Raw genomic sequence first — 57,671 nt, forward strand, 5'->3', positions numbered from 1 at the left:
TTCCCGGATTACGCTTACGCTAATCCGGGCTACAAGGGCTGAAAAGTGTTTTCGTAGCGTGTTTCTTTCTGAATTAATGCAAACATTAGGTCAAACATACTGTATGATAATCGTAATCAGTACTGTTTCCATTTAATTTTGACAGGTAAAGTCGTTCCCGCGAAGGCGGGAACGACAGACTATGACCGTGGCTTGTTAGAATGGAAACAAAACCAGATTCCGGGATAAAAGCTCTGGTCAACACATACCATGATCACAAAACCATTTGATATGAAACGGATTTACATTCAGCTTCTCATGCTTTTCATTGGACTTGGCTTTGGCTGTCAAACGCTGGCCTTTGATCAAAATAAAATAAGGAATACCAGCCTGGTTGTTCAGATGCAGCAACGGGAGCTGATTGTGCTGATCCATGGCCTGGTGCGCAGCTCCGCCAGCATGCGACCCCTGCAACGCTGGCTGGAAAAACAGGGATACACGGTTTTTCTCTACAGTTATCCGTCAACACGTTATACGATTCAGGAGCACGGTGCCCGCCTGAATCAATACATTCAGGAAACGCTTGCGAAAAATCCAGGCATCAAAATCCATTTTATTACTCACAGTCTCGGCGGCATCATTGCCCGGGAAGCATTGTTTTCTCTGTCGGACAGGCAGTTAAAACACATTGGCAGTCTGATTATGCTGTCGCCGCCCAATCGGGGATCCTTTCTGGCCAAATTGACAGTGACACTGTTTCCAATGATTCGTCCGATAATCAAGCCACTGGCCGAATTAAGTGACGCCCCCTCATCCTACGTGCATCAGGTGCCTGTTCCCAGGGTTAACATCGGCATCATCGCCGGGCGTTACGATGCCAAGGTTCCGCCGGCTTCAGCCCAGCTGACCGGACAGAACAGTCCGGTTATTATTAATACCAATCACACGTTTATCATGAATAATTCACAGACACGGCAGCTGATCATCCATTTTCTGCAGCATGGCCGCTTTACTGAACAGCCAGACGCGCTCAGGGCTGAATCAGCTCAGGAGCATCCAGAGGCTCTCTTTCCGACGAGGAGCGGCTAAGGGTATCTGCTGAACGAAATAATGAATAGCGCCGCAGTTCGTCTGCTGTCGTATGAGAAAGACGGTTTTTTTGAGTCCAGTCAATCAAGGCATCCAGTTTCGTTGGCGGCGGTTTTGAATCGACGATTTTCTGCCCCATGGCTTTAAAGGAAGTAGCAAAACTGCCAACCGAATTGAGGCCAGCGTAAGCCTCGGCCCATGGACTGTCCATCGAGGTAAGGGAAAAAATATTAGCAGGTGAAACAGCGCTGACTGCCACGTTTCTCCAGCCGAATCCTGCCGACACCGCGTTCATCACGACAGCGACGGCAACAATGGGAATGTGCCGTGGGTGGCGGCGCAGATGATCAAACAGATCAACCGTCAGCTGACGCAGCTCAAATGTATTAATCGCCATGAAGATGGACGAAACCAGGCCCGGTAAAAATCCAATCAGTATTTTCTCGGCCTCACAACTGTCGCTCAATGCGTCGTCGCTCAGCAACTCAACCCCATCATAGCCTTTTTGCGCAAATAACATGAAGGCGGGAATCAGCACCAGCAAAGCCAGAATGATATCAAAGGCCAGTCCGGACAGGTCTTTAAGCTTCTCACCGGTACTGACCGCGTCAACAGAACCAGGCTGGCTTGATAAGCTCTGCAGCAGCTCACGCAGTGTTTCTTCGTCACAGGGCCTGTTTTCCAGCAGCTCATTCGTCTGCCCCTTGAAATCAGTCGCGATATGCTTCAAATGAACGACACACTGTTTTTGCAGACGGACGTCAGAATCAATCAGGGCCGCGACTCTTGAGGAAAGATTAGTAAGACCAGCGTAACGCGACGCAAAGGTTACCCCAACATTCAGCGAAGAAGGAAAAACAGCCGAGATTCTCGCCCAGGGCAGCCATAAATAACTGCTGTAGGCAATGGCTCCATTGGCCAGGCCCGCGCAGGACGACAGCAGGATATTGCCTGTATTGACCGTGAAATGTCTGCAACTGTGAAAATACTGCCCCATTGAATCCTTAAATCGCAAAAAGGCATTTTCAATGAAAAAAGAAAAGAAAACCGTGTTAACAATCTGCGTGTTGACCGCCATCGCAACCGATGCAATTTTGGTTTCGGTTGGCATCTCCTCCCACCATTGCCCGTCAACATCCTCAATGCGCGATTGGGAAGGTTCCAAAAACGCATAGATAGCCGCCGAAAAAGCGGCCAATACCGCAACGGCATAAAAAAACCAGGTTCGCCATGACACCCCCTGAACTGACTGGAGATTTTCTGCGTCTATTTCTTCAATTACGTCAGCGGATTCGACATCCAGATCCGACACGCCCGCCTCGTCCGATCCTTCGGAGTAATCGGGATCCAATTCAATTACGTCAATAGGGTCGGCTGTCATCATAAGAGCACAACACAGGTTTTAGTTTGAAAATAGTCAGACATTGGCTTCTCTCCATAAAAGCGTTATTTCAGTCTACTACTAAACCCAATCGATTAAAACATGACAAATTGATCACTTTCTATAAAATTCTGGAGCGATTGATGTCCTTCCGCATGGAACATGAGGCTAATCAAAACGCTGCCCAAAATTGCGGTAGACGGATCGAACTGGCGGCTGCCTTCAACCGTTTTAAGGCCTCAGTTGCCCGTGATTCCCCCTCTTCCTGTGAGCTGTTGCTGCCCTGGAGATAAGACTCACTGACCCAGGCACCAAACTGCTGATTTTCTTCCACAAAGGTACGTAATCCATGGTTGTATCGAGAGAAGGCCTGGTTCACGTCTCCGTTCGCCGCATACAGCTCCCCCGCCAGAATATAGGCCCCAACCAGCGCGAGACTGGTTCCCTGGCCTGACAGGGGAGAGGCACAATACGCGGCATCGCCAAGCAATGCGACCCGGCCTTTGGTCCAGGAGGACATTTTAACCTGGGTAATCGAGTCAAAATAAAAATCCCGGCAGCGGTCCAGGCGCTGCAGCAGATTATCAGCCTCCCAGCCCATATTTCTGAAGGTGTCTTTTAAAAATCGCTTCTGCTCGTTTTCATCACGCGGATCGCTCAGTCTGTGAGCGGATCGAAACATAAACCCTGCGCGGGCGCGGTCAGGATCTTCATCGCTGCTGACGTGAATCAGCTTTTTACTGCCTTCATACATCAGATCGCAATGATCCAGATTAAGATAGTTGTCGATATCAAAAACCGATATATAGGCGTTCAGATTTTTTAAATGGTATTCCTTTTCCGTAAATACCTTTCGCCTTATGGACGAATGCAGACCGTCCGCCCCTACCACCAGATCAAATGATTCTTTTTTTCCGTCCTTAAAAACCACATCAACACAATCTGTATGTTGAGAAAGGCTGTCTATTTCCTGATTAAAAAAGCAGGGTACATCTGGAATCAGCTGCATCAGGATATCAACCAGTGCACCTCGCACAATTTCAACATCCTCCCCTTCTCTAAAACCAAAGCGCTGCCCTTCTTCTTCATAAAGCGTGTGTCCCTGCGCGTCAACATGACGCCCAATGGCAATTCTGGTGCGCTGCTCACAGATGGTCTGATAAATTCCCATTTTTTTAACCAGTTCAACCGCAACGCCTCGTATGTCAATTGCAAAACCACCCTTGCGCAAGCCATCGTTTTTTTCAATCATGACCGGCGAAAAACCAAAATGCTGCAGCCAGTAGCAAAGAGCCGGCCCGGCAAGGCTCGCGCCAACAACCAGAATTTTTTTAGAACCTGACATGCTTTCTCCCCAGTAGTAAAGTCCCTCAGCCGTTGAGCTGGGGCTAATGCCATAGTACCAGGGTCTGTTGATAATTGCTTTCTATCAGCCTGCGTACTGCGCTTTACGCGCGATATCCAGACAATTCCCGGAATCTTATTGCACACTTGGACCCCGCGCAGGTTGGGTGCCAATTCCATGTTGGGCCAAGGCCCAACCTACGTCATATAATGCAGCCTGCGTGCCGGGGCGATTACATAAGGTGGCACTTCCGCTCGGCGCCACGGGAATCGCGGTTGCGCTCGACTGCCGGCTGATTTGTGTCCTCCGGTGCTGAGGCTTGTGGTATCGCTGGCAGCACCGCATCCAGCTCGGACATGTGCGCGCCATGGTTACGGCGTACATCAGCAGCAGCCTTAAAAAACAGCCTGTCTGTCGGACGCAGTAATCCACGATAAACAGCCTCGGCTTTCTTCTGCTGATAACGCTCGGTTAACCAGTACGCCGCCTTCTCGCTCAGCTGATGCGTGTGTTCGGCAATCTGGCGCAGATGCTCAGTCCGGTAAGGCTTTAACACAACCACGCTCAGACGATTGGCCAGGGCATCAGACAAGGGCAGCCGGTTGCTGGTTGATACCGGGTTCTGTGTAGCCAGAAAGAACGCTCCCGGCTTGTCTGGCGGGTTGCCGTCCGGATCCGTTCCTGACAGCAGGGTATTCAGCAGGAACTCTTCATCCAGACCATTCAGCTCGTCAATCAACATGAACATGCCACCCCGCCAGCCTGCCACAAGCTGCTCGCGTCTTATCGTGCGATCGCTTGTATCAATCTCGACAAACGGAATAGCCCAGGCCGTGAGAAGACGCCGCAGCAACTGCGTCTTGAACACCCCAGGCGGGCCTTCCAGCAAAAGACCATTGATGCCCTGATGCTGACTGACCTCACCGGCCTCTTTTTTCTCCCGAACCAGGATAAGCCTGCGCAGGGTATGCGCAATTTTTCTATGGATGGGAGTCCACGTAAAGTCCCCGCCCAAATCGGGTAAAGGCAAGGCGTGCAGGCGCTCCTGAAGACTTTGAGTGTCTTGTTTTAATTCATGAATGAACACCTTGCCTGCCGCGGTTTTTTTATACAGGCCGCGTAACTCAAGGCTGATTGCATAGCGTATCAGCATCTCATCCGAAAAGCCCTGCAGACAGGGCTGGTGCTTCAAGGCAAAGGCCTGAATACAAATCATCATGGCATTACGCGATGTCATGATAAGACCGGCGTTTAATGCGCGTTGGTGGCAGGACTTGATTAAGTCAAGCTGAGAGGCGGCATCGGAAAAGTGGCCTAAAAGCGGCATCAGGAGCCGGTCCAGAATGGGCAATGAAGGCCTGACTTCCAGATAATGCGGAAATCGTCGGAATAAATCCACTTCCACCCGGCCTTCAAAGCCGAGAAAATTACCCGCCAGGCCTACCCGGTGGCGCTGCGGATCAAGTTGGTATCGCATGCCATTGAGCCAGATGACAAATTCACCCCGCAGCATATGATACAAAAAATGGTAGGATTGATTTTTGCAGTTGGCCTCGTCATCAAACCAAATCGCGATGCCCGTGTCCTGATGAATCCAGTCCATCAGAGCCTCTGGCCCATGATGAATCTTCAAATCAACGTGCTGCTCCCCGGCCCAGGCTGGCAGACCGCGCAAAAATAGCTCGCTTTTACCCGTGCCGGATTGACCAATAAGAAACAGACAGGGCTGCCTTTCAAAAGCGGCCAGCAGCCCTTCAGGCGATAAGGGCAGCGTGTCAGGTTCTGATTTTATGGGTTGACCGGCAGAAAGACGCAGCCCCTGCATGATGTCGGGAATATTCTGAAAATGGCTATGACAAGGGGTACGTGCCAGCGTTTGATACAGGGCTTTACGCGCCGCCCGTTCGGGTTGGGGCAGGCGTTCAAAATCAAGCTCGGGATTATACTCAAGCGTCTGACTGGGAATATTACTCCATCTAACCGGGTCATCGCTGACCAGCGTGATGGAACCTTGAGCCATAATCCGCTCGCCGTTGATAAAAACATGCGGCGGATTCACAAACAGCGTTTGCGCGCGGCGGATGAATTCCGATGAAAACTGTCCGTGTAAAATGACGGGCTCACCATGGCGGATGGCCCGGGCCAAATCCGTCTCACAACTGACGAGGCGCATACCTTCGCGTTTTACGTTCAAAAACAGGGAGTCAAAACGCGTTTTCTCATCAACAGCGATGGAATGCCCCGCCAGTCCGTCCAGGGCAAAATCGAGGTCTGGGCAGAGGATTACCCGTATATTATCAGACAAAGTCAATGGCTGCTCAGATACCCGGAAAGCCTTAAGCGTCTCAGGCAGTGTAATACCGGGCAGAGGCTGAATCTGCAAGGGACAGGATAAGGCCCGGGCCTGTTGCGAGACGGCGTAACCTATGGCCGCATCAAGCGCTTCCGTCACAATAAGGCGCAGGGGCATCTGTGCCAGCAGGCCAGGATGATTGATAATAAAACCAGTCTGCGGATTGATGCCTGTATGAGGTAGAAGCGCACGCCATGTGCGGCTGTTCAAGGGAAACTCGTCTGCAATGAGGTCTGTAAGGGGTAATACAGGTTCTTGTTCAAACTGCGGTCTGGCCAGCTGCACCGAGGCCCCACGCGACAGCGCATGCCATTGTCCATTGGCAAAAAAACGAGCGCTTGCCTGGAGGGTATACATAAACTGCCGAAATTCCCGTTGATGCCATGGCGCATTATGCAGGGTAAGAGTGTCATTTTCCTGCAGTTTCAACAAGGGCCCGGCACGCCACACAAACCCGTCGTCGCAAGGCAGGATACGGCCTGCAATCTCGTCCTTCCAGTTGTCTGCACTGACAACCAGCACATCTCCCGGCCCAATGGGTCTGGAACATAGATCAGGTTTTGCCAGCTCAGGCCAGATGAGCTGTTCCGGCGAGCTTATCCTGTCCATGCGGGAGAGCATGTCCTCAGCCAGTTGCAGTGCACTCAATTTATCAAGCACCATAACGAGGCGCAGGTTGTCAGGCAAAAACACAGAACCCAGACGACGGCCTTCATTGTCAAACAGTTGATTATAAATAATATGCTCAGGTCTATTGTCAGAAAAATTGATAAACCAGACAAAGCTGCTTTCTGGTTCGGCCTGAGCACGTTTGATAAATAAGCCAAGAGCACTGTCGGCGGGAACGAGCCGGCCGTCGTCTGTAATCCGGTTGCCGGTCAGCTGCAAATCATCCAGATACGGCGTGAAAAAAGCCGGCGCGTCAATCAGGCTTAATACCGTCTGGTTGAATCGCTCAATCGCGGCACTGTGTGGCAGAATAAGTAAATGGCGACGAATTTCCTGGTGATGATAGATCATGTCACTCGCCAGTTCTTCCGGACTGGTGACGGACAGCGGACAATTGTTCCACAGGGTAAAATAGTCATCCCATTCCGTGGGAATGCAGTAGCGTGGCGTGACGGGAGCTGCCAATGGCACAGGCTCTGCAGGGGATGACGCCTGGGTTGATTGCGCAGGCTGGCTCGTTTCGTCGCTTTCCGGGGTGTATTCCGGGCTTGTCGCTGGCATGACAAAGGGCAGCGTTTTGACTATGGCCGGCGCCCCACCCAGATCAATGCTCTGTGGCCCATCCTCACCTACCCACACACCAAAGCTATGGCAGTCATTGCTGTTATAGAACGCCTGCAGACCAAACCCGCTGGCCAGTGCCGTGAAAAGCCAGGCGCGATGGCGACAGGAACCTGTCCGGGTTAGCAGAAGATGATTCAACAGGGCACTGGTGTCCGCAGGGCTGAAATCGTCACCATCATGGTTTGGGAACCGGCAAAACTCCGTCAGTGCCTGCACCAGTTGCCGCGCTGGGCGTTTTCGGAGCTGCTCATACGCCTCGCTGCGCTTAAGTTCTCCGCACTCGAAAACCAGCTCACTGATAAGCCTGAGCGTTCCGAAGGGCAGTCTGGCTGACGATTTCCCTGCCACCGCCGCCTTGCCTTCCTTGATAATGTAGATAAGCGTACTAGAGAACTGTATCGTCTCAGACTGGATATAATGGTAGCCAAGAAGGCCGTCCCGCCACAGGGTAATACCTGGCACATTACAGGCATATTCCATAACCCGATCACCATGACTCAGGGCCGGCAGACGCACAATCTGGCCGGGAAGCAGGGTAAAACCGTCCAGCTTTCCAAGAAAACAGTCTCGAGGCTGGAATGCTTCATCACGTTCCCAGGCGCGAAGCAGAGACGTCAGAGAGTGGGAAGAATCCTTGAGCTGTGTCAGGTTCCGCGCTGGCACAGGGTACGGAATAAAGCCTTCAAGCGCAGCGGACCAGGCGTAACTATGCAAATGATAGTTATGAGCCGGCGGTGAAACATGCTGATGATTAATAAACATCGAAGACGTGATATGGGTTTCCTTCCCGGTGCGTTTGAGTTGCCCATCCGGTTTCAGTGATGACGCCCCATGGCCAGAATGATGCGGACCGGTTACAACGTGGTGTTTAAAACGTACATTCGGATACAGGCGCTTCAGGCTATTCATCAGCTCCGCGTATGACACGCAGCTTCCCAGATCCACTATTTCTATGCCCGGGGCGGCATGCAGGAGCGCCAGTATCAGCTGTGGTTCCATGTCTAATGCAGGGTAGGTATTGCGCCAATTGAAGGCGCGCAGCCCTTTTAGGGAGTTTTGGCGCAGTTTCAAAGTCTGTGCTTCAAACCTGACGTTCGAAAAGAACAGGTTATGAAGATTAGGAAACGCGCCCAGGATCGTTTGCAACTGCTGCGCTGACAGCGTTGACTTCACGATGTCCAGTGATTTAACTGCCGGCGACAGATGGGAGCCAAGCCAGGACAAATCGGTATCTGAACGAATGTTCAATAGTTTTAAACAGGCAACACTGGACACGAGACGCTGCAACGGCTGATATTTAGCGCGCTGCTGCTGAATTAATTCCCCCGTGATTTCCAGCAGATACGAAACTATTGTCCGCAGCTGCGGCGCCTTCTTAAACCAGGCTATCAGGGACGGTGCATCCTGGTTACTGTTAACCAGCAGACAGTAGAGATTGTCCAGGGTATAGCGATAACGCGACAAGGTCAGCGGGCTGACAAAGCCCCTATCCGTCCTGTTAAGAGAGGCGCTGGTTAAAAAGGGAGCGGTACGCAGCAACTGCGCGATCAGATTAACAGGCAGCCTGTCAACCTCCAGATATTTTAAATGCGCCAGCGTTGAGGTTAAGCCTGTGCCCGTGTCTTCCCCCCCGGAAATCACCAGGGACTGCAGATTGGGCGTTGCCGCAAGCACCTTATCAAGACTCTCGAACCTGGCGTAGTGACAGTTCAGATCAATCAATCTACCCAGCGGCAGTTCCTGTGCTTTTTCGTTCAAACCATATAAAAAGGGTAGCTCATTAAGACACAAAAAAGACAGGCCAGGCGCCGCCTTAAGCAGTATTTCAAAGTCCCTCGGCAACAGAGTCGTATTGGTAAGGGTCAATGATGTTAAATGCGGCAGTGAACCGGGCTCAAGATAAAACTCAGCAGCACCACTGTCCTGCTTGAAAGGTTCGCAACTGAGTGTCAAATGAATGATGTCTGGCAGTGCCTTAAGTACATCCGCCAGAACCGGCCGTGTGACAGAAAAGCAACTGACCTCGGCGCGTGTTACATTCGTATAACGTCGGATTTCGTCAAGCACTGGTGCGCAATCATCTATGTGGTAAAAATTCAAATCGGCCTTCAGCGACACAACCTGGGATTTTTCCTGATTGCTCTTGTTTTGATGCAGGCCGTCTGAGCGAAGCTGCAGCTTATGTACCTCGAGTTTCTCGTATTGTTCAAAAGTATACCGCTGAATGGCGCTGAGGCTGCCATCAAAAAATGACGGGAAGAGTTCGCGATAATCGACACTCGATGAATGATCGTAAACAACAGATTTAACCCTGTCGATAAGAGCAGGCTGTAACTGATACGCGTCACCCCTTATCCAGTGTTGCCTGTTAAGAGAGAGGCCGTCTTCAGGCTCGAGCATGGCAATCAGCGCGTCCTGATCAGGCAAGACTTTTTCCGGGAACAAAGGCAGCCAGGGAAAAGGCTCAAATAAGCTTTCGGGGGTAAGCTGGCTTAAAGCCCCCACTAACTGGCCCAAAAACAGGTTATTAATCAGCTTTACCCGATCTTTGGGAATATTGATGCCAGCCGCCAGCTCGATGGCACGCGGCGAATGCACCGGTGTCAGGTTGATCAGATCAAGCGCCCCATTGCTGAGCCGTTTCAGTGTTAACGGAGCCCGCAGTCGGCTCTCAGTTGAAGAACAGGCCACAGGCTCGGGCGACGCAAAGGGAATATAAATTTCAAAGCCATGACAGCTGAGCTCTTCAAGAAAGATGGCTAACTGTTTTTGCATTTCCGAGCGTAAATAACGAAAATAACCGCTGTTAAAAACCAGTACCTTTTTCTTCTCTTCTGTATCGGACTGCCAGTCAACCCAGAAACGACCATCCGGCGTATCCAGAAAAGCACCAAAATCTATCTCGCCGGTATTCTCCGAAACCAGACTTCGTTCGTCGGTATAATGTCGGTAAAATAAATCAAGACGGGAATATAAATTCTGCAAAACAGGCGGGATTTTTTTGCTTTTCATTAATCATTAATTCCTAATAAAATGATGACCTAATTTATCACAATAACATTAAGAAAATATTAATAAAAAATGTAACTACCCAGGTACGTCATCCAGACGTAGCGAAGGATCTCAAATGGTTTAGCATTGAAAATCAGGAGATCCTTCACTGCGTTCAGGATGACGTGGGTTCATTGGGTTGATAGATCCCCGCCTGGGCGAGGATGACTCTTACATGTCAAAATGTGTAGCCCGGATTAGCGTCAGCGTAATCCGGGAAATGGACCACAAACGAGGAACCGTGCCGATACGGGCTGCATTCAGAGGGATAGAGAGCTCATGGCGTTTCGTTCTTTGTTATAAATATTATCATACAAAGGATTATCTTCGGCCGACTGCGGATACAGACTTATTTCCAGCGTATCCACAAACCCTATCCGCCGATAAAAGGCCTTTGCTGACTGATTCTGTTCACTTACCGCAAGCGTGAGTGTCTGCACTTCAGGTCTTTGCCGTAACTCACTGAAAACAGCTTCCATCATCAAACGGCCAAGCCCCTTGTTCTGCACCTGTTGAAGTAAATATAACTTGCTCAGTAGGGCCTTATCCTCACCGATCTGCAGCAGGCTGAAACCCGATAAAACCTGCGGGTGCGACAGCGAATATAAGCCCATGCAAACCATATCCGGATTGCTCAGCCAGTTGCTTACAATTTCATTAGAGTAGATCTCGTCAAGCTTGTCCTGAATACAGTCAACACCTCCACATCGAGCGATGTAATCCCCATAGGTCTCGATGAAGGTTGTCCGGGCCAGTGCCTTAAGCGTTTCCAGCTCCTCGATAGAAACTTTCTTAATTTCATATCCTTTTTTTACTAAATCACGTTTAAAAAAACCGAACATATTCACTCCTTGAATAATGTTAATAAACAATCCCTGTTTAAAAAAATTAAATCAGTTTTGACACGTGTCGTCCCCGCGCAGGCGGGGAACCATCCATGATTTGCGGACAAGGCTACGCTGGCGAATAGATCCCTGCCTGCGCGGGGATGACACTTACATGTCAAAAATAAATGGAAACAGCATTAGTAATATACCCTCAAAGTAATCATCCTGCATACAAAAAAAATCACGCTTTGAGTTTATTTATTTCAGCACATAGCGACTGGACTTTGCAAATTGCTAAGATTTTGCCAGTAATCTAAAAAAACAGAACATAATGATTCATCCTCACATTTCATAAGCAGGTCTTGCACCGTTTCCTGATTGTTGTTTTCGACGAAAGGATCTACGCCTTTTTGGTAAAATACACTAAGATAAGCCGGATTTTTAAATTTCACCATGAGATGCAGGCAAGTGTCTCCTTCATTTGTGCGCACATGAACATCTGCTCCAGCCTGTAAAAGGGCTTCTAAAAATTCGTTTTTTTTATTAACAATACTCCAATGAAGCAGGGTTCTATCAGACTTTTCGTCCTGGCAAAAACGACTCAAATGCTCTTTTGGAAATCGTTCAAGAAAGAGCCGAAACAGCTCTATATTGTCAGCACACATGGCTGAATACATGAGATTAACTGCCATTGTGATTACGTTATCGTCTCGATAGTCGTAATCAGGATTTTCTGAGATATCAACCCATTTCTCATTGATAAATTGATATACCAGTTCGGTATAACTGCATTTAATTGCTTCAATAAAACACCTCCACCTGGCAGATTCGGGCAGCTCATTCAAAAGAAGGATAAATAAATCTGACTTTCTTTGTCGCCAGGCATTAAGGAGGTAATGGTCCAGGGATAGATCCAGCTTCAAAGCTATCTTGTGATTTTTACTGCATTCAATAAAAGCGGAAATAATGCTGATATTGGCTGATTCTAATGCTATCTCAAAGGGAGTTTTACAATGATAGTTTTTTTTATTTGCCTGTTGCAATAAGACTTCTTTTTCCAGCATATTTTGCACGGACTTCAGGGAGCCAGATAATACCGCAATATGCAGGGGTGTGTATTTATTCGGTGAGCGCTCCTGAAAGTTACAGACTTCTTCTTCTGAGCATGGAATTTCCTCTTGTGAAAACGATTCATAGCCTGTTATGTAATCGTGCATTTCCTGCTTATTAAAATAATACATAACCACCTGTAAGGTCATATAAATGTTACCATTATGTGACATTCCCCTCTTTAAAAGCCTGTATTTGGTATCAATAAAGAGATCTATTATGCTTTGAGTGTTTTTAAGTGGCATTAATTTATGTGGAAAATTGCAATCATAGTAATCTACAGTCAAATCGTCATTGATTCGTAAAGATACAACATGCCCGCTTCCACTGATAAAAATCTGTGTTCTGCGAGGATATCTATTGATGATAATGTCGATTCTCTCTTGCAACTGTCCGGCATGAACCTGGATGTCCTCAACAGAAATCATCAGATTCTTACAGGGAAGATTACCCGCAATTTCAAATTGAAAATTCCTATTGTTTTGATTTATAAGTTGATTACATGCTTCGGGATTATCATATGTTTTGCAGATAACTGCATGGCTGTCCTGAAACCAAATCAGATCATTACACCATTGCTCAAAAATCTCACCTAAATTACGATAGTATGCCGCCTGGGGTAGCTCTGGATCAAATGGCGCGTCAAGTTGTCCCTGAGTGCCGTCCCAACCAGCTAAAAGCTCCAGAGTATCAAAATAATAATCTTCCTTTGTATTATCAATATAAAATGCATGTAGCCATGTAAATGCATTACAATGACCGCCATCATTATAGAAATCCAGGCTCCGCCGGGATAACTTAAGAAAATACTCAATTTTTTCCAGAATGGTTTTCTGACTTATGACTTGCAAAGACCTTACTGGCATTCTATCCACATAACCATCTCTTGATGGGGTTAAAAAAGCTATTGCCCCCGTATTATTAGCATAATCAAGAGGCGTCAAACCAAAAATATCATATAATTCATGCAGATTAATCTCCTGCATGGCACTGGCCAGAAGATGTATGACTTTACTGTCTGGAGATGGTGTTTTACAGGATATATGCAGAGCAGTCTGACCATGATAATCCCGCGCCAATACATCTGCTCCAGCCTCCAATAGCATGGCCGTTAACTCAGGGGATTGAGCTTCCGCTGCCACCATCAGTGCATTACGTTTTTTTTCTCCGATATAATTCGGATCAACGCCCTGATTCAAAAGATAAGCTGCCGCCTCGATTTTTTTGTATTTTGCTGCTGATATCAACGCTGAGTTATTCCATGATTCATGGGGTGTCAGATCATGATCCTGTTGCTTTAAAAGCTTAAGAACGTCAACGCGGTTATTCGCTGCCGCTAAACATGCCAGTTCATTTATGAGCTTTTTATCATTCCCATAACGGCAAATCTGCTCCTTAAGTGTATGTGGACGTAGAGCATCTGCCAATCCTGATTCTGCCGCTCTCCTTAACCATTCTTCAGGTATTAAATAACTAAAGAGGGTTAAAGGAGCGCTTTTTACGCCTTTAATAACGTTCAGGTGCTTAATAAGGATATTTTTAAACCAGGTATGACAGGGTTCTTTTTGGACCCATTCCAGCTTTATTTTTGCGAAATCAGATCCCTGGCCAAGCATAAATTCAGCAATTTCCAGCCTGTTACCAACCAATGCCCAAAGTAAACCATTTGCTGGATCAGCCCCGGCTTCTATTAGCTCCTTTACCTTTTGTAAATCACCAAGTCGAATGGCATATCGAAGTAATGTACAACCATCAATATCGGGAAAATCAACCGTTGTCGGATGAAAGGAGTGTTCTGATAATATACACCGCGTTTCTATACCTTTCCTGAACTCGATCAGTTGACTGAGTCTGTTAAATGCCAGCTGATTTGGGTCTGCGGCCATGTAAATATCCGGATTTATAATAAAAAAAGCCATATGTTACAATAAACAGACTTAGTGATCAATTATTGACGGCTCATTGAATAATCACCTGAACTCCATACGATTTGGCCGTTCGCATGAGTTACCGTATTTTTACCTGTCAAAATTACATGAAAACAACACTCGTAGAAAATACGGTAATAATTAAAACCGCTCTGACTTAATATTGCGCACCGTATTCATAACGCAGAGAACGAATACGTTACGCGAAGCGCTTTGGTTTTGTGTGAACAGCGTTTGCTCTGCATCACAGATGAGGAATAAAAATGCATACTGATAAACTTAAAAATCTGATTGCGGAAACCAGTCATGATAATCAGCTCCCAGCGGAAGAGCGGGCCAGGGAATTAATTGATGCAGGCGCCGATACCGGCGAATGTTTATTAAGCGCAGCGTCCTATCATCGTATTGAATTTATGAGATGGCTGATTGAATACGGAAAGGCTGACGTTAATTTCACTGATTACTACAATCGAACCCCATTACTTAAAGCAATATCGGATGCAAGTCGTTATCAAAATGACCCTGGTTGCATACAGCTTTTGCTCGAGCATGGCGCAGCCCCAAATATATATGAGAAATATGGCAATTCACCCTTGCTGGCAACCAATAATTTTGAGCTGATAAGACTGCTGCTGCAATATCGTGCCGATCCTAATCATCAGGATTACAAGGGCACGACCTGTTTAATGAATAATATTAAAAATCCCCGGACTGTCGAATGTCTGTTACAGCATGAAGCAAATCCAGATTTACAGAACAGCAAAGGCCAGACTGCGTTGATGCTGGCTATTGAGATGGGGCAACTTGACACAATCGCCTTGTTACTTGCTCATACCCGTTCGATCGAAATCTGCGACAAGGATAATCAAACCGCCGCTCAATACGCGCTGCGCTGTGGTCGAAGAGATGTTTTTGCCATGCTTTGTAATCGCTTTCCAGAAATTGAAGGGCTTTATGAGGAAGAAATGGTTCAATTGTTGTATCGTGAGCGTTTCCAGAAACCTCTGCCGATAGATGTTAATGAAATTAAAAACAACATGTCCCCACTTATGGAGGCTGTCAAAGCGGATGACTGCCTGCTGGTTGAAAAACTGTTACGTGCTGAAGCCAATGTAAATCTGAGAGCACGAAATGGAGCCGCTGCCATTGATTACGTCAACAGTGCGGAAATGGTGAGGCTATTGTTTCAATATGATGCGGAGATCACTTACTCTCGAGGGTCATTTTCCGTGATGTACACAAATCCGATAAGTGAAATCATCTGGAAAAAAAATGTTACTTTGTTAGAAGAGTACTTAAAAAACAAACAGGCCAGAGCAATTATTAACCATTGCTCCTATGACAACTTTAGTTATGAATCAACTCCTTTAGCGGAGGCTCTTAAATTAGCCCGTAACTATCCCGATAACCCTGACTATGTAGCGTTTGTTCGCTTACTCCTTGAGGCAGGAGCCGATCCACTTCAAAGAATAAATGGGCATTCCATTTTTCTAACACCCTGTTCTGAAGAGCTGAACGATTTGATGAATCAGGCTATAAAGTCAGATTTGAAAAAAACCATTGAGGATCATAATCTGGATAAACTCAAGATGATAGTTGAAAGTACCGGCTACTGGGGAACAGGTTTGCAATATTTAAGTACCTATAAAAATTCGATCGTACCTTTTGATAAGGCATCGCAAAATCAGGAGGCTTATCAAGTCTGGCTGAGTTCGCAACTGTTTATTTATCAGGCCTTTTATTTTATGCACAACCTTGCCGCATCCGAAGGTTTAGTAAAAAGCTTGACCACATTCAATAATTATCAGTCACAGGCGCGTCATTTGTTCAAAAGCCATATGATTCACAGCCTGTCAAACCTGATTCCAGTACCCATGACCGAGGAGTGGACTCTGGCATCAGAGATAATCTTAAAGATGATACAGGCCGGAGAAATGACCGGATGGCCTCAATATCGGATTCGTCAAATGCAGCTAAGCGCTGAGCGTGAGCAGCTGCTGTTACATAGTGTCGATTCAATGTGCCAGTGTGTGAATGAGCTGTCAAAACTTGAAATTACAGGATACCAACAACAGGATGCCTGGAATATCATGAAAGAATACATTGAAACTATTCTGCCCATACCAGAACAACACGACAGCCCGGGCATGTCCATGAGCTGACGTAAGCGTAGGTCGGGCGCTTCGCCCGACATGTTCTACTGACCTTTACGCTGGAACAATCTATGTTCAAAAAATTTGCATTTCCTCGCCCGACAGTGGATAATAATCGCACTATAAAGCGAGGATTTGAGCAATGGCGACAACATCAACCGAGACACAACAACAGCTAAATGAAACAAAAATATATTCATTAAAAGATCTGGCATTACGAGCCCTGTCGCCTCGCGAGGGAAAAAGAGTTGGTTTTTTCCATGAAATGAAAGCCCCCTTACCTGCTCCGATGTCCCCCCTGTGGCAGGAAATGCTTGCCAGGCTGCTTCATTGTGCAGGCTTTGGCTTACGGGAGGAAGCCGCAACGATTTTTAAGGACTATCCAGGAATATTATTATGGCGAGGAAATTTAACCGATTTTTCCGGGAAGACCTATGAAAATATTACGGCTTTTGAATACGCCGTTAAAGCAAAGGATGCCTGCTTTATTGAGCATGTGGTTTGTTTCCTTGAGCACTATTCTGGCCAGCATAAAATTGCTCTGGCGCAGGAACTGATTGAACAATTTTCAGGAAGCTTTAACGAAAACCGTCTTGATTCCGTGGATAAATTCATCAAAGCGGTCGCCGAATGGTGTAAAGAATTTCCGACTTTATTCTGGTCTGAGCCTGATGCCACCTCCGATTCCGTTGAAGTACAGGATTGGGATAATTACGTCTCTCCGAGCTATCAACATATCGCGAATGGATATCAGCGTTGTGTCGAGCTGGTTGGCGGCGCACAGGCTCAATTCGAAGCACACATTTTACAGCGATATTGCAATCTGGAGTCTTTTTATCCCTTGCCAACATTTAACGAGACATCCCTGCCTGAACAAATACAGATCGTTAACTGGTATTCTGAACAAAATGAGCCCCTGATACCCGTCATGCCGCCAGGTGCTGCGCGGACTTTTATAATAGTCCGCGCAGGATGGTCCGAAGGTGCGCATACCGACAGGGTGAGAATGGGGGAATTTGAAGACGAAATTGCCACGGATCCAGAGCAAACCGAATTTTATGATGACCTAACCTTTGATTGCGAGGCGCTCGATGCCCTCGATAAGGCACGAACAGCACAATTGTTGATGCTAAAAGCGCGGCTGGAATTAATTATTCAGCCAGAAAACCGCCCTGAAACGGAAGCAGAACCGCGGCATTTCACCCCCGTTATCCACTTCTAAACAGCAGGCGTAGGTCGGGCGCTTCGCCCGACCTGTTCTATCATCAATCTGAAAGAGCAGCATGAGATCTCCCATTAAGCAATCTCAGATTGACAGATTTAGAATAACGCAGGCAAAGGCGCGTCCGATCTATCTGTTGATTGAGCCAGAAAATCTTCCTTTTGCAAGGGATCAATCAGCACTCTATCGAGCTCTAAATCCATCGTCATATTTTTATTACGAACTGTAATCCGCGTGGTATTGGAACAAGGATGAACGGTGCCAATATACACCCTCGCCTCTTCTTGCTGCGTATAGGAAATTATTTCACCGCGTTCAAAGCTACCGAGCACCTGCTCCAGTTCAAAAAAATGTCGGTTATGGCTATTGACATCAGCGTATGATGATTGAGGCATATAATCCTCCAATGCGATTGTTCGGCCGCTTTTTAATAGTACTGACATATTTTTTTGCGTATCTAATGTGATTGAATGAACGTCATTCGTGGCCAATGCCTGCACAAGTTGACGACGGGTTTCGAAATCAAAAGGAGAATTCAAGGTCGGGTTTATCTGTGCCAGAATTAACTCTGAGACATCGCAAGTTGTGTACTTATTATCTCTCGCTAAAACCACACAGGTTCTTGCAGCATGAAAAACAACCTGGTGGAGAAAACCCTGTCCATAGTTCACCCGTGGGAAATCTGTTATACGCAGGGCGATATGAGATCCATGCATTGCTTCAATATATTTTTGCTGGTCCTGACAGCGTGTAATCTCAGCAAATCGTAACAGCTGCAACCTCGCCGTTTCAAGCTCGCCAAATAAGGCAGGATTTATTTCAGGGGAATTTCTGTAGTAATTATTTGTAAATTTTCTGTTTAATATTTCTGTCCATTTAGGCGTATCAAGTTCCGCTTTTAAGACAACAAGGCTGTATTGAAATCCCCGCTCATGCAACAGTTCAAATAGTATTAATTTCGTCGCATCAAGGAGATTAATCTGAGAGTGGATGGAGGTTAAATATGAAGAAATGCGGCGACGGGTAAAGTCCCACTCTGAAATAATCCGCTCCAGCGGTTTGAAACTTTGCTTAATATAGGCATGATCCTTATTGTGCATGAATTCAATATGCCCTATATCATGCCAATAAAATTCAGAAGGCTTCATTGCAAACCCATCAGCAAAAGGCAAGGCTTCACCTGGCTCAAATCCACTAAAGGTTATCCCGACAATATGAAACGGGGTTGGCCTGGTACGAAGGAAGTAATCGACATCTACCTCCTGAAATGATGGAAATAACAAGACATCCGGTGCGCAATGGAGGAGTTTTTCCAAAACATGCTCCGCATTTTGCTTATGAAAACATGATGTCAGCGAAGGGTGCTTTAATAAAAATAATGTGTCAACTTCCTGCAACAGCCTGGTTACAAAACGCATTGTTTTTTTATACGGTAAGTGGTCTGCCAATAAATACAGACCTTCGTCCATAAGGCGACGCAGCGGACTTTTCTCCTGAGTTAATTCTGCTTTAAATTTAATGACTAAATTAAGAATCAATCGTCTTAGAACAGGTTCAAAAACGGGGTAAGGGAAATCACCATCACTACGTTTGGCTGTCTTCATTTGATGACGGGTTTCTAAAAACAACTGGGCACCGTGATCACATGCAGCCGTTAATACCTGTTGTTCCTGTATTGCCAGAGTCCTGTCCAGCGCCAATTGCTCCCGCCTGTCACCGGGAATCCAGGAGGGCATTAACACGGGTTGCTCCAGTCCTTCAAGCATGCGTGCCGTGGCAGAGCGGGTGGCAGATATGGCTGACAGCTTTGCGTTATTGCGGACAATATCTTCAATCACATCATCAATAGCCCCCCACTCGAAATGGGGAAAATCCTGACGCAATTGAGATTCATCGGCTTCGCACATCGTTTCATAATTGTAATCAGTAACCCTGCAAATTGAGCTTGAAACAGTTAAATCTGCAAACAACCCCTGCAGTTTTGTAAAAAAATCATCTGTGCTGAACCGGGTTCCCGTTAATAAATATTGACGCATGCCGGAACCTGACTGTTGACATGCGATTGCTTCAAGTAACTCGGCAAAGCGCGCATGATGCACAAAATTCACATGCCCTTCAGGAACCCTGTTCGTTAATATCCGTGTTCTGACCGCTTCTTTGAGAGACGAAGGAATGATCCCCGCTGTTTGAGATGGATGGAGAATCACCGGCGGATAAACAATAGCCAGTCGTTGCGGCGCGCTGCGGAATGCGTAACGCACTGCTGTCTCGGCTAAATTTTTTGACCGTGCAAATGCTGAGGCGGATGAACGGGGGGAGCTCAGAGTAATCCTGTTTCCTGCTGTCTGTTCAAAAGCGCAGCCACTGGAAATCATGATAAATTTCGCATCTGAATAACTTTCCGTCATATGTGCAATATGTGCAGCCCCCTCCACATTCGTTTGCACAAATTCCTCGTCGCCTGCCGCACTGCGTTTGGGTAAGGCAGCTGCATGAATAACCAGATCGGGTGCCGTATATTTTATGGCTCTTTGAATTTGTTGCGGCGCAAGCACATCCAGCGTGCAACGCTCAACGGCCTGACTTAGGATTTTTGAGCTGTCTCGAGCAGCAGCGAAGACCTGATGACGTTGACAGAAGTGTTCAGTTAAAATACGTCCGACATAACCACTGGCACCTGTAATTAATATTTTCATAAAACATCCAGACTGTAATTATCGCGGGCATTATATTCGAAAATTTATTTTTGTAATCAATCAAATGATAAAAATAAAACCGGCCGGCACGAGCGTATTCATCTAACACCCTGGAATCAATCCAACTCAATAATGCGGTCTTTATCTGCTTTGTGCCTTAAATAAGACTGCAGTATCTTGTACGTATCATAGGTATGACTGGACTTTGGCTCAGCGAGTCTGCGCCATTGATGTAATAATTTTTCGTTTGATACGGAACCGACGTGCCGCCATTGATGAAACACGCTAAACTGCGTCAGTTGATGGACAGAACAATGCTCTTTTATGGCGATCGCTCCCGGATATGGCCAGCTCTCTTCCTGGTATTCTTTTAATGATTCCAATAAGCGCCTGCTATAAGATTCAACCTGTTCCTGTTGGATGCACGCGCCTTTACAGCGTTTTAATTGATAGGAAAAACAGGGGCCACTGCCCTGCTCCAGCCCACACAGCCTGGGACATAAATCATGAGCCTTAATCAGTTGAATCAGCACACGCCTGGCTTCAGCTACACTTCGAAAAGCACCATACATGCCATGTTGCCTGGCATGATTTTCGTCATCAACCGTTTCACGAGCAATCGCAAGCGTGAAATAGCCCTTTTGCTCCTGTAATCTGAAACCTGCCAGGATTTTTCTGCGCCTTAATCTGCGGTTATAAACAGGCATGTACTCTTTAATCATATCCGACTCAAGTAACAAAGCGCTCAGCTCCCCGGCCGTGGGAATGACCTCTATCCGCTCAACCTGCTGGCTGAGCGTAAATTCCTTAGGATGCGCATAATCCCCGGAAAAATGCGACATCACCCGCTGACGGATCGCAATACTCTTACCGATGTAAAGCGGCAACGGATTATTGTTGCTGTAAAAAATATAAACGCCCGGCGTATCCGGTAACTGACTCACATCGGTACTTAATTTTGAGGGGATGCTGGATTTTTGATACAGTTTTTTTGCAACAGAAAGCACATGCGGCCAGGAATGACGCTGCGCCATGGTAAGGATAATTTGATGAAGCGAGTCTACATCAGCCCGAGCGCGATGATGATTGTGCATGCTGATATTCAACGCTTTTGCGATAGAGGCTAAACGATAGGATTCCTGCTGAGGATAAAGCTCTTTTAATAATTTTATTGTACACAGCACGGGGGCCTGAAAGCTTATTCCATTATTCCTGAAAGCATTCTTGATAAAGCCATAGTCAAAGCGCGCGTTGTGTGCCACAAACACACAACCTTCCAACAACTCATACAATTCCGTAGAAATCGCTGAAAAATCTGGCGCAGCGTGTACCATTTCATTCGTAATACCCGTTACGGCACTGATTGCCTCAGGTATGGAGCGTGGCGGTTTAATCAAGCGCTGCCAGGTTGTCACAACACCTGACTCGGTGATGATATAAACCGCAATTTCGATAATGGCATCATGAGTCACATGCAGGCCCGTCGTTTCTATATCGACCAGCGCCCAGCGATAGCTATTCTCTTTCATAAAGGATTACACCTAAAAAGCCAGACCTACGCTATCCTGCCAGCCTGCTTTATAATATTGCCGCATTATACCCGGTTTTCAGGCATGATAACTATCGGCTCTCCATATCAGGGGAGCGTGACCTGAGTTGTCAACAGACTCTAATTTTAATGAGCGTGAAATCAATGAAAAATACAATATCAGCCTGCTGCCTGGCAGCAATAAGCTCCTGTGCTCTGGCCCAGGAAATCAAGGGGATTTCCTTTACTCACCGGGATTGGGAAATCTTTTGCAGTAACACCGGAACATGCCGGGCAGCGGGTTATCAAAAGGATGAGGATTTTAACTTTCCGGCATCCATACTACTGACGCGTAAAGCCGGACCAAAACAGGCCGTAACGGCTGAGTTTGCCTTGTCTAACCAAGAGCATAAAATTGATGCAGACAAGCTTAAAAACCTTCACTTTTACGTAAATGATAAAGACCTGGGCCCTCTTACTGTAGACGATGCTGAGGATCCAGCGATGGGTAAACTCTCTAATCAACAAGTCGAGGCCTTATTACATGAGCCAGGACAACACACCGGGATTAAGATTAAAAATGTCCATTATCAATGGAACATTTCAGATGCAGGGATGACGGCAGTCTTATTGAAAATGGATGATTTTCAGAAACGCATTGGCACGCAGGGTGCTTTGGTTAAAAAAGGCAAGGCCGATGAGTCCGAAGTGCTTGCTGCCCAGCCAGAATTCACTGTGAAACATGTCATTACAGCTGAGAAACCTTATTTAATTTTGCAACCAGGCAGCAGACAATACAAAGCCATTTATTCCACCCTCATGACGACTCATCAAAATTCCGATGATGATTTATGTGAAGAGGATCGATTCGAACCGATTGAACTATATAAATTGAGCAATCAAAAAGTCCTTGTAAAAACCCTGTGCTGGCGTGCTGCTTATAACGAAGGTTATGGTGTCTGGGTTATGAATAATTCTCTGACAGGCAAAGCAGTTTTTGTTACCGCAATGGCATCCGACTACGATTCAGGGATTATTAGCAGCAGTCAAAAAGGTCGCGGTATTGGAGACTGCTGGTCAATAGACGAATGGGTCTGGAATGGAAATAAATTTGTACAAACGAAAGACAGATGGACAGGGATGTGTAGAGCATTGACCGCTGGCGGCGTATGGAGTCTGGATAAAATTGAGGCTATTGTAAAATAGCACGACATGGTACCAATATGGTCTAATCGATTAGAAACGTACGCTGTTATCCTTAACTTATCAGGACAAGCATTGATATGCCGTCACATGAGTTGGTAATCTGGTACGTCTCTTGTCTGGTCAGGCTGCAAAGCTTATCATACCCACTTTTCGCTTAACCTGAGTATCCAGATGAAAAACTCCGTTCATCCCATCACATTGGCAGGTGAGCATTGTACCCTTGTTCCCTTATCACAAGAGCACCACGATGCACTGTCAGAAGCCGCCGCAGACGGAGAGTTATCCAGGCTTTGGTATACCTTCGTCCCAGAACCACAAAAAGTAAAAGACAACATTGAGCTGCGTTTAACACTGCAACAGACAGGCTCCATGCTTCCATTTACAGTCATAGACAACCAGACACAGAAAGCCGTTGGAATGACAACTTATCTCAATATTGAGCGCGAACATCGACGGGTGGAAATAGGAGGAACCTGGTATCGTAAAAGCGCTCAACGCACAGCCATTAATACAGAATGCAAATTCTTATTGCTCCAATATGCCTTTGAATCCATGGACTGCATAGCGGTTGAGTTTAGAACGCATGCACTGAATCATCAAAGCCGGAAAGGCATTGAACGACTCGGCGCCAGGCTTGATGGAATACTGCGAAACCATATGATCATGCCAAATGGAACGCTACGTGATACCTATGTCTATAGCATTATTGCGAGTGAATGGCCGACAATAAAGGCACATTTAGAGTTTTTAAAGCACGCGTAGGTTGGGCCTTGGCCCAACAATGGATCTGGTGAGATATTTTTTGTTGGGCCAAAGCCTAATGTTCAAATGACGTTCAGAGAGCAGTGGCCAAACGTCGCCACCGCAACCTGCAAGACACAACCCGCCCTACGCTTGAGAATGCAGATATGCGTCTGCCTCAAACAACTCCAATTCATTGAATACCTTAATACCATGGTCATTAAGCAGCTGTGCTGTAACACCTGATCCAGGGATAACCTGGCCATTGAAACTCCCATCATAAATACTGCTGTTTCCGCAAGAAGGACTATGACGTGGTCTAATGGAGCGTTTGGCACCATTGTTAACACTATTCTGGCAGCAACTTATCTCCGTGATGATCAGAAAAGTTCCCTATAAAAAAGACGAACCATATCCGCTGTTATGCCTGATCGATGAGTTTTCCTCATTAGGACCAATAGAACGCCTGCGCCGAACCGTGAAGTTGCTGCGTGAATATCGAGTGCGCTGCATCCTGATGCTGCAATACATAGCCCAGACTTATGAACAATACACCCACGATGAAGCCAAAGCCTTTACCAACATCACAACAAAAATTGCGTTTTCGGCTGAGGATATCAACGATGCGGAGTACATCAGCAAGCTGCCTGGATCGAAGACCGTGCGAATACGTGCCGGATCGGTCAGTACACAGCGTGGCGGATTCTGAGTCGCAAAGTTTTAACTATCAATCGGTGCCGTTAATGCGCCCTGAGAAAATTATGCGTATGCCGAGTAGTCAGACATTGATTATGCGGACGGGGTTTTCGCCGGTTAAAACGGAGCAGTTTATTTGGTATCGAGAAAAGAAAACCAGGGTTTTAAAAAATCCGGAAATCAAGCTACCAATGCTTTCACTAACAGCTTGAAATTTATGGCATAAAGACCGATAAGATAACATATTATACAAAATATAAGCTTGATGACTTTAATTATTTCAAAATTCTGAGTATGATGCGCAACTATAAAAAGGTAGTAATAATATTACCCTGAAATGCACAACCTTTTAATCAGAGATTATTAATATAATGAAAGAAAAGCTTGAACTTAAACGGGTCTCACCAACGAATACACTCTTCTTTCTTCCAGGAGCCCCAATGGATTGTGAAAGGCAGGCTGCAAAAATAAGAAACCATACTGTATCCAGTATGGAGAAAAATGACGTAAGATCGGTGGCCTATCGATATTTGCAAAATAGAGCTGGTGAAACGTGCACTCGTCGTGAAGCCACCGTCTATGGTGTTTTATTCATATCATTTATCTATTATTTTATTTTTCACCTCCCTAACGAGTGGGCTTCCCATCCCCAACTTAAACACCAAATGCAAGAAGATGAGCTTTACAGACTGATTCAAGTTATGGGTGCTTTGCCAAGCTTTTTTACTATACCTTTGTTCCTTAGTGTGCTACCTAATGTACGCAATACATTAAGATATAGGGAAACAAAAAACTCCTGTCAGGTCTGGCTTACCCAAAAAATCGGCAATGATGATTTTCAGCAAATTGAACACTTATCTTATAATCAAGAAGGTTTTTTTAAAATCAATGAATTAATGGATAAAAAAAGAATACCTGCTGCCTTAATAGAAAATATTCCAACTCGCTATAGCGGACTAAAGCTGCGCTCTCTTTGTGATGAGATAACTAATACTATTGGCGCCCCTTCGTAGCGTCTACCGTGATAAAAAAACCTTTACCAACACAAAACGAAAATTGCGTTTTCGGGTGAGGATATTAACGGTGCAGAATACATCAGTAAGCTGCCTGGTTCGAAGACTGTGCGAGTTCGCGCGAGATTTTTCAGCACGCAGCACGGTGGATTTTCTGAGTCGCAAAATTTCAACTATCAATCAGTGCCCCTGTTGCGATCCGAAAAAATAATGCTTATGCGAAATAGTCAATCTTTGATTATGCGAACTGGTTTTGCTCCCGTTAAGACTGAACAATATATTTGGTATTGTGAAAAAGCGATGAAGGGCTACAAACAACCGGAAACTCAGCTTCCAGCCCCCCTTGCAGATACTCTATAATTAACCTCATTTTGACGCAAGTAGAGGTGCACCATGCCATATATTATTTCAAACTACACCTCAATACTGAAACAAGTCGAACAATTCGAGTTAGCATGTACATCGCAAGAAAGGCTTGATTTATAAGCTTCATCTCAACCTGCTAACAAAGAAATCCTGGTCGCAAGTAACCAGGTCTTCTGAAAATACCGTAGTTTATACGGTGCTGCAAAAAAGATCGCTTTGATAAAATATAATCATTCAGCTATGGAGTTACAACCGGAGTTAACCAAGGCTGATAGATTGGAGAATGAATAATTGCAACAATTCAACCAAGAATAATGATCTGACACGTTGCGTCGCCGCTTTCTCCAATTTTTAATTAAAACTTAAAAATATATATAAGTAATGAGAGGTGTCAAATGTTTCAAATTCCTGGACTATCTTCTGCACAATCGGCAAGAGTGAGATTATTGAAGACGTTGGATCCAAAGGATCAAGCGCTATTTACTGCAGTTATTCATCGTAATAAAGAGGAAGTAGAAAACCAAATTACACTGGGAGCCAATGTCAATTGTTTAATTGATAGATATTATCCAGTATCTATTTTATATGAAGCAGTTAACTATAGCAGTTTTGAAGTTGTTCAAGTACTTATAAACAGTGGAGCCGACGTAAATTTCAAATTTGATCCCAAGCTGCCACTTGATGGTGGAAAGTCGGTCTTGCATCTTGCCGTTTGGAGACAGAAGGAAGAAATGGTTGATCTACTTTTAAAACATGGTTCACTCACTGATGTAACCGATAGATTGGGAAATACACCTTTGTCTCTTGCTCAGGAAAGCAATAACAAAAATATCATAGATCTTCTGATGCATGCCATGCCTGAGCAGCTGGAAGATTTTAGTTCCGAACAGAATATAATTAAATCAACCATGTAAAACCAATGTATTCAACTACGAGTTAAGGCGTGTCCACAATCTGTTTTTACTTAACTATGGATTTAAGTTTATAGCCTCATGGCATCCTGTTCCTCGTTATTAAATACTATTAAATATACGGATATTATTGAAGGCTCAAATCACACATGACTTGATTTAATTGCTCTGACAGCCTTACATCCGATATTATTTTAAATTGACATGTCACAATGCGGATTGCTGCGTAGTTTTAAACCATTCGCTGCTCTAGAAGAGGTTTTACTTAAAAAAATTAACAAATATATCTCTGATTAGTTATCCTACTACAAGTTATCCGAAGCTCAAAAAACATATGGTGCAGATTCGCATACCTTGTATCTAAATTGAAGCCGACTGATTCTCAACCCTTTGTTTTGCTCGGAAGAGTAGTCAAAATGAGACCTATCTCCATGTCCTGTATTCCGAATGGCCATGTTTCACTCCTCCCACCGAGCAACAAATTCGGTGACATCCGTTAATAAATCTAATTCATTGATTTTCGCTCTATCTTTACGAAATATTTCTCTGACGGCATCTTCATAATCTGCTGGCGAATGAAATCCTAGCAAACTTGCTACGCATTGTGTTATACCCGTCTTCTTAATTGGATAATCAGATAATATCTTTTCAATATTCCTATTACGTATAAGAGAATCTATTATGCGCACTTCATCATTAAACACCCTTCTTACTGGAACAGTAATCTTGATATCACCTTTTTCATCTCGAATCAATTCCCAATTTGGCGCTTGACTCACGACCTTCTTTCTAATCCTTTGCTCAACTCGCTTTGCAACGATTACATCTTTATTTCTGTTGAATTCTCTCAAAATACAATCTGTTAAAGATTCGAATTTTTTATCAAAATCTATCTTTTCAACTCCTCCTAACACCCAAGAAATAACAGTTGGGTGATAATATATCGATTCAATTGAATAGCATTTAATAGGAAAAATACGATTACTTATCAGCTTTTCGCATACCAAGTCCGTTCGATAGTCTCGATCTATAATACCTATGGCCGATATTCTGTGAATCGCTTCAAATGAATTCAATGCTTTTACCATTCGCTCAACTTCCGCACAATTGCCAACTGGTTTGATTGATAGTTCAGGATATAATATTTCATATATCTGTATATCTAAACTAGAAAAATCCCCCTCAATAAATAGTGTTTTTCCTCTCGAACCCAAAACAGCCTTTGCTACTTCTTCATCCATTTCTTGCATTGAGGATATGTAATCAATATCCCACCACTGAGGTTGGTGATTATATTTTCTCACTAGAAAAACAGCAGCATTATTTTGGCCTAATGGTAGCCATACATCATGCGATGAAACTACAAAAGCACAGTCTTTTCTAGCAACCAATAATTGGGTTAATAAAGGCGAGACAATTGAAGGGTGCAAATGTCTTTCAGGCTCTTCTAATAATATTAACGCATTTTCTGGTGCAGTCAGAACCTCCGCAATAGTAAGCAAGGCATTTCGTTCCCCATCAGAAAGCTCTTTAATAAGATAATGTCTACCTCCCCCCCGTAAAACTACCAACCTACCAACTTGATTAATGCTTATCGCAAAATCTAGATGAGAAATTTTTAATATTTCATTTATTATTTGGATTTTTGAGGGAGCGCCAGCTAGTGTTTTTGCATCATCTTCTGCTCCAGAACGAAACATTTCAACAACTTTTCGTGCCTGTACATTTTCAGCATCTATAATGTTATATAGAGTGCATTGGATCCGTGGGACAGAATACCTATCGCTCCACCTTGAACTGGCTTGCAAATCATGTTGCAAAATTTCTTTTTTATTTTGATCTCTTTGTTCGGAAGTTAAATCAAGATTATCGAAATTAAACCATAACTGTCTATGAGCATTTATTTTTACAATAGGTTTATTTTGTGTAGCAAAGTGATGCATTAATGTAGATTTTCCTGTGCCGTTTGCACCAACTACAAAAACAATTTCTCCTGAGTTAACTTCTACCGATTCGACTTTATCATTTTTTTGATAGCTAAGAAAAAATTTTTCCATTCATAACTCCCCTAATTTTCAAACTATCTTTGTAGACTGATTTCTATAAAATTTCCACACAAATAAACCGGAATTCCAATTGTGGGCAATGCAGAAATCTTTTTCACGACAAGTTGTCTCCAACTGAATATTGCGCGCAATTAAGCAAACAAGTAGGTTGCCAACAGATCCAAAACCCCTTGTATTGATTTAATTTTGAATTTGATTGCAACAAAATGTATCTTTACTATCAGGTAAATATGGCGGCGCATATCCTAACACCTTAGCAATTTTCTTATGATTATCTTGCTCGTGGTCAGACCTCCTGACTTTAGCATGTACCTCGCCAGGGTCATCATCAATATCTTCATAAAGTTTAGATGAGGGTAATGGTCTATATTTTACGAGCATTTTTTTTGTGCTCGGATCAAACAAGGTATAAAATCCATCATCTGAGCAGAAGCTCCCCCCGCATATTTCTTCTAAAAGCAAAAGCTCTTTGTTTTTCTTATCTTTTATGCATGCAACACTAAGATGTTCAGCCTTAGGAATATAAAATATTTTCCATTTTGTCGTATTTATTTTGTAATAAAGCTTATATTCAGAGAAAAAATCCAGATTATTTATTTTTACTTGAAAAACTGTGCCCCCACATTCTCTTTCAGCAATAGATGCAACTGCAGCCTGAGTTATTGTCAATAAAAAACCCAATACAGCCAGCTTCTTAAAAAAATGTATAAGTAACATGAAGATGTAGATCCAAATCAATTAAAAATGACAAAGCAAACTATGATTATACTTCGATTAATGGTGCGCTCGGAAGGACTCGAACCCCCGACACCTTGGTTCGAAGCCAAATAACACAAGCTATATTTACAATAAAATCAGTGAATTGCGATGTAAAGAATTGCCAGTTACTGCCTGAAGCAGCCTGCAACTACGTGTACAATACTACAGTTTGTTACAAATCTGCTACACCTCTGAATCGCGGATTAAGTTAATAATCAGCTTAATCGTGACTTCTTTTTGCGCAGGATCGCTTTGCGCAACGCGCAATACAATAGCGGCCAAAGTATTGTCATTACTTTTTGCATCGCCATTTTTTTTCAGATGATGTTTGTTCAGATAGTTAGACAATCCCAGCGTTTCTGTTCAAAGAAAAGGCATGGAGTCATGGAAATCAACGAGCTGAGCCGTATATTAAACAGGTGTTTTGGTTGGAACAAGGCAAAAATGCCGTGTTTCGCGTGTATAATGACATCCTTGTTCAAACTCAGGACAGTAAATTTGAGCGAACTGCTCTGTGGCTTTGAAGGTGAGACCATAATAGTATTGGATAAATCAGGTTAAATATTGTTATAGTCCTTCGTTGTTACCGAAATTTCAAAAACAATTGAGGAAGCCTGCCTGCCAGCAACGATGAAAAAATCGTTTAACCCGAGCTTTATGAAACCAAAGTCGAATACTTATAGCCCTGAAATACAACAACAACTTAAAGAAAGCCTGGAATTATTGAAAATTATTTTAGGGCCTGATCTGTTAGCGGTTTATCTTTATGGTTCAGCCCTTGTGGGTGGACTGCAACGCTACAGTGACATTGATTTATTTGTATTAACAAGTCGCACAACAACCATGGAAGAGAGATGCCGCCTGGTTACCCGGCTTCTACAAATTTCGGGTATTTATATGCAAGGCACCAAAAGACCTATTGAAATGACCCTTGTTGAAAATACAGCAATTAATCCATGGCAATATCCGGCACAGTTTGATTTTCAATATGGCGAATGGCTAAGAGCATCATTTGAAGTGGGTAATATTGAACCATGGACGACTCAGCAAATGCCCGATCTTGCGCTGATTATTACCCAGATTTTATTAAAAAGTGATACCTTGTTTGGGTTGGAATCAAAGCAGCTACTGCCTGAAATACCCTGGAGAGATTATATTAAAGCGTTGCTTTACGATCAAAGCAGACTTATTACCGACCTGGAGCACGATACCCGAAATGTTCTGCTGACTTATGCACGAACCTGGAGTACCTTGAAAACCAATGCGTTTAGATCTAAACCTGACGCAGCAGATTGGGCAATCCATCATCTGCCAAAAGAGCATCAGCCCGTGATGCAACGCGCCAAATTAATTTGTATTGGAGTAGAAAATGAACATTGGGATGATATCTATTCATTTGTAAAACCTTGTGCAGAGTTCATGATAGATCAAATTCATCAAGCCAGTTTACTGGTTAACCTGAATGATTCCATGAGTGTTATACGACTTGCTGAATAAACACTGGAAAAGCATTTTTTGACTAAAAAATATGGGAAATGATTTTCTTAAAGAGATACAGAGTAATACATTAGTATATGGCAGTTTTGTTTATCATAAGGATGATATTCATGGCGAAAATGCACGAAAACGAACTTGAAATCAATGAATTTCTTGTCAAAAATTTGATTGAAAAACAGTGTCCTCGCTGGGCCAATCTAACCATGCAACCGGTTTCGTCAAGCGGTACAGACAATGCCTTGTTTCGTCTCGGAGATGACTATATTGTTCGTCTGCCTCGCATTGAATGGGCACCTGGCAGCATTGTTCGCAGTATTAACAAAGAATACGAGTGGATTCCAAAGATTGCGCATTTGTTGACGATACCTGTTTCCAAACCTGTTTTTAAAGGCAGTCCTGATGACCATTACCCATGGCCGTGGCTCATTGCTAAATGGTATGATGGACAAAATCCGGATTTTGAAAACGATAACGAATATGAACTGCTCGCCAAAGATTTGGCCGATTTTATTAATAATCTTCATGCAATCAGACTGGCTGATGGTCCTTTTTCAAGACGCGGTGTTCCGTTAAAAAATCTGGATCAGGAAACGCGCACTGCGCTCAAAGCATTACAAAAGGACATGGACACAAAACCGCTGACCGCTTTATGGGATAACTTATCGGATACTCCTCAATGGGATAAAGAATCCGTGTGGGTACACGGAGATTTTTTACCCGGAAATATCATCACTCAAAATAACCGACTGAGCGCTGTTATCGATTTTACAGATACCGGAATTGGCGATCCGGCTTGTGATCTGATTGTTGCATGGAGTTTGTTCAACGCTCAATCCAGAAGCGTGTTCAAAGATCACTTATACAGTATCGATGAAAACACTTGGCAAAGAGGTAGGGGCTGGGCGCTGTCCATCGCGGTTATCATGCTGCCCTATTACAAAAATTCTAATCCTGTATTGGCTACGCTGGCGCGGCGAATGATTCATAACGTCATACAATCATAAATAATCATACTTTAGAGGAGAAAACATACCTGTAACTGCCGAAAGTTGAGCAAATATATGAAGCCATTGACGGTGGAAATTCGGAATTATGAATTGATTTCACCGGCAGATTGAGGACACTCCCTGAGCAATTCTGATATAATCCGGACAAGAGATCTATTATAATGGCTGAGTCCAATTGAGGAATAAAATGAAATCAAACATCTTTATTTCCATTTTCTTCCTGTTACTCCTGTCAACAGGATATAGTCAAACAGACATCAGTTTTTCAACTAAAAAATTTTTAAAACGTCCAACCGGAGCTTATCATGTTGGATTTGAAGATGTTCATTGGATCAATCAAGATGCTTGCCCTGATGTGAACTTTAACGGGAAAAATCAGGATGATTTCAGCCCCAATAACATCAAACGTTGTCATGAAATTATGGCGCGAATATACTATCCTTCCTCCCCAAAAAATCGATCATACTCACCTTATTATCCGCCGTCTGTAAAATCCATGCTTGAAGGAATTCAAGGACTAATTCCTGATACACCACAAAATGAGCTAAATCAATTTAAGCATATTACGAGTTTTTCACAGAAAAAATCTGACATTGTTAAAAATCAAAAATTTCCAGTCCTTTTTTTTATTCCAGGTTTAGGCTGGCCACCTGAGCTTTATGAAAACTCTATAAGCGAATTGGTTAGTCATGGCTATATTGTCATTGGCATCAGCAGCCCTTTTATCAATCTTGTTGAATTACCAAATGGCCATATTATTGATCCAGAAAAATTACCACCCAAAAGTCCTGAAGAAATAGAAGCTGCACTGGTACCAATACAAAAAAATGATTTATCTTATGTTTATAATGCAATACAGCGTCAACACAATCTAAATGCTGTTTTTGTTGCAATGGATCTCACCCGACTCGGCGTATTTGGGCATTCAATGGGAGGGAGGGTTTTGGCAGATATATCACACGAGCATCCAACATGGTTTCAAGCGGGAGCGACACTTGATATCGGTTTTGATACAACAAATAACGCCAGGAATAAATTTACGTTTCCTTTTATGCATGAAATATCTGCTAACAGAACATTAGTCTCTACCGGTCTACCTGTTACATTTGAACTAGGCAACAATGGCTACCTGGTCGTAATCTCCCCTGACGAACAAAATCATACCTACAGCTATCACGGAAATTTTGCCGATTATTCAACCTTGCAATATGCTCCGGCTTTCAAAAAATTTTTAACTTATGCCAAAGAGCAAGGCATTAAAGAAGCATTCGATGTAAAAATAATGACACACGAACCTACTTCGCAAGAACTTACTAAATTTACAAAAAAAACGTATATCCTTGTTAATAATGACGGTGAATGGCGTGGTGCCATTTATGTGAACAAAGCAAAGCAAACAGATTTTGATATAAGTATCATTGAAGGTCTTGGTAGAGAATTAAACGATTTATCTGGCATGTCTCTTGAAAAGATGTCAACTGCTGAGCTTGAACCGGTCGTAAAGAAAATAGCCGTACTTCATACCATGCTCGCAGCACCGTTGGGCGAGGGCAATGGCTGGGAAATCACCGAGGCTGTTAACACGTATTTGCTCGGTTTTTTTGATACCTATCTTAAAGAAAAAACAAATCCATCATTTAATGAATGTATCCCCTTGTACAAAAATACATATATAAAGTGTGGGCCTGATGAGGTTTAGCTTACAATGATACGTTGCTGGTGAGAAAAAATGGAAATTTACAGGTCAATGATATGAAGCACTATTTATTCTTATTAAGGTTAATATTTCTTTTGGGAATCTCTGCGATAGCATATGCTGTTCCTCAGTGGCTAACCTTACCACCAACACCAACTTTACCGAAAGCTGAGCAAAGCGGTTATGCCTCGATTAATGGTGTGCAAGTCTGGTATGCCACCTATGGACGTGGACAACCCATCATTTTGCTTCATGGCGGACTTGCTAATTCAAATTATTGGGGAAAACAGGTACCCATATTAGCTCGGCATTATAAAGTCATTGTAATGGACAGTAGAGGTCATGGAAGAAGTACGCGAAATGATCAGCGTTATAGCTACGACTTAATGGCTTCAGATGTACTGGGACTGATGGATTACTTGCATATTAAAAAAGCGGCAATAGTTGGTTGGAGTGATGGTGCAATTTTGGGTTTACACATTGCAATTTATCACCCGAAACGACTAACCAAACTGTTTGCTTATGGAGCTAATTCTGATCCGGCAGGTGTTAAATCAGATATCTTTAAAAGTTCGGTGTTTAAAGCGTATATCGCCCGAACACGGAACGAGTATGAGGAGTTATCCCCTACTCCAAAAGGGTATAATACCCTCTTTGATAAACTCAGCAACATGTCGGCAACCCAACCAGATTTTACAAAAGAACAACTGAAAAAAATCACAGTTCCTGTCTGGATTGTAGATGGCGATCACGATGAGGTGGTTAAACGCGGTAATACGGAGTTTATGGCGGCACAAATCATAAACTCCCGTCTGCTGATACAAGCTTCGGTCAGTCATTTTTCTTTTTTACAAGATCCGAAGCAATTTAATAATGATGTGTTAAATTTTCTTGAAAAAAATCCAGATTAATAAATTCCAGTACTAAATTATATGAGAGAGCCTAGCTACCCCGGCACAGGTATATATCACCTGCAAGATAAGTTAGATTTATCCTGGTGCAGGGGATATTGCATTAGTTCTCATTATTATCCTCGATTATGCAGGGTTAAAAGAATCACCGAGAACACAAAAAGAATTGCAAATTCATTTTATTATTCAATCAGATTGATACAATTTGTTATCAAGTCAATAACTTCAGCGATAGAAAAATTGGGACAGTATCGAGGATATTCTCTATTTAAACCACCAGAGTGCTTTTCCAATAGTTGGAGATCAAAATTAAGCATATCCACTGTATCAAATTTCTCTTTATCCCACATATCTTCTGAATGTACGCCAAAACCACCATCAAAAAGTAGCCGGTTTGGCAATCTAATCAATACATGCCAACATTCATCAGAATTTTTTACCATAATAAATGCAATAGTTACCTTTTCAGTAAATTTTTGGTTCCAAATATTACAAAAGGCATAAGCAAATGGACCACATGGCCCGGAGTTTATTGCCGGCTCTCCAAAATTTTCACCAGCAATTTTGACAAAACCATAGAGTTCGTTTATTTTATTGGATAATTCGTTTAAAAGAATCAATGTATTATTTTTACCATCGTTCATCAGGCAATATACTCTCTTAAAAATCCAGCCAATCGATAGGGTCTATGAGCATTTAATGCTTTAAAAACATCTTTATCAAGACTGTTCATAAAACGATAAAAAATCAATGCTGAATACAGTGGCCATAATTTTTTAGTTAATGAAAAGACCGTCATAGCCTCAAACTCTGGCCAATTTTCCAGGCAGGCCTCCTGCAGTTGATTATATATTTTATCACCTTCTTTAATACCATGATGAGTAATGGCTTGCTTTAGGAATCCATGCAACGAAAAAAATGGATGCGTAATAACAACTTCCCCCAAGTCATTGAAAATCAATTTTTTGGTATCAGGGTGAATCAGAATGTTGTTCGTATGGAAATCACATTGGACTATTGTCTGAGGAACAGCGTACTGAACCAGAAGCTGTAATTCCTCAGTAAGTTGGGGTTTTAGACTGATTAAGCGTTGAATTTCCTCGGCTCTTAAGCCTTCAGTTTCCAGAACAGCAATATCATCGAGAAGCTTATCATATAAGACAGGTAATGTTTTCCGCCAATCACTAACCCCCAGTGCGACAAAGTCTTCCAGATGGTTTTCCACCGTCCGTTGCATGCGGGTAAATTGCTTTATAGCCTCAAAAATCAGATTGGGCTGAAAATTCGTTTTTAAATAAGCACGTAAAGAGACTCCAGCCTCTTTCATCAAAAAACAATGAAGTTCTTCATGAACAGCAATAACTGAAGGTACGGGTGCTTGAAATTTATTTTCCAGTAACCGAGTAATGGCAGGTTCAAGCGAAAATGTCGTGGATGCAGGTGTCTGCTTTAAATAGAAATTCTCACGGGAGGTCACAATTTTATGGATTACAGAATAGGCTGTTTGCACAATTTCTCGGTGGGTAATTGTGCTGTAACCATTGGATTCCAGGGTGCTGATAGCCCATTTAACAGCCGCCTTATTTGTCATTAAGACCATCCGCCTCGCCATCCTGTAGCAAAGTTTTTAGTATATCATTGCCATTGATGACAATGTATAAGGAATGTACTTTTCTCGCCAACAACCCGACTGATAACATACATCACAAGATAAAAAAATAAGAGATGTATTGACATAGTTTAATGTTTTTTTTATTTCATCCTGGCAACTGTTAAAATATTAAGACTCTTGTCCGGTATAAACGGATGTCCATTCATATCATATTGGTTGAGAACTTCAAATCCATTTTTTAGGAGTAAATCCTGCAATTCCTGCGCTGTGTATATTTGCAGGCTAAACGTGTTTGTGTGACATTCAGGTTTGCAGCCTTCTTTCGAAATCGTATAGTTATCATGAGAAATAAGAAGACCATTTTCTTTGTCAATTTCTGAGTGTTGCTGATTGCGAAATGAAATGCCATCAAGAACGTTACTGATATCCATAACAAAATCTTTAATAACCTCATCTGTAAGGGCTTGTAGATTAAAGATATCAAAGATGTATATACCACCTTCATTTAAATTACGGCGTATGTTTTGAAGTGTTATTTCAAAGTCTGATTTGCTGACATGACCTATTGCACTGAATATGGTAATAACGGCATCGTATGTTCCTGCATTAATGGTGCGCATATCTCCCACCATAAACGGCACACTCAGATTCATTTTAATGGCTTTATTTCGTGCTATATCAATTAAAGCAGGGCTTATGTCATTTCCTGTTACTTTATAACCACGCTGGGCCAAATAAAGGACTTGAGAACCGGTACCACAGGTCATGTCCAGAATTGTTTTTGCTCCTTGCCCGGCCAACAGCTTTTCAATGAGCGCATTTTTATTTTCGGTATCGTCATTAATATTATGTGCATCAAAAAATTGAGGCAATTTCTGGTATTCAATGGGCAACCCGAGATTGGTCGTTTTGGTGTTCATAATTTTCCCTCATATTACCTTTCAAATTTGATGGTTTGTGGTGAAATAAAGCTATCAGATCTTTACTGGAAATTCAGCCTGCTATATCCATCGCTTTGGCAAGGTTTCCCTCCACTGTTCTGAATGTGAGGGTCCGTGTTGATAACAATATTTTGCTTGCTTGATTGCGCAGACAATATCTCGATAACATTTTGATAGAAAGCATTTCCAAAGTTATCACCAGCAATATCTTCTATACTCCGACCTATGCGACTTTCCAGATCCAAATCTGCATTCACCAACTCCCATCCGAGTTTTTCAGCTAACAATTTTGCGTCCAGGCCTTTGCCAATTCCGGGGGGCCAATAATAAAGATGCGTTTAATTGGGTTCATTTATTTCGTCCTTTGGTTGTGCGTTTCTATATTCAGTATAAGATTCGAACAAATGCAGGGCAATACGTAGAAATACTCTATTTGGTAAGCTACGTGTTTAGTTTGCTGTTTTTAGTTTGTCAATTTACCCCCTTTATCTGTTACCTGGAGTGAGAATTGATTAACTCACTAACGTTTGAATATCAGTATCAAGGTTTGGGTATTGTTTGAAATTGTCGGATTTCACTTGATCTTTCCCGGTAGTGTTGTGTTGTTGTCAGAGAAACGGTTTGGGCAGGTCAAAGCCGCTCCAAATACGGTATTTTTATTAACAGCCACTGACTTTCCAGTTACGCTATCAGGAACATCAAGCTCACCACGCGAAGACACCTTCTCACCTGCAACGGTGGCAATCGATACAGCGGTAATTCCAGCGGCTTCCATCGTTGTTCGTAAACGCTCTCTTTTTTCCACATCATCCGCCGCCCATTGGGCTGGGAGAGATCCTTGTGAAGATAAACTTTCCATTTCGGAATTGGATGCCGCCATAAATAGTCACGCATTAAACATATTGTACTTAAAATACATTATAGTTGGTTGGTCTCGATTGTACACACCGTGTAATACAGATGAACGTTTGCTATAAACCAGGCTACCCGGGATGACACGCTGATAGTTCCAAACCATCTGATATAAATAACTGCGATTAATACACAGTTTGTGTGCACTCCATAATCGGGATATAGACCGACCACCAAAACGCTCCATAATTTTACCAGGGTTTCATGTTGAAAGGAGATGGATTAAAGATTACCTGTTCCTTTTCATCGGCCTTTTCAGCTTCAATATCCTGCTGAGGCTCTATTTCTCCTCGGGAAAGCCTGTGCTCCATCGAAAGTGGATTCGTGGCAAGATTTTGCGCTTTAGTGGCCTCATCCTTTTCTTGTGCTTTCAGGCCGGGTATGGGCACCAAATTATTGGCCAGCCGTTGGGTAAATGCATCATATAAGGCCAATGTGGGTATGGTAATACGAAGAGAAACGATATTTCCTTTCCCGTCTTGAACAATTTCCACACAATCACTGGAAAGATCATTTTCTTCTTTAAACGCATTAAACTCTGTCAGGATTGCTTCCATGAATTTTTTTAATTCTTCACCTTGTTCTTCGGTTAAGATATCAGGCTCACAAAGCAATTTAATGGTAAGGGTCAGTGATTCGCGATCATTATCAACCAGTAATAATCCTTTGGCGATCATATCCGCAATTATTTTCGGGTCAAAACTGGACTCTGAAATCAGTTTTTCTGAATCAAACGCGCCCGGCTGTTCATCCATTGTTTCTACAATTCTTCCTGGTTTGGTGAAAGATTTATCTTCACCAGGATTTGCTTTTCCCCCAGATGCGTTATCCGAGGTCGCACTATCACCACCACCACTGGCATGTCCGGAACAAAGGCGATTGGGTGCAATTTCTTTAAAGCAAGTCGTGCAGCGCACTTTTGCTGCCTCATCAGCAGACTCTTTGTTTTCTGCCTCTTTGATTTTCTCTTTTTCTTTGCTTAATAATTGTAATGTTAGTGAAACTGAAGAGATTTTTGGTACGCTTGCTGTCGTTTCTTCCTGGGTCGGTTGATGCGTTGATTTGTCATTTTTCATGATGAAAACCCATTTCAAATCTGTAGCCATATAAGAAATCATACGCAAAATTAGCTTTCTTTTGCTCTTTTTAGTGGATTTTTACAAGCTTTTTACAAAAGATATGTTATTGGTATGGTGATGTAACAACAGAGCTTCTATCCTGGAAAAATGCGCCAATAGAAAAACCACCACCAGACGATATTATACATAGTGCCTGTTATTTGATAATTCATCATTAATCGCCTTAAGGTTTTGGTGTAACCTGAAAAGGAGATGGTGTCACCACATCTCCTTCAAGATATGACGACGCCGCTGCACTGGTCCTCATTTCTTCTAAAACACCCTTAAATTGTTGATTTATTTCTCGGGCAGAAGCCAGTGAGGCCAGTTCTAACGTTGCTGGTAAAGATTTTTCCAACTCTTCATTCCAGGCTATATTTTGATGTCCAAATTCACCTTTATGTAATGTTATTCCGAGTTTCTCAGCTATCTCATCTGCGTATTCAACAAATGCATTAGCAGCTGCATATGAAGGATGTTCAAACTTACCGCAGCTTAAGTATAGATTTCTCCCTGTCAGCTTTTCTCTTGGTATTTCGCTTAGTATCGCTCGATTGGCAGATGAAGGTGATTGCGCTATTACCCCATCAAAAAGATCGGGGCGTTTTGAACCGATATAGATACTTGCAGTTCCGCTTAAACTGACTCCTCTCATTACCCTATGGTGTGGCTCGGAAGGCCAATCCTGTTCCTTTTCCAGCTCAGGGAATAATTTAGCAGCTATAAAATCAATGTATTGATCAATGCCATGTCTATAGTCAATCAGTCTTGCTCCCATCCCTGGCAAGTTGACAGATGGATCGTTATCGAAAGCCTTACGAGCCTCTTTGGATAATGTTGTTTTTAATCCCGGTAGAGGGTTAATAAACACAAAAGCTGTGTTGGGGGACAGTTTTTCTTCCGCCAACATTTTTTCAAAGTGCTCCATACAGCCTGTCATTAAAGAAGGTATTCCATCATTGATCACTATGATATTGTCAATTTGACCTGAAGCAGGCTTAAATACCTGTATGGCTCGAGTAAAATCAGCGTAAGGTGAATCATCCTCTGTATCAGAATAAAATAAACGATCATGATATTGAGCTGTCACTGGCGCGTCACTACGATGCAGCTCACCCTCTTTATCTGAATACAGCGCATCATGATAAACAAAGTGTTTTGTAGTGCCTGATGTTTCTGTATTAAGCAAGCCCGGCCAATCTATTGGCTTACCTGCGATATGTGCGCGTTCCGGATCAGGATTTATACGAACTATTTTTTCTGAACTGTTAAAAAAATAGGGTGAAGCATGGGAGCTGAATTCATCGTTACATCCACTGTGTGGTATTTCCGGAAATATTGCAGGATTGGTAGTGCGAGGTGTAAAACCATCACCAACCTCAAAGAATGGTGGAAGTTCAGGCTCTGGTTTTTTTCCTCGATGCCTTGGTTCTACTTCAATATAGCTATATACAACCAGGGAATCTCTGGGCATGGTATTTCTGAGGCACATTATTCCAGTATCAAGATGTTCTGATAGTTCCTGGCGACCGTCTGTAGAGCCATAGCCATGAAAATCACCTTGCAGATACAGGTTCTTTTTAGGAGTGTGACCTGCATTTGATGTGACTTTTAAAATAGCAGATTTCAGATCCGAATTTTTGAGGCTCATCTGTAATTGAGAAAGATCCCTTTCGCTTGTATCAAGAGTACCTTCCTGGACAACCCCTCCAGGATCTCGAACCACATAGTTACCCTCTTCAGATAAGTAAATAATGCCATTTTCTGCGTTTGCTGTATTGTTATCGGGCAACGTTGACATTAAAGCAAGCTCATACTCCTTGTGGGTGCGGGGTACCTCCGTTTGGTTGCCGGGTACCTCTGTACTTCCCGCAAGGTTCTTTTTTGGGAATAAAAAATAAACCTCACATTCCAGCTCTGTATTCAAACCATCTTCTATAATTGGCGTACCGCCTAAGGCTTTAACCTGTCCCCAAAATATTTTATCCATCTCTTCTTTTTGTGGTGGAGACAAGCCTCTGTAGTATTCAGCATATTTATCCAAAACATCTTGAAATGCAGGCATACCAGTATGGCTGGAAAAATCTGCCCAGAATTTTTCTGGCAGTGGTTCCCTACCCGTCGCATCCTGTAGTTTTTTGATAAATTCTTGTGCGATTGTCATAACAATATCATCCTGTGAAACAGGTTTCGAGGAAGCACCTTTGTACGACTCTAAAAGAGTCATTCCCATTCTGACGTATCTGGATCGCTAACGTCGAACGATCTGGATCGCACGAAGCGACGCCTGAGTTAATTGTAGTACTAATCCTCTTTTTTGATCTTTTTTAAGCTATAACGGCCGGGTAAAGATTAAACAATAGCGACCAGTCGCACCGGCGCTTCCGTGCCTTCTTTGATTTTAAGCGGAAAAACCAGGATGCGACTGCCGCAAGGTGGTAATAATGCCGCATTGGCAATATTTTCAATAATGTATTTTCCTGCCCCCAGCAATAAGGCATGCACGGAATAGCCATCTTCCGGCCTGTCAGGGGAAAGGGTATCAATACCGAGTCCTGCAATCTGACGGTCCAAAAGTACGTGTGCTGCCGGGAGAGAAACAGATGGGAAAACATGGTTATTATGGTATTTTTCTGGCTGCGTCCAGAATTTGTCCCATCCCGTACGTATCAACACAAAGCTGGATGGTGGAATTTTTCCATGTTGCTGTTCAAACTGTTCAATGTCTAAAACAGACAAACTATACCGTTCATGTGCTTTGACTGACACGTCGATAACAACACAACTTGCCTGTAAATCGGTTAACGAGAGTTGATCGACGGTTAAACCGCCAGGTATGCAATGTGCGGGGGCATCAATGTGTGTGCCTATACCGGCATCCATTGCGATATGTTGCACCCGAAATTTGACAGCATCCGTGCAATCGCGATAATCAAGTTGTACGGTGTTCTCAAATCCGCAGCGTTTATCCCAGAAGGGTATGGAAGGTTCCAGAGCATGGGTTAGATCGATCCATTGAAGACTGGAAACATAGGCCGGCACATTCAGATTTTTCGCCATGTACACCATATTCCATAGATAATCAGCTGGTTTGAGATTAAATAACGGGGAAAAGCCCTGCTTTTCATAAAATTGATAGGTTTTAAGGTAGTTTTCATCGGCTTCAGAAGGTGCCAGCGTTTCGACTGTCATAGTAAAAACCCCTTGAAGCCTTGCGTACTGAACCGCAGCATTCAAAAGACGATGACCGACTCCTTTTCCCTGCCAATGGCGCAAGACAGCCATCCAGTAAATAGTGCTGTTTGTTGGATAGGGAAATTCAAGACTCAAAAGCCCCACGAATACGCCTTGAGTTTTAGCAGCAAAATTAATACGCGAACGAACACCCTGCCTGTACTGTTCATTGCATTCAGGCAGACCAAAATAGTCGGGCAAGTCACTCGTTATGTGACGACACAGGATTTCAGCATCATTTGCTGAAATCTGTTCTATTGTAAAACTCATTGATCACCTGCGTTGGAATTTAACACCAAATCAGTCTGCATCACCGTCACGGCATGCCCACGAAAAACATCCATACCGATTTTTTGCCAACCTAAACGTGCATAATAATCGGGTATTGTCGGATCGAAGGCAAAAAGAAACAGTGTTTCAAAACCAAGCTCCACAGCTTTTTGTTTGGTTACGTGCATTAATTGCCTGGCTATACCCTGTTTTTGATAATCAGCATCAACTACCAGCGAACCTAACCATGGCTTTAAATCAGGACGAATCCCATCATTCTCGCGTAATGAGCACATGCCGACAGGTTTGTTGTCTTGAAGCGCGACAAAGGTTAATGGCAACTCCGTTTCATGCAAATGATTTTGATAATTTTGCTCAACACGTGCAATGGGTACGTCGGGCGACCATATTGAACCCAGGGTTTGATGCCATATCTGAACCAGGCGTGGAATGGTGTCCGGATGATTTTTTAATAGATCAATAGTCATTTTGTGTCACTCCATGTAACTGATACACAGGGTAAATTATCCAGCGAATATTTTGCAAAAATCAGGGTATCCGTCACGTCTCGACTCAACGGTTTTAATCGATTGGATTTTAGCACACCCTCCAAAACATAATGCAATCGTTCAGGAATGTTTCTGCTGCGAATATTATCAACATCACAGGTAATGGCAATGAGTTTGACACGCAGTTGTTTAAACGCATATTGGGTAATCGCATTGATGGCTTCAGTCATCAAGCCTTTGCCAGCATATGTACGACGTATCCAGTAATCGGTTTCAAGGCAGGGTACAGCCCAATTGTAATGGTGAAAACCGGTTGCGCCGATAAAATCTCTGGTTTGTTTATCAAACACAAACAAGGGTAACCAGGTTTCATTCGGCTCTTTCAGACTCGGCCATGTCTGGTATTTCTCTAGCCCATTCCATGCACTCACGCAGACTACCCCATGAATCGAGGATAGCGGCGTTCAGACTGGTGGCATCTCCGATCTGCGGTGGTCTTATCAATAACCTGAGTGTGATAACAGGCATTGGAAAATCAGGCGTATTCATGTATTTCCTTTTGTTGCAAAGTGAATAAGCTATAGTAAATTCCCCGTAATCGCATGAGATCCTCATGCCTGCCCTCTTCAGCAATCTGACCATTATTCATGACATAAATGAAGTCAGAATCAATGATAGAACTCAATCGATGGGTGATGATAACTGCGGTTCTTTCTTCAAGAAAATCACGGATAGATTCAAACACCGTGTGTTCAGTATTTAAATCCAGTGCAGACGTCGCCTCGTCTAAAATAACGACCTTTGATGGCCGTAATAACATTCTTGCGATGGCCATTCTTTGGCGTTGTCCCCCTGAAAACCGCACGCCTCGTTTACCGACTTGCGTATCCAGCTGGTGTTCGTAGTTTTCGATTAGTGGCTTCAGTTGTGCTTTATCCAGTGCGTCCCATAATCGATCATCGCTAATGTCTTTATCAAAGGTAAGATTGTGGCGAATGGTGTCGTTGAACATGACAGGACTTTGTAAAACGGTGCAGATGTTATCCCGGATCAACTGAAAACCTGCCTCATGGATATTGACGTCATTGATGAGGATTTCTCCTGCCGAAATTGGATAAAAACCAAGCAGTGCTTGAATTAAAGACGACTTCCCTGCCCCGCTGGTCCCCACAATCCCGATTTTTTTACGAGGCGCGAAACGCATACTGATATCATTCAGGATCAGTTTGTCAGGCTCATAAGCGAAAGACAGATTTTTGATATCAATAGTGACATCAGGTTGCTTATGAAACGGATTTGCTTTTTCAGGATAAGACGGCTCTGTTTCCAGCTTCATAATGTGGTTAATACGAGCCAAAGCCGAGCTGGCTGCGTATAATTTCGATTGCATGCTGCCGAGAACATTCATATACCATTGCACCTGGAAAATATACTGCAACAAGGCGATCATCATACCGATGCTGAACTCGTTGAATAATATCAAGGTCATCGCCAGCAAATAATACAAATCGACGCCAATAAACAGCAACATACCGGAAAAATCGCTCACGATTTGCGTTTTCCATTCGTATGCAATTGAGCTGGTTTTAACGTCCTGTGCTTTTTTCGCAAGTTTTTGAAAATAATACCCTTCCTGATTATCAGCGCGTAATTGAGTAATCGCGTCGACCGTTTCAACAAACGCATCTTGAAACAGCTCAAAAGCACTGTTCTGTTGTGCTTTCAGTTCTTTCAATTTTTTTGCGAATTTGGCTGTTAACAATAAAGACAAGGGATTAAACAGAAAAATAAACAAGGCAATTTTCCAGTTAATCACGAATAACACGACGGTAATACCCATTAACGCCAAAACAGCAATGACAGACTGGCTTACGGTTGAACCGATAAATTCGTCAATTGTGTCCAGGTCTTTTATGTAATATGAAGCCAGTCTTCCACTACCTAGTGTTTCGTATTCCTTAATGGATATTTTTCCTAAATGAGCCAGTAATTTCATTCTTATTTTTAACACCACATCTTTGGAAATTATTTTAAATTCTCTGCTTTGTATAACCGTCAAAATCTCGGTGATTACGCGAAGAAACAGCACGAGGCTGAACGCTGTAATGAATATCAAAGTGGGTGTAACGAGCTGTTGTGGTAAAAACGAGGACAAAACTTTGGTGAAAAACCCAGGCTGCTTAAGAAGCACTTCGTTAATAAGGCCTGGGATAATCAAAGGGACAGGCAAATAGAACAAGGTTGACAGGATTGACAGGAGGTTTGCTGTCGTGAATGTTTTCTTATGTTCCAGCGCCATTATCAGTATACCGGACCATGTTAAGTCAGTATTTGCATTATTCATTCGTATCGCCTGGTTGATTTTTCAAATTGGTCATAGCGCCACAGGGAATCGCTCAAGCTCGGATCACGACTTGGATAGTTTTTTTTCCATGAAAATCGTTCTTTCTTCCCCATAATACTTATTGAACTCTGGCTCTATCAAAAATTTCTGTTAATTGCTTGAACCAGGTTATTTCACCAGCATCTTCCAACATCCACACCCACGCAAGTACTGCCTGTACAAAACACCAATCAAGTATTGTTTGCTCAGGTATTGAGAGAAATTTGGAAAAACAGCGAATGCGATTTTGAATAATTGGCAGAACAGCCGTATCAAGCGCCACTAATTCCGCGATGGGATTGCGAATAAAAGCAGCCACTTCAAAGGCGGGCTCGCCTCTTACACCTTTGGGATCAATGGCTATCCATCCCTCACTGTCTTGCAAAATATTATCATGATGCAAATCCCCGTGAAGTAATACATCCCTGGCAGATGTCTGCAGCAGGTTATCGCGCAGTTTTCTTGCTCTTTGCAGCAAGTGCGAAGGTATTTCCCAGTCTTTGTCCAGGGCTGCAAGCCAGGCTTTGATATGAGGAAATCTGTTATCCGCTGGTATAGGTGCGTTATGCAGGTGATTTAAGCAGTCACAGGCGATGCGGATGGCTTCATTGTCGCGTACCGGGAATGAGGGTTTTAAAGAAACGCCAGGAATGGCGCATTCAAGGAGCAGCATCCCTTCGTCTTCGGCCAGCACTTTAACCGCACCAAAACCATCAAAAGCCTTGAGTGCCATCGCTTCTCGTTTGAGGCCATGAATATCAAGACCCAATTTCAGGATAACTGGCTGCATGCCTTTCTTGCCAGACATGACATAATTGTAACTTAAATTGTTCACGGCTTTTAAATCGGATAGTCCAAGAGCTGCTTCTATCTGCCTGACTCTTTTGGGCAAATCAACAAGCCACTGTTTCCCTTTCTCGCCATACTGATTGTTAATGTTTTTTTCAAGAAGTTCCATGAACTATGTTTCCTCATGCCTTAGCCTAATCTTATAGAATCATCCTCAAAATCAGAGAGTTCGCTCTCTTCATCGTATAGCTCTCTTTCATCATACTGAATTTCATTATCAATAAGAAACAGACGCTCCTTCCCGGGCTCGCCGGATAACGCGTCAGCAGCTTGCACCGGTCCGCCGAGTGCAGCAAGTAATCGACCCGTTGAACAGGAAGACAACGGTTCCTGTTGGTGATAAGAGCACCATAACTGTTGATAGAGCGGGCAGGTTGCCAATAATTCATCGTGCGTTCCTTGCGCCATGACTCGTCCCTCATGAATTACAATAATGGCATCGGCTGTTTTAGCCTCGGTCAATTTGTGCGTAATCATCAGGCTGGTCACGCCCTCATCCGTCATTTGAGCGACGCCGCGTAATATTTGCGTTGCCGACTGGCTGTCCAAAGAAGCGGTAATTTCATCCAAAAGCAGAATAGGGCTTCTTTTGATAAAGCCACGCATAATCGCTACTTTTTGTTGCTGACCACCGGACAGACTTTTTCCATCTTCTCCCACCTGGGTATCCAGTCCGTTTTTGAAAGATTGGAGAAAGGTTTCCAGATTGCAGGCCCTGGCCAAAGCCCAGATAGCCGCATCATTCACTTCGTCAGGATTTGCAGCACCAAAACAAATGTTTTCACGAATCGTTCCCTTAAACAAGTTCGGAGTCTGGCCAAGCAGACTGATGTTTTGTTCTAAGGATTTGAGACTCACTTCAGCAATATTCTGACCATTGATTCGAATAACCCCGCCTGCAGGTTTGTAGTATCCATACAGCATATTAAAAACAGTCGTTTTTCCAGCACCACTTTCACTGACTAAAGCCACCTTTTGACCGGGCTGAATGGTAAAGGAAAGGTTTTCAAACAAGGGCGCATTGTCTGATTCCCCCGGTTTTGGTGCGTGAGTAAATGTTACGTTTTCAAATTCAATCGCGGGCGCAATGCCTTCGGATAATACAAGATGTGTGTCCGGGTGTAATTCAATCAGCTCATCGGGTTTGGAGAGCTCCTTGAATACAAATTTCAAATCAGGCCAGGCTGCAAAAAGCTGGTTAACCGCTTGACCAAAAGCCGGGAACAAATTAGCGAGAGAATTCAGATAACCGGCCACCACAATAAAATCCTGGACACTGTATTCTTTGGTTACCACGCCGTGACCCACATAAAGTGTTGCGAGCAGCATACCTGCGCGCGAAATGGCATACTGTCCCAAACCAATTTGTAATGGCTTTTTCATGCCCACAATATCGGCTTCTGTCATGCGATTTAAAGCTTCTTCTACACCGTTCATGGTGTACTCAAACTGACCAAAATCACGGATGGTTTTATAGCGCGCAATCGCACTGGTGAAATTGGAAAATGCTTCATTTCCTGCTGTCAATCCTTCTTCGCGCGCATCAATAATGGGTTTTGCCGTGATCGCACCATAAGCAATATATGAAACCAGCATAGCAAACAAGCCGCCACCCATCGCAAAACCATAACGGCTGGATAGCAGATTGCAGGCAATCGCAATTTCTACCAACGTTGGTGCAACCTGGGTCAATAATGGCGTAGCTACACTGCCAACTGCAAAGCCTTTTTGCATAAGAAACAGTTGATCGCCAAACGATGTGTTGACATGATAATCAAGAGATTTTTTTAGCAAATGCTCCGTGCCCGTCTTCAATATTCTTTTTGTTGTGTTAGCAGTAACGGGAACCATTACCTGATCGCGTAAATTGGGAAGTACTTGAGCCAGCGTGTATGCCGCTATCAAAAGGGTAATTAAAGCCTGTCTGGATAAATCAACGCCTGTAATATCCACGGTTTCATCATCACTGGCGAGCAAATTGATGGTCTCACCAAACAGCCAGGGCGTTATAAAGTTCATGCCCGTACTGAGCGCTGTAAGCACCGCACCCATGCCAATGCCCGGCAGATTCTCTTTTGAAAAGATAATCTCGCTTAAACCGCTGACAACACGTGAGGGAGAAATATCTTCTTCTACACGTTGCAGAAGCTCAGATTCTGCACCGACATGATCAGTATCGATTTCAATAAGCACCTCCTGATCAGGAGCGGGAGTATCCGGTACGGTTGTCTGTGCAACGTCACCCCTCACTAAAAATACTATTGTCCAAAATAACTGATTTATGAATTGAAAAATCCGGTCCATAATTACCTCCAATGACCCGGTTCATCCATGCTGGGCTTTAGTATTAATTGCTGAATTTTTGAAATAAATTATACCTTTTCAACCCGTCTGGTTGGCGTTCATTTTCACGCTAAACGGTAAATTTTTTGTAAAACGCAAATAAAAAAACCAGCATTCGCAAAGTTAAGTGGATAAAATTGTAGAAATGCCATTAAAAAACACGAATAAATATAGTAAAATCTGCAAGCTGATTTAATTAATTTTTACCCGCGCCATTGATGATAGTCTAAATATGAGGTGACTTATGACCAATATAAAGGCTGCAGCAAATGTTACCTTAATTTTCCGCCTGGTCTATACGTATTAATACGGTATTTTATATAAAATATTCGGCTTATAATCAGGGGGATAAAACTAACGCTGAAGTACTGTAAAAACACAGCACTGTTTGCACAAGGTCATTCGAGTGATGGATTGACCTCACAAGGATGCGCATTTTTACGCCATTTCATACGAACATTGAGTTCATGTAGTTTATTTTATACAATAAATATAGCATTAACCAGGTAAAATCAAAGTGAGCTCAACATGCCCATCGCAGCTAAAAGCCATCCGTTGACAGCATTTTGCAAAGATGTTCAGGAAATCATTAAACCTTTAAATCAAATTGGAATTGATTACCTTTCTTATACCCGGGTTTATGCCAATGGTGCCCGCATTTATCTCAGCGCAAGTGCGCAAATATTGGATGATTATTTGCTCTATAAAAAATATTTGAAAGTGGTTAATGATATGAGTCCTTCTGTTCAACCATCTAATAAAATTATTCTATGGTCTACCCTTCCTTATCAAGAGCTTGTTCAGGAAGCGAAATCAATGGGGGCAGGTCATGGCTTTTTTGTTTTCAAAGAAAAAACGAATCCGGATTATTGTGAAAGCCTGGGGTTTGCCACTTCTCAATACAATGAATCCATTATTAATAACTATTTTAGTAATATAGAGTTAATAAGAGAGTTTACTGCGAATTTTCATAAAGAAGCTGGCGATCTCATTTCAAAAGCAGAAAAACATAAAATTACTTTGCCTTTTAATGAATGCCAGGTTGACATGGCCGATTTACAGAATTTATTTCTAAAATTTGAAGTAAAAAATAGTCCTCCGAAATTAACCAGGCGACAAATGGATTGTGTAAAATTATTAATGCAAGGAATGAATGCCAAAATGATTGCGAAGGAATTGAAGCTTTCTCCTCGGACTGTTGAATTTTATCTGGAGGGACTCAAAGCAAGACTCGAATGCAAAAACAGAGTTGAACTTATTTTTAAATTGGGCAAATATTTGCAATTTATATCAACGTAAAATCGGGTAAACGGCATAGATCAAAATAACCAATTCCTTCAGGTGCATATAAAACGTAAAAAGATCCTTCGCAGAGATTTGATCTATAATATGCATACTATTGAATAATTTTCGGCACATCATGCCTAAACCATCTATTCAAGCCTTACAAAAAATATCAGAGCGTGCTCATATTCCAGCTGTAGCTTATGCTTCTGTTGAACCCAAAGAAGAAAGCGATCGTGCGTTTGTGGTAAGCTCACTTGCTGTTGGTAAAAAGGAGGCCAAATCCACCAATGCCGAGAGGAATGAAGTAGATAATAACACACAGTTTCCAGCCTCCTCTTTGAGCAAAATTGTATTTACTTACCTGGTGTTACAGCTGGTCAGGGAAGGACATATCAAGCTTGATGAACCATTGCATAATATTCTGCAAAATGAAAGATTTATGGTGGATGGCCAATATCCGGATAAGGCGTCCCAATTAACCGCCAGACATGTATTGTCACACACGACAGGCTTGCCAAATTTTGGGGCAGGATCAGATCTATCTTCCCCACTATTGTTTTCTGAATCAGGTCTTGGCAAGGAATATTCCTATTCAGGGGAAGCTTTTCTTTACTTGCAAAAAGCCATTGAAAAAAAAATGGGTAAAGATTTGGAAACCCTTGCTCAGGAATATGTATTCAAACCTTTGGAAATGGAGCATTCTACGTTTTTACCACAAGCAAATGGTGATACCAATATTGTAGCAGTGCACACAGAGCTTGAAAAACCTGTATCAATCTATGAAAGTATCCCTCACCTCAGATATGATCTTGAAGTACTATCATCCTTGTCTGATCCCGGTCAATCTGAAAAAGGTAAAATTTATTTATCTGAAAACCCTCGTCAATACTACATAAAGGGAATGCCTGAACCATCTACCATTCCTCCCGAGATTGATTTGACGAATTTAGCAACAAAGCTTGATAAGCTTTCATTCAAAAGCGAAATTCTGGCTATGACATCAAAAGCAGGTCATACTCCGCATCTTAATGCCGCTGGCTCACTGCTTACAACGGCCCAGGATTTTTCAAAATTTATGGCTGCCTGGTTAGAGAATATAGAAGATCCAACCCTCCAACAAGCATTTCAATTTGAAACGGGTTTCTCACTTTCAGATTTGACACCAGAAGAATTCCATCGCTTAAGCGTTGATAGTAGCACAAAAATACACCTCAAAAATGCAACAGAAAGTAATTATAAGTATATTCCTTTTAACCAAAAAGAATTTGATAAATTAAAACGTGCAATGGACGAGTCTGCGCAAACAGAAATCAAGAATATAAGTCAAAAACTTGTGTCTACAAAGACATACAGCATTACTAAAACATGTGGTTTGGGTTGGCATATCTATAAAGGTGCAGACAAAGTAATCGCTTATCAATATGGCGAAAATCTCAATACACGATCATTTATCGCGCTCAATATTACCGATAAAAAAGGAGCGGCATTTTTTACAAACTCTGAAAATGGAATGAGCATTGCAACGCAAATATTGAATGATCCTGATTTGGTGCCTGTTGGTGATATGCGGGAGTTATTCAAACACATGCCCCATTATACTCAAAGTGATGCCCCCGGGTGGAAAGAAACGATTGAAGGGATGCTTGCTGAAGATCAAGGCGAGCTTGAAAGAGCTGGAGCTTGTTTTGTAGCGGCGATTGCATCATCACCTGATGATCCATCCAGGCAACTGCGTATGGAATGGTTTAATATGGTGCAACAATCGAAACAGGAAAGGCAGGCATTCACCCAATCTTTAGAATCTTTTGCAGGAATTTACAAGAACCCCTTCAATGAGAAGCGAGAAATATATATCAAGGATAGCGGTTTAATATGCAAAGAATTCGACAGGGAAATAAAACTTGTGCGGATTTCCGAGACCGATTTTTTACCTGAAAAGAATCAGGATTTCAAAATAAGCCTGAAGGGTGATCAAGCCACCATTCATTTTCTTCAAGGCCCCCCGAAATATTTGTTTGACCAGTCATTGCCAGAATCTCAAGAACACCCTTCATTTTTTGCGGCTATTTCAACATGGTCATGCCATCAACCCACGCATGACATGCAGACGCATCAGGTTGATGGAGAGAATACGCTGGTTCATGAAGCACAGGAAGTGTCCAGGTTAGAATCCGCTCGGGAAGTAACCCAACGATTTCGAAGTGCTGTAATCGATATTCGACCTGACCAGGTAGAACCTTCTGAAGCAGTTGAAGAAATAGTACAAAAAAATAATTTGCCTTAAGCAGTGGAGTTCTGAATAGAGCAATTTAAAAAAATACGTGTTATTCGAATCGAATTAGTCAGTCAGTTACCCTCGGTAATCACACTAATTCAAATCATTCGTCATGTGCACTCTGCGCCACAACTTGCCCCTCGTGCACCGATTATGTATGAGTTGATCTACTCCAGTGCTAAATTGAATAGCTACTTTGTTCCGATTGCTCTACAGACTTCACCGGCGAAACCAAAGACATAGCAATTCCTATACCCTCAGATGAACAGACTACAATGGCTCTCACCTCATCACTGACATTCCCTTGAGAGTCAATCAAATTTCTATGGATAAGGGTAAGAGGCAAATGACCTGGTTTAAGAATATTCTCCGCTGGGTAGCGACAATGTTGCACAAACTGATAATATGCTCCGGTTTCATGTAGTCGCATTTCACTCAAGTGATTAACCACATTTGTGACGCTTGACATTGGTAGCCGGGAGTTATCTTTTAAAATAACGAACTGATCTATAAAAAATTTGGATCTCATTTTTACCTCTTGAGTAATTTTCATTCATACCAGGACGGTTAATTTCAGACGAAAGAAAAATGATTATATATGCTCCTCTTCCTTGCTTTAATTAGAAAACACACAGTCAGTTAGTTCTCTAAGTATGCATGCTTATTATCCATTAAAAATAGACATACCTGTGATCAGCTTTTACCAGGAACGGATATTTCTTTTTATTTGTTATTTGCCACGATCCTTAATGAAAATTGGATAAAATAATTGAGAATGAATCACACATTCCAATAACTGTGATTTATCTTTGCAATTAAGCTTTTGTTTGATAATTGCCAAACGTGATTCAACCGTTCTTGCGGACAAGTTAAATAGATTTCCTATTTCTTTTGCAGAGAGCCCGTGCAAGTATTTTTTTAAAAAAATAAATTCTCTGTTCGTTAAATAGCAATCATCATGAGGAGAACCAAGGTAATAACGTTGAGCTAAAAGGGGAGAATTCGATTCGCCAAAAGGTGGTAATTGATTAGCATTACAAAATTGCAATTCTTTATCAGTTACTTGCGTTTTCTGGATTATCTTTCTTGCTTTATCTTTAAATAAAAAACAAAATTCATTCAGGTAATCAATATGCACTTCCAATTGCTTGTTTGACTCCTTCTCGTCTGTTGCAAAAATGAATACTTCACTATACTTTCTGTCTGAGGAAACATTAGTTAAATATATGGCATTATTCATGTTGAAATCAGCCATATCCTTATGCATGTCAGTTTTGGGGAAGTAATCCATATAATCAATTGAGAAACCGGGCTTAAAATGAAAGCTTTTTTCAAAAACACTTTTGTAATTCGCAAGATTATTTTGGAGATGATCTAACCATGAGCCATTATTACTGATTAGATTAACACGATTACCATCAATAAATTTAGAATAGAAAAATGAATTAATACCTGTCCCATCCAATGGTTTACAAAGTTCTTCCAAAGCCGGGCAGGCATTTTCTTTGAATGTTTTTGCGATGGCGATAATGGTTGGATTGTTCATATTATTTTCAATTCACGAAACCCATATTGCTGACTATTGTACCACATTTGTTTTATTTAACCTTATATGCACAAATGAAGATCAATTAACTGATGTCAGGATATCAGATTCTTGATGTGATTGAACTACCGTAATTCCACTGTATTGATTGCTGGTTTAATGACCAATAAAATGACAGCAAGAGCAAGGCGCATGCAATCAGAGGATGAGAAATGTTAAGAAAAGCATGTGCATTTTTTCTTTGCGTATCTTTCCCGTTGATGAGCGAGCAATAAGATTGCAATGCGCCAGGGATATTGACATACAGACATTGGAAGAACTGGACAAAAATTGATGAAAAGATGTAGATAAAATTTAAATGAGTCAACCTGGATCTATGATGTGCTTTTGCCATTCAGAAAAAGGAATAGGAACTTTGCCGTTGAGGTTATTTTATGCAGTTGAAATTTGAAACACTTAATCCGGAGGAAACTTATTCTGAAGGCGATCTGAAATTTGATTTAACCTGTTTGATGGCTGATTTCCTTCGGAAGCGACTTAAGGACAAGCCAGAGGCAAAGGAAAATGCACTGCAAAGATTGTGTGCATTTATTAGAATGACAAGCTCACAAGGGTTGTATTATCAGTCCTGTTTGCAAGAAAATATCCATTGGTTGCATAAAAAGCCAAAATCGTTGCACAAAATCCATCTTTTATTGGTTGAATTACTGAATAATCCTGACGATGAAATCAAGCTATTTGCATTCGATGGTTTGTTGTCAATCGTTTCTGAGGCTCAGGATAACTACCATCCTCGTTTAATCAAAAAATGTATTAACCTGTATTTCGATAGTTTCGAAAAAATAGTCGATCTTCATCGTTCAAAAGCCCGGTCTCTATCAAGGACACACAATCGGCTCATCAATTTATTACAGCATAATCACCCGGAAATAAGATTATTTGCGGCACAGGCCATCCTCACTGCAGTCTATCAAAGTTATTTGGTAACTTTTATTTTTAATAAAGATAATTATCCATTCGCTGAGCTTGAGGCCATTTTTTTACCAGAATTATTGGAACAATTAAACGATCCCAACCTTGAAATAAGAAAATGGATTGCCTGCAGTTTGTGTTATTTTGATATTAACGGGCATTTTGAACCACAGCGGGTGATCAGCTACGCAGAAAACGTACTGGAATCAAATAATCCTGCCTGGCAACAAATCAGCATTATGGCTTTAACCAGGCTGCCATTCAAACATCCTTGCTTTCTGTCGCCAGCAGCGGTTTCGAGACTGGTTCATCTATGTCTTGGGCCTAGTCTTCTTGATCCATGGGATAGAAACGAAGTATTACGTTTATTGAGTTTACAGGTGCAATATAACAGACTGACGCACTCTGTAGAAATCATTGAACAATGCCTTCAGTTTCCTGAAGTAGCGGATACCGACCTGGATGATAAAAAGATGCTCGCGGAAACGCTGCTTGAACTGATAGCAATAAACTATCAAAGGCAGGAGACCTTGCAGTTAACTCCCTTGGCTGACTCTGATGCTATCCTCATTAATGTTGATGATGCCGAAGCGAAAAAAATGGAAAAAGTATTAGAAGGATATTCGGTTTATGTAAGAATATCCATTTCTCAAGGCTTGTGTTTTTTACCTTCTTTTCAGAACATTATTCGCCAGTTTTTAAATGAACAAAAGCCTTTGCTTTCAATACAGAATCTGTTGATACAATTAATGAGTCATCATGAAGAAGGAATCAGGCTATTTACTCTCCAGTCCATGTTGATAATGGTCCTGGAATACAAGCGCATGGAAAAGCTTTCTGAAATCCGGGAAAATTTCTTGCCGCCATTAATCAAATGTCTTGAAGAACCGAATCAAGCACTGAGAAATTGGGCGGCATGCAGCTTGTGCTACCTGACTGACCATACCTTTCCTGATTTGCCGTTATTACAACAGTACACCCAAAATCTATTGGGAATGGATGATGTACTCAGGAATATTCACGTCATCCAGGCCCTTTTATGCAACTTGGGGATGCAGGATAAAGTTGAGCCTTTGACTTGGAAAAACATTGAACAAGCACTTCAATTTGCAGTAAAAAGTGATTGCACGATGGAGCAAGTCACGCTCAAAAGGCAACAATTACAATTGATTGGTCATCATTATTCAAAGCATCGCGCCTTGCTCTCACAGCCAATCGTTGATTTCGTATTACAACAATTGGAGGAGCCGGAATTAACAGTATTGGCAGCCCAGGTGTGTTTTATCATTCTGTTAAAAGTGCGCAGGATTGATATTCCACCACCGCCGGGAAGTATTTTTTATGCGCAGAGCTGTTCGTTCAGGGGAAGTCATTCTTTCTCAAAAATGCTGGATATATTATATCGTTATGCAATTGATCCAAACTTTGATATGGGCTTGATTTTATCTTCTGCAACACAAATTGTATTCGCCAGCCCGGAAGAAAATGTTATTAATACTATAGTAGAACTTTATAATTTTACCATTACGAATCAGCAGGTTGATGATTCTATTAAAGTGCTTTTATTGTTGTTTGAAGCAGGCAAGGTCATTGAAAAGGGTCTGGATGAATTCGAGAACCGAGCCCAGCGTTATGTGATAACGAATGTTCAAAGAATGATAGAGTCGCATCGCTCCAATAACCGATCTCTGTCAGTCATTTATGAGTTGTTCATAACTTTGTTGCAACATCATCATCCTGAATTCAGATTATTTGCTGCAAAGGCTATTCTTATTGCTGTCTGGGAAGGTTGCTTTGAAAAGGATGAGCCAGATCTTGCACTGCTACAAATGTTTTCGCGGGCGTTATGGGAACAATTAAATGACCCATGCCTTGAAATCAGGCATTGGGTTGCCGGCAGCTTGTGTTATTTTGATATTGGCGGACAGGTTGATCCACAAAAAATAGTCTGCTACACAGAAAACCTGCTGGAAACAGATAACGCCGGATGGTACCGAGTTGCCGTTGTCGGGCTGGATACACTATTAACACGTCATCAAGCCATTTTGTCACAGACGGCTATTTCCAGAGTGGTCAACCTGTGCCTGAATCTGGACTTCATCCCCTTCTTTATCAGAAACTATGCTCTGTCGTTATTATGTTATCAACTGCAATATAGCAAGACACCACTGTCTGATGAAATACTCGAACAATGTCTGCATTTTCCTGAAGAAGAAAATATCGACGCGGATGAAAAAATCAACTTGGATAGAAATCTGTTAATACTGATTGGACGAAATTTTGCAACTCAAAAATCGGTACGATCCTTTCCAGCAACCCTTCCTGACTTCATCCTCAGTTTTTTTGACAAAGCCGAGCTGAGAGATTCAGCATGGGAGGTGTATAAATTAGTTATTCTGGCTGCTGAAAACACGCTTCAAGCATCACTATTATCAACCTTGTTTACAAAACTGCGTGTCTGTGCAGAGGACATTGATCCAGACATGCAGGCATTTGTCATGAATAATCTTAAAACGATTATGGTATGGCAGCAGCAAAAGGATGAGATTTTAGCAATCATCACGCAAAGAGGACATCTGGAGCTCCACCAGATAGC

At 42.6% G+C, this 57,671-nt stretch carries 43 protein-coding genes and 1 pseudogene (1 of these 44 running past the window's edge); 18 read left to right on the forward strand and 26 right to left on the reverse strand.

The genetic code is table 11. The annotated features are described in order from the left end of the window. Positions 1-249: 249 nt before the first annotated feature. Positions 250-1,068: an esterase/lipase family protein gene (locus tag ACQUTA_RS10085; protein WP_444988118.1), complete on the forward strand. Its 819-nt coding sequence runs from the start codon at positions 250-252 to the stop codon at positions 1,066-1,068. Here ACQUTA_RS10085 and ACQUTA_RS10090 read toward each other — a convergent pair. The 5 genes from ACQUTA_RS10090 to ACQUTA_RS10110 all read right to left on the reverse strand — a co-directional run bounded on the left by ACQUTA_RS10090 (position 1,010) and on the right by ACQUTA_RS10110 (position 14,314). Then, positions 1,010-2,452, reverse strand: a complete 1,443-nt coding sequence (locus ACQUTA_RS10090; protein WP_444988119.1) for a hypothetical protein — start codon at positions 2,450-2,452, stop codon at positions 1,010-1,012. The genes ACQUTA_RS10085 and ACQUTA_RS10090 overlap by 59 nt on opposite strands. 169 nt (positions 2,453-2,621) lie before the next feature. Then, positions 2,622-3,794 carry a tetracycline destructase gene (locus tag ACQUTA_RS10095; RefSeq protein WP_444988120.1) on the reverse strand — a complete coding sequence of 391 codons (1,173 nt, stop codon included), beginning with the start codon at positions 3,792-3,794 and terminating at the stop codon, positions 2,622-2,624. 232 nt (positions 3,795-4,026) lie between these two features. Next, positions 4,027-10,452 (reverse strand): MoxR family ATPase, encoded by a 6,426-nt coding sequence (locus tag ACQUTA_RS10100; RefSeq protein WP_444988121.1) that lies wholly within the window; start codon positions 10,450-10,452, stop codon positions 4,027-4,029. A gap of 299 nt (positions 10,453-10,751) precedes the next feature. Further along, positions 10,752-11,333 (reverse strand): GNAT family N-acetyltransferase, encoded by a 582-nt coding sequence (locus ACQUTA_RS10105; RefSeq protein WP_444988122.1) that lies wholly within the window; start codon positions 11,331-11,333, stop codon positions 10,752-10,754. 248 nt (positions 11,334-11,581) lie between these two features. Next, positions 11,582-14,314 (reverse strand): ankyrin repeat domain-containing protein, encoded by a 2,733-nt coding sequence (locus ACQUTA_RS10110; protein ID WP_444988123.1) that lies wholly within the window; start codon positions 14,312-14,314, stop codon positions 11,582-11,584. Between the two features lie 305 nt (positions 14,315-14,619). Between ACQUTA_RS10110 and ACQUTA_RS10115 the strand changes: the two genes are divergently transcribed. Then, the gene (locus tag ACQUTA_RS10115; RefSeq protein ID WP_444988124.1) at positions 14,620-16,518 is read left to right on the forward strand and encodes an ankyrin repeat domain-containing protein; all 1,899 of its coding nucleotides are present in this window, start codon (positions 14,620-14,622) and stop codon (positions 16,516-16,518) included. Positions 16,519-16,651: 133 nt separating this feature from the next. Further along, entirely contained in the window at positions 16,652-17,731 is a 1,080-nt protein-coding gene (locus ACQUTA_RS10120; protein ID WP_444988125.1) for a Dot/Icm T4SS effector CpeA-related protein, read from the forward strand. A 98-nt stretch (positions 17,732-17,829) separates the two neighbouring features. Here the strand turns inward: ACQUTA_RS10120 and ACQUTA_RS10125 are convergent, their stop codons facing one another. Beyond that, positions 17,830-20,427 (reverse strand): NAD-dependent epimerase/dehydratase family protein, encoded by a 2,598-nt coding sequence (locus ACQUTA_RS10125; RefSeq protein WP_444988126.1) that lies wholly within the window; start codon positions 20,425-20,427, stop codon positions 17,830-17,832. A gap of 116 nt (positions 20,428-20,543) precedes the next feature. Then, complete coding sequence (locus ACQUTA_RS10130) at positions 20,544-21,956, reverse strand: 3'-5' exonuclease family protein (RefSeq protein WP_444988127.1); 1,413 nt, start codon at positions 21,954-21,956, stop codon at positions 20,544-20,546. A 164-nt stretch (positions 21,957-22,120) separates the two neighbouring features. On the opposite strand from ACQUTA_RS10130, the gene ACQUTA_RS10135 reads away from it, so the two are divergent. Further along, positions 22,121-23,161, forward strand: coding sequence for a DUF1176 domain-containing protein (locus ACQUTA_RS10135; RefSeq protein WP_444988128.1), 1,041 nt, complete (start codon positions 22,121-22,123; stop codon positions 23,159-23,161). A gap of 171 nt (positions 23,162-23,332) precedes the next feature. After that, positions 23,333-23,923, forward strand: a complete 591-nt coding sequence (locus ACQUTA_RS10140) for a GNAT family N-acetyltransferase (protein WP_444988129.1) — start codon at positions 23,333-23,335, stop codon at positions 23,921-23,923. A gap of 126 nt (positions 23,924-24,049) precedes the next feature. Here the strand turns inward: ACQUTA_RS10140 and ACQUTA_RS10145 are convergent, their stop codons facing one another. Continuing rightward, positions 24,050-24,286: a 2-thiouracil desulfurase family protein gene (locus ACQUTA_RS10145; protein WP_444988162.1), complete on the reverse strand. Its 237-nt coding sequence runs from the start codon at positions 24,284-24,286 to the stop codon at positions 24,050-24,052. Between ACQUTA_RS10145 and ACQUTA_RS10150 the strand changes: the two genes are divergently transcribed. From ACQUTA_RS10150 to ACQUTA_RS10170, 5 genes are all read left to right on the forward strand, one after another. Then, positions 24,279-24,611, forward strand: coding sequence for a type IV secretory system conjugative DNA transfer family protein (locus tag ACQUTA_RS10150; RefSeq protein WP_444988163.1), 333 nt, complete (start codon positions 24,279-24,281; stop codon positions 24,609-24,611). The two genes, ACQUTA_RS10145 and ACQUTA_RS10150, sit on opposite strands and share 8 nt — an antisense overlap. 34 nt (positions 24,612-24,645) lie before the next feature. Beyond that, a complete protein-coding gene (locus ACQUTA_RS10155; RefSeq protein WP_444988164.1) occupies positions 24,646-24,810 on the forward strand; it encodes a type IV secretory system conjugative DNA transfer family protein in 165 nt (54 codons plus the stop codon). Between the two features lie 159 nt (positions 24,811-24,969). Further along, entirely contained in the window at positions 24,970-25,611 is a 642-nt protein-coding gene (locus tag ACQUTA_RS10160) for a hypothetical protein (RefSeq protein ID WP_444988131.1), read from the forward strand. Between the two features lie 42 nt (positions 25,612-25,653). Next, on the forward strand, positions 25,654-25,971 hold the full coding sequence (locus tag ACQUTA_RS10165) for a type IV secretory system conjugative DNA transfer family protein (protein WP_444988165.1): 318 nt from the start codon (positions 25,654-25,656) through the stop codon (positions 25,969-25,971). Between the two features lie 401 nt (positions 25,972-26,372). Next, entirely contained in the window at positions 26,373-26,891 is a 519-nt protein-coding gene (locus ACQUTA_RS10170) for an ankyrin repeat domain-containing protein (RefSeq protein WP_444988132.1), read from the forward strand. Positions 26,892-27,346: 455 nt separating this feature from the next. On the opposite strand, the gene ACQUTA_RS10175 is transcribed toward ACQUTA_RS10170, so the two are convergent. The 3 genes from ACQUTA_RS10175 to ACQUTA_RS10185 form a co-directional block, all read right to left on the reverse strand. Further along, complete coding sequence (locus ACQUTA_RS10175; protein WP_444988133.1) at positions 27,347-28,945, reverse strand: AAA family ATPase; 1,599 nt, start codon at positions 28,943-28,945, stop codon at positions 27,347-27,349. A gap of 189 nt (positions 28,946-29,134) precedes the next feature. Then, positions 29,135-29,671, reverse strand: coding sequence for a hypothetical protein (locus tag ACQUTA_RS10180; RefSeq protein WP_444988134.1), 537 nt, complete (start codon positions 29,669-29,671; stop codon positions 29,135-29,137). Between the two features lie 225 nt (positions 29,672-29,896). After that, positions 29,897-30,061: a hypothetical protein gene (locus ACQUTA_RS10185; protein WP_444988135.1), complete on the reverse strand. Its 165-nt coding sequence runs from the start codon at positions 30,059-30,061 to the stop codon at positions 29,897-29,899. A gap of 36 nt (positions 30,062-30,097) precedes the next feature. Between ACQUTA_RS10185 and ACQUTA_RS10190 the strand changes: the two are divergent. The 5 genes and pseudogenes from ACQUTA_RS10190 to ACQUTA_RS10210 all read left to right on the forward strand — a co-directional run. Continuing rightward, positions 30,098-30,253: pseudogene (locus ACQUTA_RS10190) on the forward strand (IS4 family transposase); the annotation flags it as partial. Positions 30,254-30,343: 90 nt separating this feature from the next. Further along, positions 30,344-31,210 carry an aminoglycoside adenylyltransferase domain-containing protein gene (locus ACQUTA_RS10195; protein ID WP_444988136.1) on the forward strand — a complete coding sequence of 289 codons (867 nt, stop codon included), beginning with the start codon at positions 30,344-30,346 and terminating at the stop codon, positions 31,208-31,210. A gap of 110 nt (positions 31,211-31,320) precedes the next feature. Next, on the forward strand, positions 31,321-32,214 hold the full coding sequence (locus ACQUTA_RS10200; protein WP_444988137.1) for an aminoglycoside phosphotransferase family protein: 894 nt from the start codon (positions 31,321-31,323) through the stop codon (positions 32,212-32,214). A 190-nt stretch (positions 32,215-32,404) separates the two neighbouring features. After that, entirely contained in the window at positions 32,405-33,916 is a 1,512-nt protein-coding gene (locus ACQUTA_RS10205) for an alpha/beta hydrolase (RefSeq protein WP_444988138.1), read from the forward strand. Between the two features lie 53 nt (positions 33,917-33,969). Continuing rightward, positions 33,970-34,824, forward strand: coding sequence for an alpha/beta fold hydrolase (locus ACQUTA_RS10210; protein WP_444988139.1), 855 nt, complete (start codon positions 33,970-33,972; stop codon positions 34,822-34,824). Between the two features lie 182 nt (positions 34,825-35,006). Here ACQUTA_RS10210 and ACQUTA_RS10215 read toward each other — a convergent pair whose 3' ends face one another. The 13 genes from ACQUTA_RS10215 to ACQUTA_RS10275 all read right to left on the reverse strand — a co-directional run bounded on the left by ACQUTA_RS10215 (position 35,007) and on the right by ACQUTA_RS10275 (position 48,902). After that, complete coding sequence (locus tag ACQUTA_RS10215) at positions 35,007-35,468, reverse strand: hypothetical protein (protein WP_444988140.1); 462 nt, start codon at positions 35,466-35,468, stop codon at positions 35,007-35,009. Continuing rightward, a complete protein-coding gene (locus tag ACQUTA_RS10220; protein ID WP_444988141.1) occupies positions 35,468-36,415 on the reverse strand; it encodes a phosphotransferase in 948 nt (315 codons plus the stop codon). Before ACQUTA_RS10220 ends, ACQUTA_RS10215 begins: the two co-directional genes overlap by 1 nt. Positions 36,416-36,576: 161 nt before the next feature. After that, positions 36,577-37,356 carry a class I SAM-dependent methyltransferase gene (locus ACQUTA_RS10225; RefSeq protein WP_444988142.1) on the reverse strand — a complete coding sequence of 260 codons (780 nt, stop codon included), beginning with the start codon at positions 37,354-37,356 and terminating at the stop codon, positions 36,577-36,579. Between the two features lie 62 nt (positions 37,357-37,418). Continuing rightward, the gene (locus ACQUTA_RS10230; protein WP_444988166.1) at positions 37,419-37,688 is read right to left on the reverse strand and encodes a shikimate kinase; all 270 of its coding nucleotides are present in this window, start codon (positions 37,686-37,688) and stop codon (positions 37,419-37,421) included. 263 nt (positions 37,689-37,951) lie between these two features. Beyond that, positions 37,952-38,257, reverse strand: coding sequence for a hypothetical protein (locus tag ACQUTA_RS10235; RefSeq protein WP_444988143.1), 306 nt, complete (start codon positions 38,255-38,257; stop codon positions 37,952-37,954). A gap of 223 nt (positions 38,258-38,480) precedes the next feature. After that, complete coding sequence (locus ACQUTA_RS10240; protein ID WP_444988145.1) at positions 38,481-39,365, reverse strand: hypothetical protein; 885 nt, start codon at positions 39,363-39,365, stop codon at positions 38,481-38,483. 226 nt (positions 39,366-39,591) lie between these two features. Continuing rightward, positions 39,592-41,571, reverse strand: coding sequence for an alpha/beta hydrolase-fold protein (locus ACQUTA_RS10245; protein WP_444988146.1), 1,980 nt, complete (start codon positions 41,569-41,571; stop codon positions 39,592-39,594). 188 nt (positions 41,572-41,759) lie between these two features. Next, positions 41,760-42,911: a GNAT family N-acetyltransferase gene (locus ACQUTA_RS10250; protein ID WP_444988147.1), complete on the reverse strand. Its 1,152-nt coding sequence runs from the start codon at positions 42,909-42,911 to the stop codon at positions 41,760-41,762. After that, positions 42,908-43,399: a GNAT family N-acetyltransferase gene (locus ACQUTA_RS10255; protein ID WP_444988148.1), complete on the reverse strand. Its 492-nt coding sequence runs from the start codon at positions 43,397-43,399 to the stop codon at positions 42,908-42,910. The genes ACQUTA_RS10250 and ACQUTA_RS10255 overlap by 4 nt, the downstream gene beginning before the upstream one ends. Next, entirely contained in the window at positions 43,396-43,851 is a 456-nt protein-coding gene (locus tag ACQUTA_RS10260; protein ID WP_444988149.1) for a GNAT family N-acetyltransferase, read from the reverse strand. Before ACQUTA_RS10260 ends, ACQUTA_RS10255 begins: the two co-directional genes overlap by 4 nt. A gap of 104 nt (positions 43,852-43,955) precedes the next feature. After that, positions 43,956-45,764 carry an ABC transporter ATP-binding protein gene (locus tag ACQUTA_RS10265; RefSeq protein WP_444988150.1) on the reverse strand — a complete coding sequence of 603 codons (1,809 nt, stop codon included), beginning with the start codon at positions 45,762-45,764 and terminating at the stop codon, positions 43,956-43,958. 118 nt (positions 45,765-45,882) lie between these two features. Continuing rightward, on the reverse strand, positions 45,883-46,761 hold the full coding sequence (locus ACQUTA_RS10270) for an aminoglycoside phosphotransferase family protein (RefSeq protein WP_444988151.1): 879 nt from the start codon (positions 46,759-46,761) through the stop codon (positions 45,883-45,885). A 20-nt stretch (positions 46,762-46,781) separates the two neighbouring features. Continuing rightward, the gene (locus ACQUTA_RS10275; protein ID WP_444988152.1) at positions 46,782-48,902 is read right to left on the reverse strand and encodes an ABC transporter ATP-binding protein; all 2,121 of its coding nucleotides are present in this window, start codon (positions 48,900-48,902) and stop codon (positions 46,782-46,784) included. A 621-nt stretch (positions 48,903-49,523) separates the two neighbouring features. Between ACQUTA_RS10275 and ACQUTA_RS10280 the strand changes: the two genes are divergently transcribed. Beyond that, a complete protein-coding gene (locus tag ACQUTA_RS10280) occupies positions 49,524-50,294 on the forward strand; it encodes a helix-turn-helix transcriptional regulator (RefSeq protein WP_444988153.1) in 771 nt (256 codons plus the stop codon). A gap of 121 nt (positions 50,295-50,415) precedes the next feature. Then, positions 50,416-52,566, forward strand: a complete 2,151-nt coding sequence (locus tag ACQUTA_RS10285; RefSeq protein ID WP_444988154.1) for a serine hydrolase domain-containing protein — start codon at positions 50,416-50,418, stop codon at positions 52,564-52,566. A 169-nt stretch (positions 52,567-52,735) separates the two neighbouring features. On the opposite strand, the gene ACQUTA_RS10290 is transcribed toward ACQUTA_RS10285, so the two are convergent. Further along, positions 52,736-53,110 carry a hypothetical protein gene (locus ACQUTA_RS10290; RefSeq protein ID WP_444988155.1) on the reverse strand — a complete coding sequence of 125 codons (375 nt, stop codon included), beginning with the start codon at positions 53,108-53,110 and terminating at the stop codon, positions 52,736-52,738. Between the two features lie 177 nt (positions 53,111-53,287). Then, positions 53,288-54,103 carry a helix-turn-helix transcriptional regulator gene (locus tag ACQUTA_RS10295; RefSeq protein ID WP_444988156.1) on the reverse strand — a complete coding sequence of 272 codons (816 nt, stop codon included), beginning with the start codon at positions 54,101-54,103 and terminating at the stop codon, positions 53,288-53,290. Between the two features lie 434 nt (positions 54,104-54,537). Between ACQUTA_RS10295 and ACQUTA_RS10300 the strand changes: the two genes are divergently transcribed. Then, positions 54,538-57,671 carry the 5' end (the start) of a hypothetical protein gene (locus tag ACQUTA_RS10300; RefSeq protein WP_444988157.1) on the forward strand. 6,283 nt of this gene lie beyond the right edge of the window, so the window shows 3,134 of its 9,417 coding nt (coding positions 1-3,134); it begins with the start codon at positions 54,538-54,540; its stop codon lies off the right edge, out of view.

The organism is Legionella navarrensis, assembly GCF_052527415.1.

Bases quoted from the DNA above. Each gene is read 5' to 3' on its own strand.
- ACQUTA_RS10220 (WP_444988141.1), bottom strand. From the start codon at position 36,415: ATGACAAATAAGGCGGCTGTTAAATGGGCTATCAGCACCCTGGAATCC.
- ACQUTA_RS10130 (WP_444988127.1), bottom strand. From the start codon at position 21,956: ATGAAAGAGAATAGCTATCGCTGGGCGCTGGTCGATATAGAAACGACG.
- ACQUTA_RS10200 (WP_444988137.1), top strand. From the start codon at position 31,321: ATGGCGAAAATGCACGAAAACGAACTTGAAATCAATGAATTTCTTGTC.
- ACQUTA_RS10135 (WP_444988128.1), top strand. From the start codon at position 22,121: ATGAAAAATACAATATCAGCCTGCTGCCTGGCAGCAATAAGCTCCTGT.
- ACQUTA_RS10155 (WP_444988164.1), top strand. From the start codon at position 24,646: ATGCGCCCTGAGAAAATTATGCGTATGCCGAGTAGTCAGACATTGATT.
- ACQUTA_RS10125 (WP_444988126.1), bottom strand. From the start codon at position 20,427: ATGAAAATATTAATTACAGGTGCCAGTGGTTATGTCGGACGTATTTTA.
- ACQUTA_RS10140 (WP_444988129.1), top strand. From the start codon at position 23,333: ATGAAAAACTCCGTTCATCCCATCACATTGGCAGGTGAGCATTGTACC.
- ACQUTA_RS10175 (WP_444988133.1), bottom strand. From the start codon at position 28,945: ATGGAAAAATTTTTTCTTAGCTATCAAAAAAATGATAAAGTCGAATCG.
- ACQUTA_RS10195 (WP_444988136.1), top strand. From the start codon at position 30,344: ATGAAAAAATCGTTTAACCCGAGCTTTATGAAACCAAAGTCGAATACT.
- ACQUTA_RS10285 (WP_444988154.1), top strand. From the start codon at position 50,416: ATGCCTAAACCATCTATTCAAGCCTTACAAAAAATATCAGAGCGTGCT.
- ACQUTA_RS10255 (WP_444988148.1), bottom strand. From the start codon at position 43,399: ATGACTATTGATCTATTAAAAAATCATCCGGACACCATTCCACGCCTG.
- ACQUTA_RS10095 (WP_444988120.1), bottom strand. From the start codon at position 3,794: ATGTCAGGTTCTAAAAAAATTCTGGTTGTTGGCGCGAGCCTTGCCGGG.
- ACQUTA_RS10090 (WP_444988119.1), bottom strand. From the start codon at position 2,452: ATGATGACAGCCGACCCTATTGACGTAATTGAATTGGATCCCGATTAC.
- ACQUTA_RS10205 (WP_444988138.1), top strand. From the start codon at position 32,405: ATGAAATCAAACATCTTTATTTCCATTTTCTTCCTGTTACTCCTGTCA.
- ACQUTA_RS10115 (WP_444988124.1), top strand. From the start codon at position 14,620: ATGCATACTGATAAACTTAAAAATCTGATTGCGGAAACCAGTCATGAT.
- ACQUTA_RS10215 (WP_444988140.1), bottom strand. From the start codon at position 35,468: ATGAACGATGGTAAAAATAATACATTGATTCTTTTAAACGAATTATCC.
- ACQUTA_RS10265 (WP_444988150.1), bottom strand. From the start codon at position 45,764: ATGAATAATGCAAATACTGACTTAACATGGTCCGGTATACTGATAATG.
- ACQUTA_RS10250 (WP_444988147.1), bottom strand. From the start codon at position 42,911: ATGAGTTTTACAATAGAACAGATTTCAGCAAATGATGCTGAAATCCTG.
- ACQUTA_RS10110 (WP_444988123.1), bottom strand. From the start codon at position 14,314: ATGGCCGCAGACCCAAATCAGCTGGCATTTAACAGACTCAGTCAACTG.
- ACQUTA_RS10210 (WP_444988139.1), top strand. From the start codon at position 33,970: ATGAAGCACTATTTATTCTTATTAAGGTTAATATTTCTTTTGGGAATC.
- ACQUTA_RS10100 (WP_444988121.1), bottom strand. From the start codon at position 10,452: ATGAAAAGCAAAAAAATCCCGCCTGTTTTGCAGAATTTATATTCCCGT.
- ACQUTA_RS10105 (WP_444988122.1), bottom strand. From the start codon at position 11,333: ATGTTCGGTTTTTTTAAACGTGATTTAGTAAAAAAAGGATATGAAATT.
- ACQUTA_RS10290 (WP_444988155.1), bottom strand. From the start codon at position 53,110: ATGAAAATTACTCAAGAGGTAAAAATGAGATCCAAATTTTTTATAGAT.
- ACQUTA_RS10235 (WP_444988143.1), bottom strand. From the start codon at position 38,257: ATGGCGGCATCCAATTCCGAAATGGAAAGTTTATCTTCACAAGGATCT.
- ACQUTA_RS10170 (WP_444988132.1), top strand. From the start codon at position 26,373: ATGTTTCAAATTCCTGGACTATCTTCTGCACAATCGGCAAGAGTGAGA.
- ACQUTA_RS10240 (WP_444988145.1), bottom strand. From the start codon at position 39,365: ATGAAAAATGACAAATCAACGCATCAACCGACCCAGGAAGAAACGACA.
- ACQUTA_RS10295 (WP_444988156.1), bottom strand. From the start codon at position 54,103: ATGAACAATCCAACCATTATCGCCATCGCAAAAACATTCAAAGAAAAT.
- ACQUTA_RS10150 (WP_444988163.1), top strand. From the start codon at position 24,279: ATGATCAGAAAAGTTCCCTATAAAAAAGACGAACCATATCCGCTGTTA.
- ACQUTA_RS10180 (WP_444988134.1), bottom strand. From the start codon at position 29,671: ATGTTACTTATACATTTTTTTAAGAAGCTGGCTGTATTGGGTTTTTTA.
- ACQUTA_RS10280 (WP_444988153.1), top strand. From the start codon at position 49,524: ATGCCCATCGCAGCTAAAAGCCATCCGTTGACAGCATTTTGCAAAGAT.
- ACQUTA_RS10245 (WP_444988146.1), bottom strand. From the start codon at position 41,571: ATGACAATCGCACAAGAATTTATCAAAAAACTACAGGATGCGACGGGT.
- ACQUTA_RS10085 (WP_444988118.1), top strand. From the start codon at position 250: ATGATCACAAAACCATTTGATATGAAACGGATTTACATTCAGCTTCTC.
- ACQUTA_RS10225 (WP_444988142.1), bottom strand. From the start codon at position 37,356: ATGAACACCAAAACGACCAATCTCGGGTTGCCCATTGAATACCAGAAA.
- ACQUTA_RS10120 (WP_444988125.1), top strand. From the start codon at position 16,652: ATGGCGACAACATCAACCGAGACACAACAACAGCTAAATGAAACAAAA.
- ACQUTA_RS10160 (WP_444988131.1), top strand. From the start codon at position 24,970: ATGAAAGAAAAGCTTGAACTTAAACGGGTCTCACCAACGAATACACTC.
- ACQUTA_RS10270 (WP_444988151.1), bottom strand. From the start codon at position 46,761: ATGGAACTTCTTGAAAAAAACATTAACAATCAGTATGGCGAGAAAGGG.